General features: G+C 67.4%; 42 protein-coding genes (1 of these 42 cut by a window edge). 30 read left to right on the top strand and 12 right to left on the bottom strand.

Features of this window, described 5'->3' with window-relative positions; all coding sequences use genetic code 11:
- The coding region (locus tag CVA01_RS05065) for a biotin/lipoyl-containing protein (protein WP_307723356.1) at positions 1-449 on the bottom strand (449 nt) is incomplete at its 3' end.
- Between the two features lie 111 nt (positions 450-560).
- Positions 561-2,126, bottom strand: coding sequence for a leucyl aminopeptidase (locus CVA01_RS05060; RefSeq protein ID WP_141329111.1), 1,566 nt, complete (start codon positions 2,124-2,126; stop codon positions 561-563).
- 78 nt (positions 2,127-2,204) lie between these two features.
- Between CVA01_RS05060 and CVA01_RS05055 the strand changes: the two genes are divergently transcribed.
- Positions 2,205-3,317: a branched-chain amino acid aminotransferase gene (locus CVA01_RS05055; protein WP_041629927.1), complete on the top strand. Its 1,113-nt coding sequence runs from the start codon at positions 2,205-2,207 to the stop codon at positions 3,315-3,317.
- Between the two features lie 19 nt (positions 3,318-3,336).
- Here CVA01_RS05055 and CVA01_RS05050 read toward each other — a convergent pair whose 3' ends face one another.
- Together CVA01_RS05050 and CVA01_RS05045 are read right to left on the bottom strand one after the other, a co-directional pair.
- Positions 3,337-4,173, bottom strand: coding sequence for a nicotinate-nucleotide--dimethylbenzimidazole phosphoribosyltransferase (locus CVA01_RS05050; protein WP_073883536.1), 837 nt, complete (start codon positions 4,171-4,173; stop codon positions 3,337-3,339).
- 4 nt (positions 4,174-4,177) lie between these two features.
- Complete coding sequence (locus CVA01_RS05045) at positions 4,178-4,882, bottom strand: DUF3043 domain-containing protein (RefSeq protein ID WP_141329109.1); 705 nt, start codon at positions 4,880-4,882, stop codon at positions 4,178-4,180.
- Positions 4,883-5,035: 153 nt separating this feature from the next.
- Between CVA01_RS05045 and CVA01_RS05040 the strand changes: the two genes are divergently transcribed.
- Positions 5,036-5,380 (top strand): HesB/IscA family protein, encoded by a 345-nt coding sequence (locus CVA01_RS05040; protein WP_041629929.1) that lies wholly within the window; start codon positions 5,036-5,038, stop codon positions 5,378-5,380.
- A gap of 122 nt (positions 5,381-5,502) precedes the next feature.
- On the opposite strand, the gene asnB is transcribed toward CVA01_RS05040, so the two are convergent.
- Positions 5,503-7,458, bottom strand: a complete 1,956-nt coding sequence (gene asnB, locus CVA01_RS05035) for an asparagine synthase (glutamine-hydrolyzing) (RefSeq protein ID WP_141329107.1) — start codon at positions 7,456-7,458, stop codon at positions 5,503-5,505.
- Between the two features lie 376 nt (positions 7,459-7,834).
- Between asnB and ctaC the strand changes: the two genes are divergently transcribed.
- Together ctaC and ctaF are read left to right on the top strand one after the other, a co-directional pair.
- Positions 7,835-8,944, top strand: a complete 1,110-nt coding sequence (gene ctaC, locus CVA01_RS05030) for an aa3-type cytochrome oxidase subunit II (RefSeq protein ID WP_141329105.1) — start codon at positions 7,835-7,837, stop codon at positions 8,942-8,944.
- A gap of 27 nt (positions 8,945-8,971) precedes the next feature.
- Complete coding sequence (gene ctaF, locus CVA01_RS05025; protein WP_014009672.1) at positions 8,972-9,403, top strand: aa3-type cytochrome oxidase subunit IV; 432 nt, start codon at positions 8,972-8,974, stop codon at positions 9,401-9,403.
- A gap of 101 nt (positions 9,404-9,504) precedes the next feature.
- Here ctaF and trpD read toward each other — a convergent pair whose 3' ends face one another.
- Positions 9,505-10,602, bottom strand: coding sequence for an anthranilate phosphoribosyltransferase (gene trpD / locus CVA01_RS05020; protein WP_141329103.1), 1,098 nt, complete (start codon positions 10,600-10,602; stop codon positions 9,505-9,507).
- Between the two features lie 439 nt (positions 10,603-11,041).
- Between trpD and ctaE the strand changes: the two genes are divergently transcribed.
- The 4 genes from ctaE to qcrB all read left to right on the top strand — a co-directional run bounded on the left by ctaE (position 11,042) and on the right by qcrB (position 15,479).
- A complete protein-coding gene (ctaE, locus tag CVA01_RS05015) occupies positions 11,042-11,653 on the top strand; it encodes an aa3-type cytochrome oxidase subunit III (protein WP_041630504.1) in 612 nt (203 codons plus the stop codon).
- A 72-nt stretch (positions 11,654-11,725) separates the two neighbouring features.
- Complete coding sequence (gene qcrC, locus CVA01_RS05010) at positions 11,726-12,634, top strand: cytochrome bc1 complex diheme cytochrome c subunit (RefSeq protein WP_073883539.1); 909 nt, start codon at positions 11,726-11,728, stop codon at positions 12,632-12,634.
- A complete protein-coding gene (gene qcrA / locus CVA01_RS05005) occupies positions 12,631-13,836 on the top strand; it encodes a cytochrome bc1 complex Rieske iron-sulfur subunit (RefSeq protein WP_041629930.1) in 1,206 nt (401 codons plus the stop codon). Before qcrC ends, qcrA begins: the two co-directional genes overlap by 4 nt.
- A complete protein-coding gene (qcrB, locus tag CVA01_RS05000; protein WP_041629931.1) occupies positions 13,833-15,479 on the top strand; it encodes a cytochrome bc1 complex cytochrome b subunit in 1,647 nt (548 codons plus the stop codon). The genes qcrA and qcrB overlap by 4 nt, the downstream gene beginning before the upstream one ends.
- A 222-nt stretch (positions 15,480-15,701) precedes the next feature.
- On the opposite strand, the gene CVA01_RS04995 is transcribed toward qcrB, so the two are convergent.
- Positions 15,702-16,262, bottom strand: coding sequence for a 3'-5' exonuclease (locus tag CVA01_RS04995; protein WP_244938160.1), 561 nt, complete (start codon positions 16,260-16,262; stop codon positions 15,702-15,704).
- Positions 16,263-16,697: 435 nt separating this feature from the next.
- Between CVA01_RS04995 and CVA01_RS04990 the strand changes: the two genes are divergently transcribed.
- The 5 genes from CVA01_RS04990 to CVA01_RS04970 all read left to right on the top strand — a co-directional run bounded on the left by CVA01_RS04990 (position 16,698) and on the right by CVA01_RS04970 (position 21,663).
- On the top strand, positions 16,698-17,291 hold the full coding sequence (locus CVA01_RS04990; RefSeq protein ID WP_141329101.1) for a C40 family peptidase: 594 nt from the start codon (positions 16,698-16,700) through the stop codon (positions 17,289-17,291).
- Positions 17,292-17,475: 184 nt separating this feature from the next.
- On the top strand, positions 17,476-18,627 hold the full coding sequence (locus CVA01_RS04985) for an NlpC/P60 family protein (protein ID WP_141329099.1): 1,152 nt from the start codon (positions 17,476-17,478) through the stop codon (positions 18,625-18,627).
- Between the two features lie 8 nt (positions 18,628-18,635).
- The gene (locus CVA01_RS04980; protein ID WP_141329097.1) at positions 18,636-19,832 is read left to right on the top strand and encodes a glycosyltransferase family 4 protein; all 1,197 of its coding nucleotides are present in this window, start codon (positions 18,636-18,638) and stop codon (positions 19,830-19,832) included.
- Positions 19,833-19,909: 77 nt separating this feature from the next.
- Positions 19,910-20,869 (top strand): ROK family protein, encoded by a 960-nt coding sequence (locus CVA01_RS04975; protein WP_244938159.1) that lies wholly within the window; start codon positions 19,910-19,912, stop codon positions 20,867-20,869.
- Positions 20,870-20,883: 14 nt separating this feature from the next.
- Positions 20,884-21,663: a lysophospholipid acyltransferase family protein gene (locus CVA01_RS04970; RefSeq protein ID WP_141329093.1), complete on the top strand. Its 780-nt coding sequence runs from the start codon at positions 20,884-20,886 to the stop codon at positions 21,661-21,663.
- On the opposite strand, the gene CVA01_RS04965 is transcribed toward CVA01_RS04970, so the two are convergent.
- The gene (locus CVA01_RS04965; RefSeq protein WP_244938158.1) at positions 21,651-22,880 is read right to left on the bottom strand and encodes a glycosyltransferase 87 family protein; all 1,230 of its coding nucleotides are present in this window, start codon (positions 22,878-22,880) and stop codon (positions 21,651-21,653) included. The genes CVA01_RS04970 and CVA01_RS04965 overlap by 13 nt on opposite strands.
- Positions 22,881-22,938: 58 nt before the next feature.
- Here CVA01_RS04965 and CVA01_RS04960 point away from each other — a divergent pair, with 58 nt between their 5' ends.
- From CVA01_RS04960 to CVA01_RS04950, 3 genes are read left to right on the top strand one after another with little or no spacing between them, the layout of a single operon-like run.
- Complete coding sequence (locus CVA01_RS04960; protein ID WP_141329091.1) at positions 22,939-24,069, top strand: acyltransferase family protein; 1,131 nt, start codon at positions 22,939-22,941, stop codon at positions 24,067-24,069.
- 25 nt (positions 24,070-24,094) lie between these two features.
- Positions 24,095-24,616, top strand: a complete 522-nt coding sequence (locus CVA01_RS04955) for a polyadenylate-specific 3'-exoribonuclease AS (protein ID WP_141329089.1) — start codon at positions 24,095-24,097, stop codon at positions 24,614-24,616.
- Positions 24,617-24,673: 57 nt separating this feature from the next.
- On the top strand, positions 24,674-26,062 hold the full coding sequence (locus CVA01_RS04950) for a class II 3-deoxy-7-phosphoheptulonate synthase (RefSeq protein ID WP_041629934.1): 1,389 nt from the start codon (positions 24,674-24,676) through the stop codon (positions 26,060-26,062).
- Positions 26,063-26,097: 35 nt separating this feature from the next.
- On the opposite strand, the gene pknB is transcribed toward CVA01_RS04950, so the two are convergent.
- Positions 26,098-28,311, bottom strand: coding sequence for a Stk1 family PASTA domain-containing Ser/Thr kinase (gene pknB, locus CVA01_RS04945; RefSeq protein ID WP_141329087.1), 2,214 nt, complete (start codon positions 28,309-28,311; stop codon positions 26,098-26,100).
- Between the two features lie 127 nt (positions 28,312-28,438).
- Here pknB and CVA01_RS04940 point away from each other — a divergent pair, with 127 nt between their 5' ends.
- Positions 28,439-28,801: an Rv2175c family DNA-binding protein gene (locus tag CVA01_RS04940; protein ID WP_141329136.1), complete on the top strand. Its 363-nt coding sequence runs from the start codon at positions 28,439-28,441 to the stop codon at positions 28,799-28,801.
- Here the strand turns inward: CVA01_RS04940 and CVA01_RS04935 are convergent.
- Both CVA01_RS04935 and CVA01_RS04930 read right to left on the bottom strand, forming a co-directional pair.
- The gene (locus CVA01_RS04935; RefSeq protein ID WP_141329085.1) at positions 28,715-30,358 is read right to left on the bottom strand and encodes an alpha-(1->6)-mannopyranosyltransferase A; all 1,644 of its coding nucleotides are present in this window, start codon (positions 30,356-30,358) and stop codon (positions 28,715-28,717) included. The two genes, CVA01_RS04940 and CVA01_RS04935, sit on opposite strands and share 87 nt — an antisense overlap.
- A 1-nt stretch (position 30,359) precedes the next feature.
- Complete coding sequence (locus CVA01_RS04930) at positions 30,360-31,481, bottom strand: polyprenyl synthetase family protein (protein ID WP_141329083.1); 1,122 nt, start codon at positions 31,479-31,481, stop codon at positions 30,360-30,362.
- A 140-nt stretch (positions 31,482-31,621) separates the two neighbouring features.
- Here CVA01_RS04930 and CVA01_RS04925 point away from each other — a divergent pair, with 140 nt between their 5' ends.
- Positions 31,622-32,629: a methylenetetrahydrofolate reductase gene (locus CVA01_RS04925; RefSeq protein ID WP_141329081.1), complete on the top strand. Its 1,008-nt coding sequence runs from the start codon at positions 31,622-31,624 to the stop codon at positions 32,627-32,629.
- Positions 32,630-32,654: 25 nt separating this feature from the next.
- Here the strand turns inward: CVA01_RS04925 and CVA01_RS04920 are convergent, their stop codons facing one another.
- Positions 32,655-33,260, bottom strand: a complete 606-nt coding sequence (locus CVA01_RS04920) for a GNAT family N-acetyltransferase (protein ID WP_244938157.1) — start codon at positions 33,258-33,260, stop codon at positions 32,655-32,657.
- A 171-nt stretch (positions 33,261-33,431) separates the two neighbouring features.
- Between CVA01_RS04920 and CVA01_RS04915 the strand changes: the two genes are divergently transcribed.
- The 12 genes from CVA01_RS04915 to murG all read left to right on the top strand — a co-directional run.
- Entirely contained in the window at positions 33,432-33,869 is a 438-nt protein-coding gene (locus CVA01_RS04915) for an SAV_6107 family HEPN domain-containing protein (RefSeq protein ID WP_014009693.1), read from the top strand.
- A 188-nt stretch (positions 33,870-34,057) separates the two neighbouring features.
- The gene (locus tag CVA01_RS04910; RefSeq protein ID WP_014009694.1) at positions 34,058-34,441 is read left to right on the top strand and encodes a DUF3040 domain-containing protein; all 384 of its coding nucleotides are present in this window, start codon (positions 34,058-34,060) and stop codon (positions 34,439-34,441) included.
- Positions 34,442-35,114: 673 nt separating this feature from the next.
- Positions 35,115-35,546, top strand: a complete 432-nt coding sequence (gene mraZ / locus CVA01_RS04905) for a division/cell wall cluster transcriptional repressor MraZ (RefSeq protein ID WP_141329075.1) — start codon at positions 35,115-35,117, stop codon at positions 35,544-35,546.
- Between the two features lie 190 nt (positions 35,547-35,736).
- On the top strand, positions 35,737-36,759 hold the full coding sequence (rsmH, locus tag CVA01_RS04900; RefSeq protein WP_141329073.1) for a 16S rRNA (cytosine(1402)-N(4))-methyltransferase RsmH: 1,023 nt from the start codon (positions 35,737-35,739) through the stop codon (positions 36,757-36,759).
- Between the two features lie 68 nt (positions 36,760-36,827).
- Positions 36,828-37,529: a cell division protein FtsL gene (gene ftsL, locus CVA01_RS04895; protein ID WP_141329071.1), complete on the top strand. Its 702-nt coding sequence runs from the start codon at positions 36,828-36,830 to the stop codon at positions 37,527-37,529.
- A 126-nt stretch (positions 37,530-37,655) separates the two neighbouring features.
- On the top strand, positions 37,656-39,578 hold the full coding sequence (locus CVA01_RS04890; protein ID WP_141329069.1) for a peptidoglycan D,D-transpeptidase FtsI family protein: 1,923 nt from the start codon (positions 37,656-37,658) through the stop codon (positions 39,576-39,578).
- Positions 39,579-39,580: 2 nt separating this feature from the next.
- Positions 39,581-41,224: a UDP-N-acetylmuramoyl-L-alanyl-D-glutamate--2,6-diaminopimelate ligase gene (locus CVA01_RS04885; RefSeq protein WP_141329067.1), complete on the top strand. Its 1,644-nt coding sequence runs from the start codon at positions 39,581-39,583 to the stop codon at positions 41,222-41,224.
- Positions 41,221-42,738: a UDP-N-acetylmuramoyl-tripeptide--D-alanyl-D-alanine ligase gene (locus CVA01_RS04880; RefSeq protein WP_041629936.1), complete on the top strand. Its 1,518-nt coding sequence runs from the start codon at positions 41,221-41,223 to the stop codon at positions 42,736-42,738. The genes CVA01_RS04885 and CVA01_RS04880 overlap by 4 nt, the downstream gene beginning before the upstream one ends.
- A 13-nt stretch (positions 42,739-42,751) precedes the next feature.
- Positions 42,752-43,852 (top strand): phospho-N-acetylmuramoyl-pentapeptide-transferase, encoded by a 1,101-nt coding sequence (gene mraY / locus CVA01_RS04875; RefSeq protein WP_141329065.1) that lies wholly within the window; start codon positions 42,752-42,754, stop codon positions 43,850-43,852.
- 12 nt (positions 43,853-43,864) lie between these two features.
- The gene (gene murD / locus CVA01_RS04870) at positions 43,865-45,286 is read left to right on the top strand and encodes a UDP-N-acetylmuramoyl-L-alanine--D-glutamate ligase (protein ID WP_141329063.1); all 1,422 of its coding nucleotides are present in this window, start codon (positions 43,865-43,867) and stop codon (positions 45,284-45,286) included.
- A 13-nt stretch (positions 45,287-45,299) separates the two neighbouring features.
- Positions 45,300-46,829 carry an FtsW/RodA/SpoVE family cell cycle protein gene (locus tag CVA01_RS04865; protein ID WP_141329061.1) on the top strand — a complete coding sequence of 510 codons (1,530 nt, stop codon included), beginning with the start codon at positions 45,300-45,302 and terminating at the stop codon, positions 46,827-46,829.
- Positions 46,826-47,037, top strand: partial view of an undecaprenyldiphospho-muramoylpentapeptide beta-N-acetylglucosaminyltransferase gene (gene murG / locus CVA01_RS04860; RefSeq protein ID WP_141329059.1) — the start only. The gene runs 901 nt beyond the window's last position; 212 of the gene's 1,113 nt are visible here — the first part of the coding sequence; it begins with the start codon at positions 46,826-46,828; its stop codon lies off the right edge, out of view. The genes CVA01_RS04865 and murG overlap by 4 nt, the downstream gene beginning before the upstream one ends.

Raw genomic sequence — 47,037 nt, 5'->3', positions numbered from 1 at the left:
ACGGTGTCGCCGACCTTCTTGAGCCAGTTGGTGACGGTGCCCTCGGTGACGGACTCACCGAGTTCCGGCATCTTCACGTCGGTGGCGTCGCCGGAGGCGGCCGGTGCAGCGGACTCGGTCTTCTCCTCGGCGGGTGCCTCATCCGCGGGCTCCTCGGCCTTCTCGGCCGGAGCCTCAGGAGCGGAAGAGCCGGTGTCCCCGGCACTCTCCCCCTCTTCGCCGATGACGGCGATGACGGCACCCACGTCGACGGTGTCGTCCTCCTCCGCCTTGATCTCCAGCAGCACGCCAGCGGCCGGGGAGGGGATCTCGGTGTCGACCTTGTCGGTGGAGACCTCGAGCAGCGGCTCATCCACGGCGACAGTGTCACCGACCTTCTTCAGCCACTGGGTCACAGTGCCTTCGGTCACGGACTCGCCCAGTTCGGGCATTTCGACGGAGTACGCCATGGTGTTGAAGCTCCTATAATGACGAAAAATAACAGATGTGGTCTCTGCCTGAATAGTACATAGGGTAGTCCGACTCGGCGTGCTACGCCTGCAGGGGGTCGGCCCAGGGGTTCAGTCGGACGCCGCGACATCCTCGAGGAATGCGATAAGAGTGCGGACCGGCGCCCCGGTACCCCTCTTCGGGGTATAACCGCGGGCGTTGCCGGTGTTGTAGGCGGGCCCGGCGATGTCCAGGTGAACCCAGTCCAACCCCTCCGGAATGACATGGGCGAGATACTGGCCGGCCGCGGCCATCCCGCCCCAACGTGTGGTGCCGGTGTTCCTCACGTCAGCGACATCCGACCGGATGTCCCTGGCGATCTCGGCGGGCAACGGCATCGGCCAGGCGTCCTCCCCGGTCTGCCGACCGTGCGCGACAATGCGGTCCCGCAGCGACGGCGTCCCCATGACCGCGGTGATGCGGTCACCGAGTGTGGAGACCTGGGCGCCGGTCAGCGTCGCCGCCTCGACCAGCAGGTCCGGGGCGTCCTCGGCAGCCCGGGCGAGCGCGTCGGCGAGGATGAGGCGGCCTTCGGCGTCCGTGTTGAGGATCTCCGAGGTGCTGCCGCCGTAATGCTGCACGATGTCTCCGGGACGCAGCGCGTCACCGTCGGGCATGTTCTCCACCAGCGGGATCGTCGCGGTCACCGCCACCGGCAGTTCCAGTTCCGCGGCAGCGAGGACCGTCGCGACCATGGCGGCGGACCCGCCCATGTCGGAGATCATGGTGTCCATCCCGGGTGCCTTCTTCAGGGAGATGCCGCCGGTGTCGAACGTCACACCCTTGCCGACCAGTGCCACGTGTGGGCGGTGTGAGGCTTCCGGCCGGTAGCGCATACGTACCAGGCGCGGCGGGCGGGCGGACCCCCGTCCCACCGCCAGGAGGCCACCGAAGCCCTGTCCGGCCAGCTCGTCCTCGTCGAGGATCTCCGTCTCCACACCGGAGCGTCCGCCGAGATCGGCGATGATCAGTGCGTAGGTCTCCGGGGTCAGTTCTGAGGCAGGCGCATTGACCAGGTCCCGGGCACAGGTCACCGCCTCGACGACCGTGCAGGCGTGGGCGAAGACCTCAGGGGTCTCCGGGGAGTCCGGCGCGATGACCGTCACCGCGCGCAGATGGCCGGCCCCGGTGGGGTGCCGCCGGCCGGAGTAGCGGTAACCGCCCAGGGCATGGCCCTCCACCGCCGCGGCAGTGCACCCCGCGACGTCGGTGAGATCGCCGAGCAGACTGACGGCGGTGAGTCCGTCGGTCGAGACCTCGCCGGCAAGGTCCTCCAGTGCGCGGGACGCCGCCCCGGCCGCCTGGCGTACCGTCTCGGCATCAGGTCCGTCGGCACCGTCCGCCGGACCGAGACCGACGGTGAGCACCCGGGACGCCGCAACGCCGTCGGGTACAGGAAGCAGTCCGGTCTCCCCGGCGGTGCCCGCCACCCCGGTCTCCACCGCGGATTTCCACAGCTCCACCTGGGCAGTCTCCCCGAGACGGTGCGCGACCGGCAGTTCGGGACCGGACGTGCCCGCGACCACCGGTACCACCAGCACATCTGTGCCAGGCAGGTTGTCGTCGGTGCTCAGATGGAGCCCCGGGACGGTGCCGTGGGCGATGGTCGGGACAATTGACTGGATTCCGGATGTCATGAGGCTTCTCCGATGCTGGTCGGCGAGGGTGCGGGGGCGACTCCGCCACAGGTCTTTTCCGGGTCTAAGATACAGGGCATGGCAGCTTCCCCTGAGTTCACCCGCAACCTCACCACCACCCCGACTCCGGCGGAGAAGATCGAGCAGATCCTCGCCAACCCGGGCTTCGGCAACTTCTTCACCGACCACATGGTCGTCATCGACTGGAACGAGTCCGAGGGCTGGCACGACGCCCGCGTCGTCCCCTACGCCCCGATCAGCATGGATCCGGCGTCCTCGGTCCTGCACTACGGGCAGGCCATCTTCGAGGGACTCAAGGCCTACCGTCACGAGGACGGTTCCGTGGTCACCTTCCGCCCGGAGAAGAACGCCGCCCGCTTCCAGGCCTCCGCCGAGCGGCTGGCCATGCCGGAGCTTCCCGAGGACCTGTTCCTGGAGTCCCTGCGTCAGATCGTCGAGGTCGACGAGGCCTGGATCCCCGCCGCCGGTGGTGAGGAGGCGCTGTACCTGCGCCCCTTCATGATCTCCCGCGAGGTCGGACTGGGTGTGCACCCCGCCTCCAGCTACTCCTACTACGTCATCGCCTCCCCGGCCGGTGCCTACTTCAAGGGCGGCGTGAAGCCGGTCAGCGTGTGGCTGTCCACCGAATACGTCCGCGCCGCCCCGGGTGGCACGGGTGCCGCGAAGTTCGCCGGTAACTACGCCGGGTCGCTCGCCGCCCAGGCCCACGCCGAGGAGCAGGGTTGCGACCAGGTCGTCTGGCTCGACGCCATCGAGCGCACCTACATCGAGGAGATGGGCGGCATGAACCTCGCCTTCGTCTTCGGTACCGGTGCGGACGCCGAGCTCGTCACCCCGGCACTGTCCGGCTCGCTGCTCGCCGGCGTCACCCGTGACTCCCTGCTCACCGTCGCGGCTGACGAGGGGCTGAAGGTCTCCGAGAAGCGGTTCAGCGTCCAGGACTGGAAGGACGCCGCAGCGTCCGGTGCGATGTCCGAGGCCTTCGCCTGCGGTACCGCCGCGGTGATCACCCCGGTCGGCACCGTCAAGGACAAGTCCGGTGAGTTCCAGGTCAACGGCGGTGTCTCCGGTGAGATCACCATGAAGCTGCGTGAGCACCTCACCGGCATCCAGCGCGGCACCGTCGAGGACGTGCACGGCTGGAACTACGACCTGATCGCCGCGAAGTAGCGGAACCGGTCAGAAGCAGTCAGAAGCAGCTGACGGCGACGCGGACCATGGGAAGCGTCGCCAGGCCGGCACCGCTGTCGAGCCCGAGGTCACGGTCGATCACGGGCGACAGCCGCAGGCGGTCCACGGCGAATCCGACCGTGGGGGAGGCGGGCCGGTGGGGGACCAGCCACCATCGTGTGGCACCCGGGGACATCGCGTCCGCCAGCAGGGCAGCGGCGAGCGTGTCCGCCCCGTCGAGGACCACCGGGGTGCGGCGTGCCGCCGCCTGGGTGAGGACACCGACCATGACCGCGAGGTCCGGAGTGCCCAGGATGCGGAGGATCTCCCGGACGGAACCGGCGTCCCACGGCCCGTTGCGGTAACCGCGGGCGGCGAACATGGCGTCCCGCACGGTCTCCACCGCGTCACGCCACACAGCGACGTCCGCACCGATCTCATGGCGGACGACAGCGACGGGTTCCTTACGGCAGACGGTGGCGGTCACCGAGGCCACAGAGACGGAGCTGACGGGATTCCCGCTGCCGCTGAGGAGGATCAGGGGGACGCCGGAATCGACCGCGTGGTCAGTGACCTCCACCCCGTCGGAGAGAAGCGCCTCGACCTCGTCGGCGCCCAGGCCCACTGCCGTGGCCGGGGCGACCGGGTGGACCCGGATATCGGCGCCGACGGAGGACGCCAGACCTGCCGGTAGGGATTCCCCGGTGGCCGTCTCCGCGGCGAGCGTCTCATCCGCCGTGACGAGCAGCAGCACAGGACGCTGTCCCGCGTCGTCGGTGAGGGACGTCGTCAGGGCCGTGTCCCGCGCCCAGGCGGCCAGGGCGGGCAGCAGTGCGGTAGAGGCCGTGGTGGGCATGTGACTAGACCGTGTCGCCGATGTTGACCTGCGGGGCCGGGGTACGCATCCTGCGGATCATGGTCGCGCGGGTGAAGGCGTAGAAACCCAGGGTCCAGCGGCCGAAGGCGCGCTCCGGGAAGCGCTCGTCAACGAGCTTGTTGACCTTGCGGCCCAGGAAGAAGCCCTCGATGACCAGCAGAACGATCACGAAGAGCATGATCAGGGAGACCAGGTTGGCGATCTGCGGGGCCGACATACCGATGATCATGACCAGCACGACGATCAGGGCGATCGGCAGGAACATGTTCATCATGTAGCGGCGGGAATCCACGTAGTTGCGGACGAAGAGCTTCTCCTTGCCCTGGTCACGGGGCAGCAGGTAGTTCGGGTCGCCGGCCATCATGCGCTCATTGGCCTTCTTGCGGGCAGAAGCGGCCTCCTCGCGCTCACGTCGCTTCTTCTCCTTGAACTCCTCTTTGGTCATGGAGTCCTTTTCGGCCTTCTTCCGCTCCTTGGCCTCCTTGGGCGTGAGCGGGGCGTCGTAGTGGGCGCGGCGGGTACCGGCCTGACGCTCGACCTCGTTGCGCTTCGGAGTCGGGCGGCCCTTCTTCGGGGTCTGACCCTTCGGGAGGGAGGCGTCCTCGAAGGTATCCTCGAAGGCGCCGATATTCTCGTCTGCGGCGTTGTCACCGGGGGTGTCGGCATCTTTGTTCCAGGGCAGTTTCACACCCCACAGGCTAGAGCACGACAGGGGAGGTGTCCCAACGAGGTCCCGTTGCAGGGGGAGAGTACCGCGGGATGTGTCTCGGGAATACGTCGCTGGAAAAGTCGGTTGAACGGGGGTAGCGTGACAACCAACCGTAATACCGAGGAGGAACAGATGACCGCTCCCGAGAAGACCACCGGCGTCGAAGTGACCGGTGCCGCCGCCGAAAAGGCTGCCGCCCTGCTGGCCCAGGAGGGCCGTGACGACCTGTCCCTGCGCATCGCCGTGCAGCCGGGCGGTTGTGCCGGCCTGCGCTACCAGCTCTTCTTCGACGACCGCAGCCTCGACGGCGACCACGTCGACCACTTCGACGGCGTGGACCTTGTCGTGGACAAGATGTCGGCCCCGTACCTCACGGGTGCGAAGATCGACTTCGCCGACACGATCGAGTCCCAGGGGTTCACCATCGACAACCCCAACGCCGGCGGCTCCTGCGCCTGCGGCGACTCCTTCAGCTGATCCGTCTCGGCTGACCCCGTCACGGACGGGAACGACCCTACAGGGTGGATCCACGGTGATTCGCCACCCTGTGGGGTCGTTGCTGTGTGCGGGAGGGGCGGCGTCCTGCCCCGCGGGGCGCCCTAGAGCTGGACGGGGTAGTCCTGTTCGTCGATGTCCGGGTGGATCCGGTTCTCGACGAAGATGCCGTGCCAGATCATGAAGGCGATGACGGTCCACAGGCGGCGGGAGTGGTCCGGGCCATGACCGGAGTTCATCGAGACGCGGTGCTCGTCGAGCATCGCCAAGACCTCCGCCTTGTTGAAGATATCCTCGGTCCGGGACTCCTCGATGATGGACCGCGCCCAGTCGTAGAGCTCCGGGCCCGCGAGCCAGTGACGGATCGGGACCGGGAAGCCCAGCTTCTTCCGGTTGATCACGTGCGGGGGCACGATGAGTTCCATGGCACGGCGCAGTGCGTACTTCGTCGTGTCGTGGCTGATCTTCAGGTCGTAGGGAATCGTCCGGGCGACGTCGAAGACCACCTTGTCCAGGAACGGCACACGCAGCTCCAGGGAGTTCGCCATGGTGATCTTGTCCGCCTTGACGAGGATGTCACCACGCATCCAGGTGAACAGGTCCAGGTGCTGCATCCGGGACACCGGGTCGAACTTCTCCGACTCGGCGTAGATCGGTGCGGTGACCTCGCGGTGGTCCCACTCCGGCCGGGCGATCTTCAGGACACGCTCGAGCTGCTCGTAGTTGAAGGAACGGGCGTTGCCGTAGTAGCGCTCCTCCATCGGGGTGGTGCCGCGCAGCAGCAGTGACTTGCCACGCTGGCCCTCGGGCAAGGCCTGGCCCAGTTTGTTGAGGACCTTCTTGATCGGGGAGGGCACCTTGTCGAACGGAGCGAGCGACAGGGGCTCCTTGTAGATGGTGTAGCCGCCGAAGAGCTCGTCGGCGCCCTCTCCGGAGAGGACCACCTTGACGCGCTCGCGGGCCGCGGCGGCGACGAAGTAGAGGGGTACCAGAGCCGGGTCGGCCACCGGGTCGTCGAGGTACCAGATGATCTTCGGCACGGCGGCGGCGAACTCCTCGGGCGAGACGACCTTGACCACGTGCTCCACACCGATGGCCTCGGCGGACTCGGCGGCGACGTCGACCTCGGAGTACCCCTCACGCTCGAAACCGGTGGTGAAGGTGATGAGGTCCGGGTTGTGCTGCTTGGCCAGCGCGGCGATCGCGGTGGAGTCGATGCCGCCGGAGAGGAAGGAGCCGACGGTCACGTCGGCGCGCATGTGCTTGGCCACGGAATCCTGCAGGGCGTCCGCGATCTTCCGGAACAGGGCGTCCTCGGTGCCGGAGGGGACCGGGACCGGGGTGAAGTCCGGGCGGAAGTAGCGCACCGCCTTGACCTCGTCGCCGGGACGCAGCGTCGCGTGGCAGCCGGACTCGAGACGGCGGATACCGGCGTGGAGGGTCTCCGGCTCCGGGACGTACTGGAGGTCCGTGTAGTGCACGATCGCACGGTCGTCAAGGCTCTTGTCCAGACCGATGGCCTCGGCCATGTCGAGGATCGACTTCTTCTCGCTGCCGAAGACGGTGCCGGCCTCGGACGTCGCGTAGAACATCGGCTTGATGCCGAACTGGTCGCGGGCGAGGAACATGGTGCGCTCGATGGCGTCCCACACGGCGAAGGCGAACATGCCGCGCAGGTGGTTGACGACGTCCTCGCCCCAGTGGTGGTAGCCGACGACGATGGTCTCGGAGTCACCGGAGGTGTTGAAGGAGTAACCGGCGGCCTGCAGCTCCTCGCGCAGCTCCACGTAGTTGTAGATCTCACCGTTGAAGGTCAGGGAGTAGCGGGCGGCCTTGCCTTTCTTGCCCTCCTCGCCCTCCGGATCCCACTGGAGCGGCTGGTGGGAGTGCTCCAGGTCGATGATGGACAGTCGGTTGAATCCGAAGACGACATCATCGTCGTTCCAGGTCCCGTCCTCGTCCGGGCCGCGGTGACGCATGCAGGGAAGGGCGTGGGCCACGGGGTCGACGTACCGGGGCGCGTCGCCGAGGGCGGTGAGAATTCCAAGAAGTCCACACATGAGCTGTAGAGGTCATCTCCATACTTATAGGGAAGACGGCCGGACGGGAAGCATCACGGAGGACGCCGCACCGGCCGGTCGCGGGTACGGGAAACAACGATACTAGGCCCACGCCTGCCACATGCCAGTCGGCACTTCCGGTGCAGGCGGGGGAGGTACCGCTGGACGCCAAGGGTGGACGGTGGGGGACAGGGGTATCCGTACGGTCAACCCCGAATAGGGCCGCTGTATGTCCGACATCGTGACCTAGATGATGGACGGCAGGAACGCATGCACTATTGTCGTTCATTGATACGGAAAGTGCGGGTGGTCCTCTGCAGGTGACCCCGCGCAGCTTCCGGTGAACACGACGTGTGATTGAGGAAGGCATACTCGCGTGGAACAGCGAAAAGTTCACGGTATGGCCCGCAAGCTGGGACTGGCCGGTGCTCTGGGACTCGGTGCCCTGGCCCTTGCCGGCTGCGACGCCACTCCCCCCGACAACGGTTTCTTCCATGCCCTGCGCATGGGCTGGCCGGACGGCATCACCCCTGAGTCCAAGTCCATGGGTAACTTCTGGGTCTGGACCTGGGTTACCGCATGGATCATCGGCATCATCATGTGGGCCCTGATGTTCGTCGTGATCTTCCGGGACAGCGCCAAGCGCGCCAAGAAGGCCGGTAAGGGGGAGTTCCCGCGTCAGACCGCCTACAACGTCAACCTCGAACTGGCCCTGACCACCGTCCCGGTCCTGATCGTCATGGCCCTGTTCTTCTTCACCGTGCAGACCCAGGACGAGGTCACCGCGCTGGACAAGAACCCTGAGGTCACGGTCGACGTCACCGCCTACCAGTGGAACTGGAAGTTCGGTTACGGCGAGGTCAAGAGCAACCTGGCCCCCGGCGGCTCCGACTACGACGGCACGGACCAGCAGAAGGCCGATGACTCGGCACTGCTCTCCGCCCCGAGCGAAGAGGTCGACGAACACAAGCCCGCGGGTCCGATCCACGGTGGCTCCTCTGAGGACTACTCGTACCTCAACTACGACAAGATCGAGACCGTCGGCACCTCCGAAGAGGTCCCGGTCCTGGTCCTGCCGAGCAACACCCCGATCGAGTTCAACCTCGCGTCCTCCGACGTGATCCACTCCTTCTGGGTCCCGGAGTTCCTCTTCAAGCGCGACGCTATGCCGCACCCGGAGAAGAACCACCAGGAGCGACGGTTCCAGATCGCCGCCATCGAGGAAGAGGGTGCCTTCGTCGGCCGTTGTGCTGAGATGTGCGGTACCTACCACGCGATGATGAACTTCGAGATCCGCGTCGTCTCCCCGGAGGCCTTCACCGAGTACCTCGACTTCCGCCAGTCGAACCCGACCGCCACAAACGCTGATGCGCTGAAGTCGATCGATGAGGCGCCGTACGCGACGAGTACCCGCCCCTTCCTCCCGGACCGTGCCGGCACCCGCTCGGTCGACGGCGACAACTACATCGGCGACGAGGCCGCGTAAGCGGCAGGAACTCCAAAGGAGAGAACAATGCGGCAGACAGCCAAGTTGATGTACGGCCTGGCGGCGTTCCTCGTCGTCTTGACGGTCCTGTACTTCTTCGCGACCTCTAAGCTCAACGACAACGGTAACGGCCAGGGCATCGAGTGGGCCGGCGGTACCGGCCTGGTGCTCGCCACCCTGCTGTGCCTCTTCCTCGGTGGCTACTTCCACCTGACCAACGCCAAGGCCGACATCGAGCCGAAGGACTGGGAGCAGGCCGAGATCGAGGACGGCGCCGGCGTGCTCGGCTTCTTCTCCGCGAGCTCCGGCTGGCCTTTCCTGATGGCCTTCGCCATCATGCTCATGGGCTACGGCATCGCCTTCTTCCACATCTGGTTGATCCTGCTGGGTGCCGTGATGCTGGTCTGGTCGACCATCATGCTCAACCTGCAGTACGGTCTTCCCCCCGAGAAGGACTAGGGAAGCACCACCCGGTCGTGAAAGACAGCGCCCGGCCCACCGAAACGGTGGGCCGGGCGCTGTTCTGTGTCCGGATACGGGCGGGGGCCGGCCCTACCGGCTCAGCCGTTGACGATGAGATCCATGGCCTGCTTCGCCTTGCCGGACTCCAGGACCTCACGGGCCACGGCGACCTGTTCGGTGAGGACGGTGCGCAGATCCGAATCCTCCCAGCCTTTGACCACGGCCAGCGCGGCGGCTGCGTTGATCAGGACGGCGTCCTTGACCGCGCCCTCAAGCTCCCCTGCCATGAGACGGCGGGCAATGTCCGCGTTGAACTCGGGGTCGCCGCCACGCAGGGCGTCCTCCTCGTAGATGTCGAGCCCGTAGGTACGCGGGTTGATGGTGAACTCCCCGGTACGTCCCTCACTGTCGACAGTGACGACCTCGGTCGGGGCGCTGACGCTGATCTCGTCCATACCGTCGAGGCCCCGGACGATGAGCGCGCGGACGCCCTGGTGGGCGAAAGCACCGCCCATGATCGGCATCATGTCTCGGAAGGCACAGCCGACGACGGCGTACTTCGGCGTGGCCGGGTTGGTCATCGGGCCCAGGAGATTGAACAGCGTGGGGACACCGAGCTCGGAACGCACGGGACCGGCGAAACGCATCGCCGGGTGGTAGGTCTTCGCGAACATGAAGGCGAAGTGGGTGCGCAGCGCATCGGCGTGGATGGTCTCGGGGTCGCGTTCGATATCGAACCCCAGGGCCTCCAGGACGTCTGCTCCACCACACAGAGAGGACGCGGCGCGGTTGCCGTGTTTGACGACGGTCACGCCGGCCGCGGCGACGACGAAGGACGCCATCGTGGAGATGTTGACGGTGTGGTGCCCGTCCCCGCCGGTACCGACAATGTCGACGGCCTCGGCGATGTCACTGAAGTCCACAGGTGTCGCGAACTCGCGCATGGTGTTCGCTGCGGACGAGAGCTCGGCGGCGCTGATGCCCTTGACCCGCAGGCCGTAGGAGAACGCGGCGATCTGGGAGTCGGTGGCCTCACCGGCCATGATCCGGCTGACAGCCCACGCGACCTGGGACTCACTGAGCTCCTCGTGGCGACCGATGCGGTCGAGGACGCCGGGCCAGGTGAAGTAGCTGGCGGGCAGCTTGTCCTGTCCGAGGGCGGGAACGTGGTCCGGACTGTGGGCCGGAGTAGCCATCAGGTCTCTCTCTTCTCCTGACCGGTGTCAGGTGGTTGTGGTGGTTGTTGTCGCGTGCACGCCAGACAGTGCACCGGGCCAGTCTATGCCCTTGTCGGGGGAGTGGTTGCGCGTGGGAGTCGGACATCTGCAGTGGCATCGGATAGTATCTTCGGGAGATGCTGCAGGGAGTGCGGCAGGGGCAGGTTCCAGCCACCCTCTTCCGGGGGTGGTTCGGATTAGCTGGGGCTTCTCCCGGGCCCGGCATTCAGGGGGCGAGGAGGCTCTCACCTGCGGGGACACAATGCGTCGGACGGCGTCATCGAAAAGTTCCCGCCTAACCCCGTTTGTGGTGAGTTCCCAGGAAATATCGATTCCTGACCTGCAGGTTTTCAGAAACCTCCGCTTTAAGGGGGGTCGCGAATCGACTACGGGGGTCGCACACGTCATAATTGTGGACGTGACGAGCGCAGTTGGAAACCAAGGTATGGCAGCACCACAACGTGTTGCGACGCTGAACCGACCGAACATGGTCAGCGTCGGCACGATTGTGTTCCTGTCGCAGGAATTGATGTTCTTCGCGGGGCTCTTCGCGATGTACTTCGTGTCTAAGGCGAACTCGGGTGGTGACTGGCCGTCTCATCCGACAGAGCTGAACGTGCCCTTCGCACTCGGTATCACCGTGATCCTGGTGTCGTCGTCGTTCACGGCCCAGTGGGGCGTGTTCGCCGCCGAGCGTGGAGACGTCTTCGGCCTCCGGAAGTGGTACGCACTCACCATTGTGCTGGGTGCCATCTTCCTGATCGGCCAGGCGTACGAGTACATCCACCTCGTGGAGCACGGGACGACGATCTCGAGCAGCGTCTACGGGTCGGTGTTCTTCATCACCACCGGCTTCCACGGCGCACACGTCCTCGCCGGCGTGCTCGCGTTTGTCGTGGTGCTCCTCCGCACCGCGAAGTCGAAGTTCACCCCGGCCCAGGCCACCGCAGCCGTCGTTGTGTCGTACTACTGGCACTTCGTCGACGTCGTGTGGATCGGCCTGTGGATCACGATTTACTTCATCCAGTAGGCCGAACGGGCCGATGTGTGACGCTCGGCCGTTAAGCCCATCGCATTCCGTATGACGAGTTAAGGGAACAAGATGGATACCAACCACAGCATGACCGAGGGGGAGCAGCCCGTGACTAGCTCCCCTGAGGCATCCACAACACGCAGGACGCGCCGCTCGCGGCGTAAGCTGCGCCGGACCGCTGCCGGAGCGCTCGCGCTCGTGCTCGGCCTCTCCGGTGCAGGACTGATCGCCCAGGCAGTGACCCCCGATGCTCAGGAGGCGACGGCCGATGTCGACGCCGAGTCCCTGATCAGCCAGGGCAAGGAGATCTACGAGGTCGCCTGTATCACCTGCCACGGCGCCAACCTCCAGGGTGTCCAGGACCGCGGTCCGTCCCTGGTCGGCGTCGGTGAAGGTGCCGTGTACTTCCAGGTCCACTCCGGCCGTATGCCGATGAAGCGCAACGAGGCCCAGGCCGAGCGCAAGGACGCCCGCTTCAACGAGCAGCAGACCTTGGCGCTGGCGGCCTACGTCAACGCCAACGGTGGCGGCCCGGGCATCGTGAAGGACTCCGATGGCGCGATCGCCATGGAGTCCCTGCGCGGTGCCAACAACGACAACGGCAAGATCGATCCCGCCGACGTCGCGCGTGGTTCCGATCTCTTCCGCCTGAACTGTGCGTCCTGCCACAACTTCACCGGTCGTGGTGGCGCCCTGTCCGGTGGTAAGTACGCGCCGGTCCTGGACAATGCCAATGAGCAGGAGATCTACCAGGCCATGCTCACCGGCCCCCAGAACATGCCGAAGTTCTCCGACCGCCAGCTCACCGCTGACGAGAAGAAGGACATCATCGCGTACATCAAGTCCGCGAAGGAGACCCCGGCCCAGGGCGGTTACGGTCTCGGCGGCGTCGGCCCGGTGACCGAGGGCATGCTGATGTGGATCGTCGGCATCGTCGTGCTCATCGGCGGAGCTATGTGGATTGGAACCCGGTCATGAGTGAAATCAAGAGCAGCTACTCCTCGGACGAGCTCGCGGCGATGAGCGACGAAGAGCTCGCCCGCCTCGGTACCGAGCTTGACGGCGTCACCGTCGCCTACCGCAAGGAGCGTTTCCCGGTCGAGAACGACCCGGCGGAGAAGCGTGCAGCCTTCGGCATCAACGTGTGGTTCGCACTGTCCGTGGTCCTGGGCATCGCCTTCGTGGCGGTCTACCTCTTCTGGCCGTGGCAGTACAAGCACCTCGAGGAGGACGGCCTGTGGATGTACACCCTGTACACCCCGCTGCTGGGCGCCACCGCCGGCCTCTCGATCATCTGCCTCGGTGTGGGCGCGGTCCAGTTCTCCAAGAAGTTCGTTCCCGAGGAGATCTCGGTCCAGACCCGTCACGACGGCCCCTCTGAAGAGGTCGACCGAAAGACGATCACCGCTCTGCTGAACGATGCCTGGAAGACCTCCACCCTCGGCCGTCGCAAGGTCATGATGGGCCTCGCCGGCACCGGTGCCGCCCTCATGGGTCTGGCTGTCGTCCTCCCGCTGGGCGGCATCATCAAGAACCCGTGGAAGCCCAAGGCCATGGGCATCCAGGGTGACGGCACGCTGTGGACCACCGGCTGGACCCTCGTCGATGAGGGCGAGAAGGTCTACCTCGGTCGCGATACCGCGGCCATCGCCGAGGAGCACAACGGCCACTACACCACCCAGGGCGTCAATCGCCTGGTGCGCGTCCGACCCGAGGACCTTGACGCCGGCGCCATGGAGACCGTGTTCCCCCTCTCGGAGGAGATGGTGAACGACGGCGAGAAGTACGATTCGAACAAGGACGTCTACGAGGAGCACATGCACTCCGTGCACGGCCCGCGTAACGCGGTCATGCTGATCCGCCTCCGCCACGAGGACGCCGTCAAGGCTGTCCAGCGCGACGGCCAGGAGGACTTCCACTACGGCGACTACTACGCCTACTCCAAGATCTGTACCCACATCGGTTGCCCGACGTCCCTGTACGAGCAGCAGACGAACCGCATTCTCTGCCCGTGCCACCAGTCCCAGTTCGATGCACTCCACTGGGGTAAGCCGGTGTTCGGTCCTGCAGCCCGTGCTCTGCCGGAGCTGTCGATCAACGTCGACGCGGACGGTTACCTCTACGCCGAGCACAACTTCATTGAGCCGGTCGGCCCGGCATTCTGGGAGCGTAAGTCATGAGCACATCCACGAAGCCGTCACACATGGCGATGGCTGCCGACAACATGGACCAGCGGTACACCATGGCCGCCGGTATCCGTCGGCAGATCAACAAGGTCTTCCCGAGCCACTGGTCCTTCATGCTCGGCGAGATCGCGCTGTACTCCTTCATCATCCTTCTTCTCTCGGGTGTCTACCTCACCCTGTTCTTCGACCCCTCGCTGTCGAAGGTCATCTACGACGGTGCCTACGCTCCGCTCAACGGTGTCGAGATGTCCCGTGCCTACGAGACAGCCCTGAACATCTCCTTCGAGGTGCGCGGCGGTCTGTTCATCCGCCAGGTCCACCACTGGGCGGCCCTGCTGTTCGCGGTCTCCATCGTGGTCCACATGCTGCGCATCTTCTTCACGGGTGCGTTCCGCAAGCCGCGCGAGGCGAACTGGGTCATCGGTTGCGTCCTGCTGCTGCTGTCCGTCGCTGAGGGCTTCATGGGCTACTCCCTGCCGGACGACCTGCTCTCCGGTGTGGGTCTGCGCATCATGTCTGCCATCGTCGTCGGTCTGCCGATCGTCGGTACCTGGCTGCACTGGATCATGTTCGCCGGTGACTTCCCGGGGGACATCATCATCCCGCGTCTGTACATCGCCCACGTGCTCCTGATCCCGGCGATCCTGCTGGCGCTGATCGCCGCTCACCTGGCCCTGGTCTGGTACCAGAAGCACACCCAGTTCCCGGGTGCCGGCCGTACCGAGCGCAACGTCGTCGGTGTCCGCATCCTCCCGGTGTTCGCGGTCCACTCCGCGGCCTTCGGCATCATCACCTTCGGTGTCATCGCGCTGATGGCCGGCCTGTTCCAGATCAACTCGATCTGGAACCTGGGTCCGTACAACCCGTCGCAGGTCTCCGCCGGTTCCCAGCCCGATATCTACATGCTCTGGACTGACGGTGCGGCACGTATCATGCCGGCGTGGGAGCTCTATCTCGGCAACTACACGATCCCGGGCGTCTTCTGGGTCGCACTGCTGCTGGGTCTCCTGGTGGTCCTGCTGTTCGCCTACCCCTGGATTGAGCAGCACTTCACCAAGGACAACGCGCACCACAACCTGCTGCAGCGTCCGCGCGATGTGCCGGTCCGCACCTCCCTCGGAGTCATGGCCATGATGGCGTACTTCGTGCTGACCCTCTCGGGTGGTAACGACCTCTTCGCCCTGCACTTCCAGATCTCGCTGAACGCCATGACCTGGATCGGTCGCATCGGTTTCCTGGTGCTGCCTCCGATCGCCTACTTCGTCACCTACCGGATCTGCCTGGGTCTCCAGCGCAACGACCGGGCGGTGCTGGAGCACGGTATCGAGACCGGCACCATCCGTCAGCTCCCGAACGGCGGCTTCATCGAGGTCCACCAGCCCATCGGCCCGGTGGACGAGCACGGTCACCCGATCCCGCTGGAGTACGCCGGCGCCCAGGTGCCGACCAAGCTCAACCAGCTCGGTTTCGCCGGTCAGCCCGGCCGCGGTGGATTCTTCCGCCCGGACCCGGAGGACATCGTCTCGAAGGTCTCCGAGATCGAGGAAGCCAACGAGCACGAGAAGATCGAGATGCTGCGTCGGCTCAATGAAGCCAACCGCGCCGCTCTCGAGGACAAGGGTCACTCCAACCCCTAGAAGCCACTGAGCTTCACCCGTCATACACCGGACCCCGGGTCCACCGTCACACGGTGGGCCCGGGGTCCTGTGTTGTACGGGGGTATCTGTACACAACTGTGACAGATCAGATCTCTTCATTGTCTGGACGGCGCCGATCCGTCACGATGGTGTACGGCTGTCAGCCGCCGGCTGCCGGGGAGAGGAGCGCGTCCAGAGTGAGGCGTCCGCCTGCTCTGCCTCTTAGACGCCGGAGAGATAGTGGAGAAGATCGAGCGTCGCCAGAACATCAGATACCGTGCGGTGTGAGGGTCGGTGGTCGAGGTCGAAGGCTTCCGCGAGGGTGTTGAGACGGTAGCGGCCCACACGGGAGCGGGGGACAAGTGCTCGGGCGGACTCTGCGGTACATAAGGAGAGAGACGCCGCACGAGGCGTGCTGTGCGTCGTCGTGATCTCAGCATCGATGAAAGCGAGATCGAAGCCGACGTTGTGGCCCACGACCGTGTCGTGGGCGAGAAAGGCGGAGAGATCCCCGAGGATGTCGGCTACCGGCGGTGCCTGTCGCACCTGCTGGTCGGTCAGTCCGGTGAGGGAGGTGATGAACCCGGGGAGGGAGCGCCCCGGATCCACCACCCGGTGGAACAGGGCGACGGGACGTCCCTCGCGTACGCGGAGGGCGGCGACCTCAATGATCCGATCGTTGTCGGGGTCCAGGCCCGTGGTCTCGCAGTCCACGACGACACAGTCCCGGAGGCTCCGGCGGAGGCTCTGCCTGAGCTCGTCGTGCGCGGAGCGTGGGTTCATGAGGCTTCATTGTAGCGGTGGGCCGCGACGTCGGACGAGGCTGCAGGGACTCCGGCGCGACGCTAAAGCCTGTGATTGTTGTGACTGGAGAGGTCGTCGTCGGTTGTGCACCGTCGCCGGACGGCATTGTGTGACCAGGATCACATGACGTCGACAAGGGTAGTTGATGTGACCCGCATCTCAGGGGTCCCAGCCCCGGGCGGGCGCGCCATTTGTGCTGGTCGCGGCGTTATCGAACCGTGATCTTCTGCGCTTCACCAGTTGTAGTGATACCTCTACCCGTCATTGATCACGGTGGTATAACGGCGCCGCGAGCGAGAAAATGCAACCCGCCCACTGGACACGGAGCGTGATCGTTTCGTAATCTCTTCGTGACCTTGAGGGGCGCGGCACGAAGAGCGTCCCCACAACGATCTCGAAAGGCAATTTCCTCCTATGGGTAAGCACAGTCTGAAGAACGGTTCCTCCCGGCGCAACATCGTGGCCGCGGCTGCGATCGGCGTCGGCGCCGCTGTCGCACTGCCTGCGACCGCCCAGGCTGCCCCCGTCCAGGTTCCCGGCACCGACTTCTCCGTCGACGTCCCGAACGAGGTTCTGGATGCTGCCGGCAACTACGTGGACACGAGCGCCTTCACCGGAGCTGCCGCCGCCGCCGAGTCGGCCGTGGCCTCCGCCGCCCCGACCTCCACCGGTCAGAAGATCGCCGACGCCGCGACGTCCAAGCAGGGTGCGCCCTACGTGTGGGGCGCTACCGGCCCGAGCTCCTTCGACTGCTCCGGTCTGACCTCCTGGGCCTACAACCAGGTCGGCAAGTCCATCCCGCGCACCTCCGGTGCCCAGGCCTCCGGTGGAACCCCGGTCTCCCTGAACGCCCTGCAGCCCGGCGACATCATCTCGTACTACTCCGGCGCCTCCCACGTCGCGATCTACATCGGCGACGGCAAGATCGTCCACGCCGTGAACGAGGGCACCCCGGTCCAGGTCAACGACATCAACTACATGCCGATCAACAACGCCGTCCGCTTCTAGTACCGCGTAGTTCCGGCCCGGCGCCGGCACCCCGCACGGGGTGTCGGCGCCGCTGCTTGTCAGCCACATCTGCACCACCCGTCACAGCTTCGGCGACTGTCACCACAAGGTTGCAGTTCGGTCACGAAGTTGTGGCAGTATGTTCAACGGATCGACCGTCCCCACCCGAAGAGGTACTACAACCGTGACCAAGCGTTACACTGCCCGCCACCGCGCCACCGCTCCCGCCGCCCACAGTCGGCCGGCTCTGCGGACCGTCGCAGGACTCGGGCTCAGTATCGGCACTGTTGTCGCCGGCGTCTCCGTGGCGCAGGCGGACCCGGCGGAACCCGCAGTTCCGGCTCCCGCCGGGACCGCGGACCTGTCGTCCACCCCGGTGGACACCTCACCGCTGCCGTCGGATGCGGACGGTCTGCTCGACCGCCTCAACGAGATCTCCCGTCAGGCTGAGGCGACCAGCGACAGGGTCGAGGAGAACCGCACCGCCCTGGACAGTGCGCGCACCCTGCTCGACCGCTCCAACGTCGCCCTCGACTACTACACCAGGGAATCGGACGAGGCGGTCGCCCGCGCTGAGGCGGCTCGTGGACCGGTCACGGAGCTGTCCCAGTCTCTCTACCGTGGTGCCACCGTGGACCCGGTGACCGCCGCCATCGGCTCAGCCAGTCCGCAGGATGCCATTGACCGCAGCGCCTACGGTTCGGCGCTCAACGCGACCCGCACGGCCACGGTCGAGAACCTCCAGACCTCCCTGTCCGACGCTGCGGCGTCGAAGTCCCTCGCCCTGCGGTCGAAGGCCACCGCCGACTTCCAGCTCACCGAGTTCGGTCAGCGTCAGGCGGACCTCGACGCCCGCACCGCCGAGCTCGACGCGATGAAGGCCCAGATCTCCGAGGCCGTCGACGCGATGCCCCAGGATCAGAAGCAGCGGTGGATCGACCGCAACGGTCCCATCGACGTCGATGTCGAGGAGTTCCTCAATGAAGTCTCAGCACTAGCAGGCGGCGTCGTGGGTGCGGCGATGAGCAAGCTCGGCAGCCCCTACTCCTGGGGTGCGACCGGTCCGGACGCCTTTGACTGCTCCGGCCTGATGTTCTGGGCCTACCAGCAGATGGGTAAGTCCATCCCGCGTACCTCCAGCGCCCAGATCGCCGGCGGCACCCCGGTCTCCCGGGAGCAGCTCCAGCCCGGCGACATCGTCGGCTACTACTCGGGCGTCAGCCACGTCGGCATGTACATCGGCGACGGCAAGATCGTCCACGCGTCCGACTACGGCATCCCCGTCCAGGTCGTCAGCGTCGACAGCATGCCCTTCGCCGGCGCCTCCCGTTACTGAGAACCGTCATGGCCGCCCGGTCTGAGCGTCGCGTCCTGCTCGTCACCAATGATTTCCCTCCGACTTTCGGTGGCATCCAGAGCTACCTCCGGGACTACTGTCTTGAGCTGGAGCGGCGCGAGCCCGGTCGGCTCGTGGTCCTGGCGTCCACGCAGGATGCAGAGGCCGCGGCGGCGTATGACGCCACACTCCCGTTCCCGGTGATCCGGTGGCCCCACCGCATCCTCTTTCCCTTTCCGGCTGAGGCCCGACGGATGGCGCAGGTCATCAGGGAGCGCGGCATCCACACGGTCTGGTTCGGGTCATCGACACCCTTCGCTCTGCTGGCGACTGCGGCTCGCCGGGCCGGCGCCCGACGTATCGTCGCGTCCACCCACGGCCATGAGGTCGGTTGGTCCATGGTGCCGGGCGGACGCTCCGTCCTCCGCTGGATCGGTCGCTCCGTCGACTGCCTGACCTACGTCTCCCGCTACGCCCGCGGACGTTTCATGGCGTCCTTCGGTCCGACGGTCGCCTGGGAGCCCATGCCCGGTGGCGTCGACACGACCCGATTTCGGCCGGACCCGGTCGGTCGGGAGACGGTGCGTACCCGGCACGGCATCGACGACCGCAGGGTCATCGTCTGCGTCTCCCGTATCGTGTCCCGCAAGGGGCAGGACACCCTCGTCGCCGCCATGCCGCGGATCCTCGACCGGGTTCCCGACGCCCACCTGCTCATCGTCGGTCCCGGTGACTACGCCGACACGCTGCGCGAGATGGTCGAGGAGCGGGGGATCGGGGAGCAGGTGACGCTCACCGGTCCGGTGGATGCCGGGGAACTCGTCGCCCACTACTGCGCCGGTGACGTCTTCGCCATGCCGGTCCGCACCGAGGGTGGTGGCTTTTCCGTGGAGGGGCTCGGCATCGTCTTCCTGGAGTCCCAGGCCTGCGGTGTGCCCACCGTCGCCGGGGACGGGGGAGGGGCCCCTGAATCCGTCCTCGACGGTCGTACCGGTGACGTGGTCGACGGCACCGACACGGACGCCGTGGCCGACGACGTCGCCCGGCTCCTGGCGGATCCGGAGCGCGCACAGCGCTATGCCGCGGAAGGACGCCGCTACGTCGAGGAGGCCTGGAACTGGCACATCCTCGGCGAGCAGCTGTCCGCCGTGCTCGACGGCGACGGCCGACGTCCACCCAGGCACAGTTGGAACTGGCGGGGCTGACCGATACCCTGGGAGGGTTGCACAGGGCGACTGCCGCTGTGTTCTGGCGTGTGATCTGAGAGGACGTGGACGCGGACGTGTCAACGAGTGAACAGCTGACCATCGGTATCGACATCGGCGGAACGAACCTTCGCGCCGCGGTCGTGGACGGGACCGGCTCGATCATCGACATCGAGCAGCTTCCCACCCCGAGCTCGGTCAACGCGCTCGAGACCGCCATCAGTCACGTCGTCGGCATCCTCCGGGGACGCCACGAGGTCGCTGCTGTGGGACTGGCCGTCGCCGGGTTCATCACCGCCGACCAGACCTCCGTCCGTTTCGCCCCGCATCTGCCGTGGCGTGACATGGAGATCCGCGACCGGCTGACCCGCGTCCTCGGTCTTCCTGTGGTCCTGGAGCACGACGCCAACGCCGCAGCCTGGGGTGAGCAGATCCTCGGCCCCGGCCGCGACGCCGGTACCTGGGCCTTCTTCGCCGTCGGTACCGGCATCGGCGGTGCGCTGGTCACCGACGGCCGCATCTACCGTGGTGCCTTCGGTACCGCGCCGGAGTTCGGTCACCTCACCGTGGTCCAGGGTGGACGCTCCTGCCCCTGTGGCAAGCGCGGCTGCCTGGAGCGCTACTGCTCCGGCAGTGCGCTGGAGCTCACCGCCCGCGAGTTCATCGCCACCGGTCGGCACCCCCGCAGTGCCCTCGCCGAGCACTACCACTCCGCCCCGGAGGGCATCACGGGCCGCGCCGTGGTGAATCTCGCCCGTGAAGGCGATGTGCTGGCCTGCGAGGTCATCGCCGACTTCGCCCGCTGGCTCGGCCGCGGTCTGGCCGTGGTGCAGGAGATCCTCGACCCCGAACTCATCGTCCTGGGCGGCGGCGTGAGCCGTGATTCCGACCTCTACCTGACCGAGGCCGTCGCCGAGATGTCCCAGAATGTCGTCGGTGCCGGCCACCGTCCGCTCGCGAGGGTGGAGACGGGAGTCCTCGGAGCGGACGCAGGTATGATCGGCGTGGCGCTTCTCGCCGGAGCAGTGAACCCCTGAGAGAGGATTTTCCGTTGCGTAACCGCACCTACTGGTGGTTGAAGAATGTCGTGATCGGCCCCTGGCTGTGGCTGATCAACCGGCCGTTCGCCCGTGGGCTCGACACGATCCCCGCCGAGGGGCCGGTCATCCTGGCGTCCAACCACCTGGCTGTGATGGATTCGCTCTACCTGCCGCTCCTGTCGAAGCGGCAGCTCACGTTCCTGGCGAAGAAGGAGTACTTCACCACCCCCGGTTTCGCCGGCGGGATCCAGAAGTGGTTCTTCTCTTCGGTGGGCCAGGTGCCCATCGACCGCGGCGACAAGGACCAGCAGGACGCCGCACTGCACACCGCCCTCAAGGTTCTCGCCAAGGGGGACCCGCTGGGCATGTACCCGGAGGGCACCCGCTCCCCGGACGGCCGTCTCTACCGGGGTAAGACCGGTATGGCGCGTATCGCCCTGGAATCCGGTGCCATGGTCTACCCGGTCGCCATGATCGACACCCAGAAGGCGAATATCGCCGGGTCCTGGATCCTGCGTCCCTACCGGATCGGTGTGGTCGTCGGTGATCCGGTCGATCCGGCCGACTTCGCGGACGCCGGGGACGCCTACGCCCGGGCACGCGCCCTGACCGACCATGTCATGGAGCAGCTCGCCGCTCTCTCGGGTCAGGAGTACGTCGAGGGCACCTATGCCGCGGACGTGAAGAAGTCCCTGGAGTCCGGGCAGGGTTACCCGGAGGGCACCGAGCCCGGTAAGGGCCGGATCCTCGGTAGGAAGCCGAGGCCGAAGTTCCTGCGCTACCGGCTCTGAGCCGGCCCGGGGGCGGGGGAGGTGGTCCGGGGAAAGAGGCCACCGACGGCGAGCCACGCGGCTCCGAGCAGCACCAGTTCCGAGCCGACGATCTTCATCATGAGGTTCCAGTCCATTTCGGCGTTGTGCGCCGAGGGGAACCAGGTGTGCAGCACGAGTCTTGTCGTCACCACGATGAACACGGCGCCGAGCAACAGGCCACCGCGGCGTCCTCCCCACCACCAGGACACCACCGCGACGAGAGCCATCGGGACGACCCACACCCAGTGGTGCGCCCAGGACACCGGGGAGGCCAGCAGTGCGAGCAGGGAATTGGTGCACACCGCAGCGGTGACCGCCCCGACCGCCAGCTGACGCAGCATGACGACCACCACGGCGGCGAACGTCAGCACAGCCAGCACCATCCAGATGCGGGTCTGCGCCGGTTCCCCGGTGAACCGGGCGACCATGCCGCGCCAGGACTGGTTGGCCGAGTACATCAGTCCGCCGATACGTGTCGGGTCACTGACGGTCTCGGTCCAGTACCGGTGCGAGTCACCGGGGAGGAAGGCCCAGGCCAGGGCGCTGAAGGCGATCCCGGAGATCAGGGAGGTCGCCGCCTCCCGCCACTGTCGACGGAGCAGGAAGTACAGGCCGAACACGGCCGGCGTGAGTTTCAGGGCGGCGGCGAGACCGATGAGAGTCCCGCGGGGCCACGGCGTCTTCGGCAGGAGCAGGTCGGCGACGACCAGCAGCATGAGCAGGATGTTGATCTGTCCGAACTCCAGGGTGGACGCCACCGGCCACATCCAGGTGGCGAGGAGGGCGGTCCCGGTGCCCAGGGCCCAGAGTGCGCCGCGCGAGAGTCCGCGTCCGGCTTCCCGGGCGAGGGCGGCGAGCACGATCACCACGGTGAGCACCATGGTCGCCACGCTGACCAGGGTGAACAGGATCTGTCCCACGTTCAGGGGCAGTACCGCCAGGGGGACGAAGGCGAGGGCGGACAGCGGGGGATAGGTGAACGGCAGGGTGATCGTTCCGACGCTGAACACCCCCTCATAGAGGGAGATGTCGTCGAGGACCGCGCGTCCGCCTCCGCGGTAGACGTCGAAGTCGATGTGGTAGGGGATCCCACCACTGTTGACCACGTACGTGACCAGCGCATGGACCCCGGAGGCCACAGCGAGTACACCGAATATCATCCACGGAACCAGCGCACCGCCGGGAGCTCTTTTCACGGGAACTCAGCCTACGACGAATTGAGGTTTCCTGTGAACTACGGCAGGCTGGACATCTATGTCAGATTCCGTGGGGACAGGTGTGAAGGTCGCGACCGACAGTCAGCAGGCTGCCGGCTCCGCCGGCGAACCCACCCGCGACCCCGCGGCCAACCGGCTGCTCTGGGCGGACTGTGCCAAGGGCCTGTCGATCATCGCGGTCTGTTACATGCACGTCGTCACCGGTGTGCCCGGCGGCCAGGATTCGGGGTGGCACTGGTTCAACGACGTCATGGATCCGATCCGGATGCCGTTGTTCTTCCTCATCTCCGGACTCTTCGCCCACCGCGTCATCGAACGGACACTCGGCGACCTCTGGTACCGGCGGCTCTGGTTCCTCCTGGTCCCGTACCTGGTCTTCACCCCGGTCCAGGCGGCGATCCGGATCGACATGGTCGAGGACGTCACCTGGCAGAACCTCGGCCGGGCGATCCTCTTCGGCGACCCGGGCATCTGGTTCCTCTACGCACTGATGGTCTTCAACATCGCCGCCTGCCTGCTGCGCCGCGTCCCACCGCTGGCAGCGGTGGGCCTGTCGGTCATCCCGGCGGTCTGCATCGCCGCCGCCGGCCTGACCCAGTACAACGAGATCACCCACATTACCGCCTACATGCCGGCCTTCTTCCTGGGCCTGCACTTCCGGGCGGTGTTCTTCCGGCTGGCCGCCCGGGCGACGGACTGGCGTGTCATCCTCGGTGCCGTCGCCGCGTACGTCGGCTGGGAGTGGGTCATGGACCTGCTCGTCGACCACGTCAACCCGGACGGTTGGACCACTGCTGAGGCAGGCCTGATCAACCTCACCGGCATGGTGCGGATCCTCACCGCGGTGCCCGCGGGCATCATCGTGGCGGTGTGGATCTCCCGCACCCCGCTGCTCTCCGGCATCTTCGCCGGTATCGGACGCCACACTCTTCCGATCTACGTCTCCCACCATGCGGCTCTCTACCTGTTCAACGAGGAGATCCTCCGACGCCTCGTTGAGAGCAACCCGGAGCGCTGGGAGTTCCTCACCGGAATGAACGCCCGGATTTTCACGGGCTTCGCAGTGTGCGTGGTAACCGGATGGATCTTCTACCGGATCGGCAGGCTCCCGGTCATCGGATGGATCCTCTACCCGCCGGCACTGCCACGCCGCCGCGCGGTCGCCTGAGTCCCGACGGCTAGACTGTCCCACCGTGCGCTACTTCTATGACACGGAATTCATCGAGGACGGCCGGACGATCGATCTGGTCTCCATCGGTGTCGTCGCCGAGGACGGTCGCGAGTTCTACGCGGTCTCCTCGGACTTCAACGAGCGGCGGGCGGGGAGCTGGGTGCGACGCAACGTCCTCCCTCAGCTGCCACCCCGGTCCGATCCGGCGTGGATGCCTCGGACCGTGCTGCGCAACCGTCTCTACGAGTTCCTCCTGCCGGACCACACACCCGGCGAGTGGCTGCCGGCGTCGCTGCGTCCGGAGATGTGGGCGTGGCTGGGGGCCTACGACCACGTCGCCTTCGCCCAACTGTGGGGTGACATGACCGGACTTCCGCGGGAGCTCCCGCGCTTCACCCGGGAGCTGCGTCAGCTCTGGGAGGACGCCGGCCGCCCGCAGCTCCCGGACGAACCGTCCAACGCCCATGACGCGCTCGCCGACGCCCGGTTCAACGTCACGAAGTACCGTTTGTCCGTGCAGGCGAGAGATGCACGTCGCCGCTGACACCGCACGACGGGGCGGTTTCACTGTCTGGACGTGTGTTCTCGTATGATGAGGCGCATGGGTTGGACTATTGACGCACCGCTTGACGAACTCCCCGATCTGCCACCGCTCCCGGGAGAGCTCGAGAACCGTTTCCAGGATGCCGTCGCGCGCGACGCGAAGCAGCAGCCGGGCTGGGACCAGGGGCACGCGGACCGCGTCCGCAAGATCCTCGAGTCCGTGCCCCCGATCGTCGTGGCGCCGGAGATCCGTCGTCTGCGCGCGCAGCTCGCCGACGTCGCGAACGGCAACGCCTTCCTGCTGCAGGGTGGTGACTGCGCCGAGACCTTCGAGTCGAACACCGAACCGCACATCCGCGGCAACGTCAAGACGCTGCTGCAGATGGCCGTCGTGCTGACCTACGGCGCCTCCACCCCGGTGGTGAAGATGGCCCGCATCGCCGGCCAGTACGCCAAGCCGCGGTCCGCCGACAAGGACTCCAACGGTCTGCTCAACTACCGTGGCGACATCGTCAACGGCATCGAGGCGACCGAGGAAGGACGCCGCCACGACCCGTCGCGCATGGTCCGCGCCTACGCGAACTCCGCCGCGGCGATGAACCTCGTCCGCGCCCTGACCAGCTCCGGCACCGCCGACCTGGCGAAGCTGCACGAGTGGAACCGTGAGTTCGTCGCGAACTCCCCGGCCGGCGCCCGCTACGAGGCCCTCGCCGAGGAGATCGAGCGCGGCCTGGAGTTCATGCAGGCCTGTGGCGTCACCGACTCCACCCTGCAGCACGCCGACATCTACTGCTCCCACGAGGCCCTCGTCCGAGACTACGAGCGCGCCATGCTGCGCCTGGCACACGGCGAGAACGGTGAGGACGTCCTCTACAACCTCTCCGCCCACCAGATCTGGATCGGTGAGCGCACCCGCGGTCTCGAGGACTTCCACATCGCCTTCGCCGCACTGGTCGGTAACCCGGTCGGCGTGAAGATCGGCCCGACGACCACTCCCGAGGAGGCCGTCACCTACGTCGAGAAGCTGGACCCGGACAACGAGCCGGGCCGCCTCACCCTCATCAGCCGCATGGGATACGACAAGATCCGGGACGCCCTGCCCCCGATCGTCCAGGCGGTCGAGGCCACCGGACACAAGGTGATCTGGCAGTGCGACCCGATGCACGGCAACACCTACACCTCCTCCAACGGTTACAAGACCCGTGACTTCGACCGCATCATCGACGAGGTCCAGGGCTTCTTCGAGGTGCACCGTGCGCTCGGCTCCCACCCGGGTGGCGTGCACATCGAGTTCACCGGTGAGGACGTCACCGAGGTCGTCGGCGGCGCCCAGGACATCACCGACGTCGATCTGCCGTCGCGTTACGCCACGGTCGTCGACCCCCGACTGAACACCCAGCAGGCGCTCGAACTGTCCTTCCTCGTCGCCGAGATGCTGCGTCGCTAGTTTCGGCCGCTAGTTTCGGCCGCTAGTCTCGGCGGCTAGATCGTCCGCAGCGTCACCGTGGTTCCCTCGGTGACCCGGGTGCGGGGGCCGGGGGACTGGGAGATGACGCGGCCTCCCGATCGGCCGTCGATCTTCACCTCGAAGCCTTCCTTCTCCAGGTCCTTCCTGGCGTCCTTCGCGGTCTTACCGATGACGAAGGGGACCTTGACCTGGTCGGAGGGGTGGAGCGTCACCGTGGTGTTCCGGGAGGGGTCCAACCGGGTACCGGAGGAGGGGGAGGTCTCCGCGACCTTCCCGGCGTCCTCGTCGGTGTCGGACACCGCCTCGCCGGTCACCGGGTTCAGTCCGGCGTCCCGCAGCGCCTCCGCGGCGTCCTCCATCGACTTTCCGGAGAGATCGGGGACGGTCACCGCCGAGGAGATGACCAGGCGCACCTCGGAGCCGGAGGGCACCTCGGTGTCCGTGTCCGGGTCGGTGGAGATCACGTCACCGCCGTCGACGTCCGCGTCGAATGCCTCGGTCGTCCCGGAGACCTTCAGACCGGCGTTCTCCAGGGTCTGGGTGGCCTTCTTCTCGGTCATACCGGACACACCGGGCACCTTCACCGGACGCGGCCCCTTGCTGACCTGCACCGTGACCTCGGTACCCGTGTCCACCGTGGTGCCGGATGTGGGGGAGACCTTCGCGACGACACCTGCCGGGGCGTCATCGTCCCAGACATCGGCGCCGACAGTCCAGGTCAGTGACCGGTCCTGCAGCTTCGCCTGGTAGGACGCCAGGGTGTCGGAGTCGCTGGGCTCGGGGACGGTCGGCTGGCCCTTGGAGACCAGGACGGCCACCTCACTGCCGCGCACCACCCGCTCGCCGGTCTCCGGGTCGGTCCCGGTGACCGCGTCGGCCGGATCATCATCCGACCAGATCTCGGAGACGGTGGACGTGAATCCTGCCTGTTCGACGGCGGACCGGGCACCGGTGATGTCCTGGCCGAGGACCTGGGGAACCTCACCGTAGCGGCCGGAGGCGACCCACCAGGAGCCCACCGCGACAGCGATGACCATGACGAGGACAAGTACGGTCCACAGCACGGTACGTGCCGGGCGACGGTTGCTCAGCGGAGGTCCCGGCGGGGCGGGGACCGGCTCGGGGACCCGTCGGGTGACGTGGGTGGGGTGCCCGGTGCGCGGCTCACCCTGGCGTTCCCCGTCTCGGGGCGGTTCCGGTTCCTGGTAACGGGTCTGCGCGGTGTGCTGGTCGGGGTTGTCCGGCACACCGGTGACCGGCGGGACCATACTCGTGGCCATCGCCGCATCATCCCAGCTCAACCGGTCACTGAAGACCGATCCGGCCAATGCCCGGTGGACAGCGGAATTCTCCGGTACCGGCACGCGGAACGCCGGAAGCCCCAGGTCCAGGACCGTGTCCCTGACCGCCTCGAGGAACTGGGCCCCGTCCTCGAATCGCCGGACCGGGTTGCGGCGGGTCGCGGTGAGCACGAGATCGTCGAGCTCCCGAGGGACACCGGCGATCACCGTCGACGGGGCAGGGACATCCTGGTCCAGCCGCATCGCCGCGGTGTCCCGGGGCGTGGCACCACGGAACGGCGGCCGACCGGTGAGCAGCTCGAAGAGCATCACGCCGGCGGAGTAGACGTCACTCTGCGGACCGGTGCTGCGTCCCTGCACCTGCTCCGGTGACAGGTAGGCGGCGGTGCCGATGACCGGGCCACCACCGGCGGCGGACTGCTGGCGGCTCGCGCGCACCAGCCCGAAATCCGCGAGCTTGACCTGGTGGTCGTCGCGGATGAGGACATTGTCCGGCTTGACGTCCCGGTGGACCATGCCCTCACGGTGGGCCAGCGCGAGGGCCTGAAGCACCGGCTCGGTGACCGCCAGTGCGGCGTGGGGCGGCATCGGGCCTCGTTCGCGGAGCAGCTCTCGCAGTGTGCCGCCGGGGACCAGCTCCATGATGAGGAAGACGAGGTCGCCGTCCGCGCGTTCGTCCGTCCCCTGGTCGAAGACGTTCACCAGGCAGGGATGGTCCAGTCGGGCGACAGCACGCGCCTCACGCTCGAACCGCGTCCGCGCGGCAGGGTCCGCGGCCAGCGCCGGGTCCATGACTTTGGCTGCGAGATCGCGGTCGAGGCGGGTGTCGATGCAGTGGTAGACGGTCGACATGCCGCCATGGGCGATACTCGCCCCGATGCGGTAGCGACCGTCGAGCAGATCGCCGGCCTGGAGCTGTGCTGCCACGGTGGGGGGATCGCCTCCTGATGTGTCGGGGACAGACGGGTACCCGGCGATTATACGGGGGAGGGCGGTTAAGGTAGTAGACGTGAGTAACGACAACAACACTTCCCCTGACGGCCCCGGCCTCGTCCTGACCTCCCCGCTGTCCGGGGTCCCCGCTGGTGAACGGCTGCTGACTGTCCCCGATGTCGCCGACCTCCTCGGCGTCATCGTCACCCGGGTGATGGACGAGCTCAACCGTCACCGTCTCATCGCCGTCGACGTCGACGGAGTGCGCCACATCCCCGCCCGCTTCTTCACCGACAACGCCGAGATCAACAAGTTCGTGCCCGGCGTCATCGTCTTGCTCGCCGACGGTGGCTGGGAGGACGCCGAGATCCTCGACTTCCTCTTCTCCGACGACGAGTCACTGCCGGGACGCCCCGTCGACGCCCTCCACGGACACCTCGCCCGCGAGGTCATGCGTCGCGCCCAGGCCATGGCCATCAGCTGATTCCTCCGCTGTGTCCTCCGCCGGGTCTTCGTGGCGCAGGCAGGTCCGCGCCAGCCACCACATCACCAGGCCCACGAGGATGAGCCAGGGGAGGTTGTAGAGCCGGTTGTTACCGGACCCGTCGAAGGTCATCGACAGCACCATCGCCAGCCAGGCCACGGCGAACACCGCACGCCGATCCCGGATCCACAGTCCGACCAGTGCCAGCGGAGCCATGTAGTACCAGGGCAGGACCACGGTGTTGAACAGGCAGGTCGCCATGTAGGCCATGGTCGCCCCGACGAAGGCCTCCTTCACCGAACGTCGCCACACCGCCCAGGCGATGACGAGGATCAGCGCCATCACGACGGTCGAGACCGGTCGGACGGCGTCGATGATGTCATTGAAGAAGATGTTCTCGTCGACGGCGCCGATCGGTCGCACCAGCACCGAGGCGATCAGCGAGGGTACCGCCAGCGGGTTGATCACCTTCGAGTTGCCGGTGACCTCCGAGACCCAGCCCCAGGACTGGCCGCTGGCCACGGTCACCAGGGCGAGCGTACCCACCGACAGTGCCAGGCACCCCACGCCACCGATGACGAGGGTCACCGCCCGGCGCAGGGTCCCGTGCCGCACATCGGCCACGACCTCCTTCACCGGGCGGCGTACCGGGGCGTCCTCCCCGAGCGGCCCGGCGTAGCGGGCGACGAGGATCCACACCAGGAACGGCAGCGCGATCGCCGCCGTGGCCTTCAGGGCGATTCCCGCGCCGACGAGGACTGCGCCGAGCACCGCGCCACGCACCACCGGCAACCTCACCGCGGCGAGCAGACCGGCGCACACCAGCAGCATCATGGTGACCTCGTTATGCATACCGCCGACGAGATGGATCACCGACAGGGGATTGGCCACCCCCAGCCACACCGCGAGTGAGACGTTGACCTTCAACGCAGCCGCGAGGCGGGCCACGGCCCACACGAGACCGGCGAAGCAGGCCAGCGAGAAGATCTTGTAGACGATCACCCCGGCGGTGACGTTGTCACCGGTGATACTGACGACGCCTTCGCCGATCCACATGTGCAGTGGCCCGTAGGGGGTGGTCGTGTTCCGCCAGTCCGGGCTGACCTCGAAGAACACCCGGCCCGGCACCGCGGAGGCGCCGACCTCGTAGGGGTCGAAACCTTCGCGGCTCAGCGTGCCCTGCATGAGGTAGGAGTAGACATCACGGCTCATCAGCGGGCCGGCCAGCAGCAGTGGCGCAGTCCAGGCCACCAGTGGGGCGACACCGAGGGGCTCGCCCCGGCGCAGCAGGCGTCCGCCGAGGACGACCCAGGAGATCACCAGGGCGAGCACCCCCAGCCAGAGCACCACGACGAGGATGCCGGCGACATGACCGAAGCCCAGGTTGGCCAGTCCCAGGGACTGAAGTACACCACCTCTGGTACGGGTCGCTCCGACGGCGTGGGAGGTCAGGGCCATGACCAGGGACCCCACGGCGCCCAGGATGATCGCCGTGCGGCGCGACATGCCGCGCACCCGGGCGGCGACCGTGTGTCCGGTGGCGGCTGTGGCGGTCATCTCAGCTCCTGCGCTCGGTGAGCTGTTCGGCCACGGCCACGAGCTCATCGACGATGCCGCGACCCAGGTGGCCGGTACGCAACGCGTCCACCGCCGTGTCGGTGAGTTCCCGGGCCCGGCCGGTGTTGTGCGCGGCGGCCCCGGAGTCCACGATGATCTGCCGCAGCTCGTCGACCTCGGCATCGGAACGCACCGTACCCATGCCCGCACGGAGCCGGGCGGCGGCCGCGGGATCGGTCCGGTCGGCCGTCGCCAGGGCACGCATCACCAGCCAGGTGCGCTTGCCCGAGCGCAGGTCGTCCCCGGCGGCCTTCCCGGTGACCTGCGGGTCGCCGAAGACCCCGAGATGGTCGTCCTCCAGCTGGAAGGCGATGCCGATCTCCCGGCCTGCGGTGCGCAGCAGGTCGACGGTGCGGGCGTCCGCGTCCCCCAGGGCCGCCCCCAGGTGCAGCGGCCGCTCCACGGTGTAGGCCGCGGTCTTGTAGGTGTTGACCTTCTCGGACATCGCCGGATCCTCCGAGCCGCTGTTCTCGAGTGCGATGTCGAGCATCTGCCCCGCGATGACCTCGGTCCGCATCTTCCGCCAGGGCTCCCTGGCCCGGGCGAGGGACGCGGCGTCCACCCCGGAATCGACGAGCATGTCGTCGGCCCAGGCGAAGGCGAGGTCGCCGACGAGGATGGCCTGGCTCTCGCCGTAGCCGACGGCGTCCCCGGACCAGCCGTTGCCCCGGTGGGACGCCTCGAAACGCCGGTGGGTCGTCGGTCGGCCGCGCCGGGTGTCGGAGTGGTCGATGATGTCGTCGTGGATCAGCGCGCAGGCCTGGATGAACTCCAGTGACCCCACCGCGCGGAGCAGATCCTCCGGCCCGGTCGACCCGGACACCGTTCCACCACCTCCGTCGAGAGCGGCGCGCACCCCGGCCCAGGCGAACAACGGACGCAGCCGCTTACCGCCACCGGTGACGAACTGTTCCAGGGCATCCACCCCGTCGGCGACCACCGGATCCAGGTCGTCGATCTCGGCGTGCCGGTCGTGGAAGAAACGGTCCAGCTCGGCGTCCACCGCCGACGGGACATCCGCCAGGGGCCTGTCCAGGGTCCAGGAGGTCGGGGTGTAGGTCATTCGTGGCACTCTCCGGTGGCGCTGGCCGGTCGGCGGGGCCTGACCGGGACGGACATGAACAGATTCTGACGGCTCCATAGTAGGTGGGCCGGGGAGACCTCCGCTCATGCGCCCCGGCACGTCTTCTATGATCGTCAGGTATGTCACCCGCACCATCACCAGAGTCGCTCTCCACCACCCCGCCACCGCCCAGCCTCCAGGTCGCGGTCTCCGACACCCTGAAGCGGGGAACCCCCGGACGAGTCCCGTTCTCCGTGGAGTTCATGCCACCGCGCGACGACGCGGCAGAGGCCCGCCTGTGGTCCGCCGCCGAGGCCTTCCATGATCTCGGGGCCAGCTTCGTCTCGGTGACCTACGGCGCCGGCGGTTCCAGCCGGGCGCGTACCGAACGCGTCGCAGGACGCCTCGCGGTGAAGCCGCTGACCACCCTGCTGCACATGACGCTGGTCGGCCACACCGAGGAGGAACTGCGCGGGATTCTCCGTGAGTTCGCGTCGCTGGGGCTGACGAACCTGCTCGCACTGCGCGGCGACCCGCCCGGGGACCCGACAGGGGAGTGGCAGGGCATCGCCGGCGGACTGAGCCACGCCGTACACCTCATCGAGCTCGTGCGCTCCATGCCGGAGTGCGAGGACTTCGACATGGGTATCGCGTCCTTCCCGGAGGGGCACTACCGGGCGGAGAGTATCGAGGCGGACACCCGCTACACCGTGGAGAAGCTGCGTGCCGGGGCGAACTACTCGATCACGCAGATGTTCTTCAACGTCGACCACTACCTCCGACTCCGCGACCGGCTCGCCGCCTGCGACCCGGTGCACGGTGCCAAGCCGGTGATTCCGGGACTGATGCCGATCACCTCGCTGCGGTCGGTGCGTCGTCAGGTCGAGCTGGCAGGCTGTGAACTGCCCCGTGACATGGAGGAACTCTTCACGAAGGTCGCCGACGGTGACGAGCGGAAGAACGCCGCGGCGATCCGTGAGGTCGGTATCGAGGTGACCACGAAGATGGCCGAACGGCTCATCGCAGAGGGGGCACCGGACCTGCACTTCATGACGATGAACAACGTCCGGGCGACGCAGGAGGTCCTGCACAACCTCGGGATGGCGCCGGCCTACGGGCCGAAGTTCGGTCAGGACATGGTGCGCTAGAGACTGCCGGGGCCTCGGACCGGTCTCAGCCGCGGGGGCGGGCGAGGATCCCGAAGGGGCGGGGGTCGGAGCCGAACCGGAAATTGCGCAGGACATCGCGGAAGCCGAGCTCACGGTAGAGGGTCCAGGCGGCATTGGCCTCGTCGGGCACCTCGGGGGTGGAGAGCAGGGCCACCGGACGCCGCAGCCTCGGCAGCAGGTTGTCCATCATCCGGCGGCCGATGCCGTGCCCCTGGTAACCGGGCATGACATGGACCTCCGAGACCTCGTCGAAGTCGTCGAGCGCCGCTGTGGCGGCGTCGACCGACATCCCTGCGGCGCGCAATCCACGGAAGACCTCCCGGTACCACCAGGAGGTGGGGAGGCCGGGAAAACCGTAGGCGATGCCGACCACGCGCTGGTTCGGGTCGCCGGGGTCAGCGTGGACTGCGGGACCGTGGTCGAGTGCGACGGTGGCGGTGAACCCGGGACGCGTCGAGTTCGCGGCCCAGAGGATGCGGCGCTGGGTGAAGGACGACTGGGTGTAGTCCATGGCCTTGAGGTGGAGCTCGACAAGCTCGTTGACCCGCTGCAGGTAGGTCTGCGGGGAGATGTCGCAGATGCTGACGGTGGAGTCCGTTTCTCGTTTCATGGTGCCGGTCACTCTTCCATGGTGCCAAAGGTGGACGGTTCCGGGGAATACCTAGAAAATGTGTTCTATTAAGTGGAGAGATGGACGGTCCGCGTCCGGGCGCTCCCTAGTGTCCATGACAGAACGTGAAGCCGGGCAGGACCGGCCTGGCCGATGCGAAGGAGGCGGACAATGTCAACAACGGACAGGACCACGACGGCGAAGGTGACGCGCCTGCGACGCGGTGGCTCACCGCACGTGACCGCCGCGTCCTACATCGACGAGGCGGAGCGCCTGCTCGAGCGGGCGCGCCGGGAGCCTCAGCCGGCCGAACGCATCACCTGGGCCTACCGTGCCGCACTGCGCGGTGCGGGGGCGGCGATCGAGGACGTGCGGACCGGGAAGCGCCGCCGGACTTCCGGTAGCGCGTGGGCGAGACTGCGTGCCGCTGTCCCGGAGATGGAGGACACCGTGGAACGCTTCGAGGTCTACGCCCGGTTCGTCGCCCGGGTGGAGATGGGTCTGGAAGGTGAGCTCCGGCTCTCCGACGCCGACAACTTCTACGCCGCCGTCTGCGATTTCATCGACGAGGTGCGCGGGATGGTGGGCTATCTGCCCGAGGTCGCCTGATCCTGGCCGGGGCCGCGGAAAGTTTATGGGGGAGGTGGGCGTGGAGTGGGGTACTGTGGACCACAGTAGAAAGTGGTCCAGAGGATGACAGGTCGGGAAACTTTTTCGACCTCCCGTGCGTTGGACCAGATGACCCACCTAACCCGTGGCCGAACAGGCGGTCCGAGAAGAGACAGGGGAGGACGACAGTGGCACTGTCAGAGCAGGAACAGCGGATGCTGGAGGAGATTGAGCAGGCGCTCATCGCCGACGATCCGGCATTTGCTGAACGTAACCGCACGGCGACTCCCGGTGGAGTGTCTGTGGGTATCCGGTCGATCGCCGTATTCCTTCTCGGCCTGTGTGTCCTCATCGGTGGCATCGCCCTGGCCCAGACCAGCCTGTGGTTCGTGACCCTCGGGCTCGTCGGTTTCTTCATCATGTTCGCCGGTGGTCTCATGGCATTCCGGTCGGGTAACAAGCCGGGCGGGAAGGGATCGAAGAAAGCCAACGGTGGCGGGCCGAAGGCGTCCGGCAACTCCGGTGGTATCGCTGACCGCATGGAGAACAGCTTCCGTCGTCGCTTCGACTAGGGGTCAGCCCCCGGCTTCCCCGGAACACACCGGTGCCCCCACAGGAGAATGATCCTGTGGGGGCACCGGTGTGTTCGTGTGTGTGGCGGGGTGTACACGATCGTGATGTATCCGGCGCCGGCGTTGTACTGGCCGTCCTGAAACGTGACAGTCGTGAAACGTGACAGTCGTGAACGCAGACCGGGGTCTCCCCGATTCCCCACTTCCACCCACCGCCATCACCCGCCGGGCCGGCCGGGTGACGGATGATGGCGGGCAACGGTGGGGGAACGGGGGTTTTCTGACGGGGGATCACGTATTCGCGCAGGTCGGGAGCTGGTTCGCGGCGGCAGTCAGGAGAGTTCAGGCCAGAAACAACTACCTGTCACGGGTGTGATTGACGGTGTGCGTGGGGCTCAAGTACCTGGGAATCGCCTGTCAGATGAGAAACCTCCCACATCTCCCCACTCTTTCGGAGATGTTCATATGTGCAGGTAGATGTAGATTCATGGGCGTCGAAGGTGTGACTCCGGGCCTGTCTTCCGTGCATTTGTGCCTGATGGGCATGGAGTGAGTGGGGGAATGTGGGGTAAGGTGGGCGCCAGCGGAGCGGGAGAGTGGTTCCGTGACAACTTCACAGCGACAGCACACTGCATGATCACCAGCGGCCGGTCACGGGAAAGGGGTCGACGAGATGTTCTTCGGCACCTTCACCCCGAAGCTCGACGACAAAGGACGACTCACACTGCCCGCGAAGTTCCGTGAGGAGCTCGCGGACGGACTTGTCGTCGTCAACGGGCAGGACCACAGCCTCACGATCTACCCACAGGCGGAGTTCCAGGTCCGTGCACGCAAGGCGGCGGAGTCATCCCGGTCAAACCCCCGGGTGAGGGCCTTTGTCCGTCGCCTCGGTGCCAGCGCCGATGAACAGACGCTGGACAGTCAGGGGCGGATCACCGTCGCGCCGTCCCACCGCAGTTATGCGGGACTGACCAAGGAATGCGTGGTCATCGGCTCGGTGGACCGGATCGAGGTCTGGGATGCCGACGCCTACGAGAGCTACCTGTCCGAGCACGAGGCGGATTTCGCCGAAGGCGACGACGACGCTCTCGCGGGATTCCTGTAGCCGGATCCTCTGATCCACAGTGTGCCCGACCAAGGGCTGTGTGCCGGCCCTCATCTGCGCGGACGATCCGCTTGATGTACTTCCCCGACGTCAATCGGACCCGCGCAGGTGAGGCCCCGTACGCAGCCCCTCCCTGTACCCCGTACCACCCGTACCCCAGTACAACCCGACTCCGATGAAAGGTCCCACCATGTCAGAACCGTCCCGCCGGATCAGTGGCGAGTTCGGCCACGTCCCCGTGATGCGGGACCGCATGGTGGAACTGGTCGGTGCCGGAGTCGAGGGCACCGGTGCCACCCGTCCGGTCATCGTCGACGGCACGCTCGGTGCCGGCGGTCACACCGAGGTCTTCCTGGAGACTTTCCCGGACGCCGTCGTCGTCGGGCTGGACCGTGACCCCAACGCCATCGTCCAGGCACAGGACCGCCTCGCCCGGTTCGGCGACCGGTTCATCGCCTACCGCACCCGGTTCGACGGCCTCGGAGATGCCCTCGACGACCTGGCGTCCGACGGGCGGCTGCCCGGGGAGTTCGCCACCACCGGCGTCTCCGGCTATCTCTTCGATCTCGGCGTCTCCTCGATGCAGCTCGACCAGGCGGAGCGGGGGTTCGCCTACTCGCAGGACGCCCCACTCGACATGCGGATGGACCCGGACTCTCCGCTGACCGCCGCCGAGGTGCTCAACACCTACAGTCACGGCGATCTCGCCCACGTCCTCAGCGCCTACGGCGACGAGCGCTTCGCCGGCAAGATCGCCTCGGCGGTGCTGCGGGAGCGTGAACAGGAGCCGTTCACCACCTCAGGTCGCCTCGTCGAGCTGCTCTACCGCACGATTCCCGCGGCGACCCGTCGTACCGGCGGCCACCCTGCCAAGCGGACCTTCCAGGCACTGCGTGTCGAGGTCAACGCGGAGCTGGACTCCCTGGCCGCGGTGATCCCGGCGGCGACCGCCCGGCTCGGGCTCGGTGGTGTGGCGGTGTTCATGAGTTACCAGTCCCTCGAGGACAAGATCGTCAAGAAGGCGCTCGCGGAACTCACCGCCAACCGCACCCCGCCGGGGCTGCCTGTCGATCTCCCGGACACCGCGGCGTCCTTCGACCTCGTCACCCGTGGCGCGGAGAAGGCGGACGCCGCAGAGATCGAACGTAACCCCCGGTCCGCACCGGTGAGGGTGCGGGCGGTCCGCCGGATCCGATCGAGACCCGGACACTGACCCCGATGTCGACCACCACCGACCAACCACTCTCCAGGACAGCGAGGCACCCAATGAGCACAGGAATCATGACCGGCACCGGAACCGTCGGCACCCGCGGGAAGACGCAGGAGCGAACCCCCTCCCGCGCCACCGGCACCGGCAGCAGCCGGGGTGCCGGCACCCGGGAGCGTCGCCACCGTCTGGTTCCGCCGCGCACCGGGTCGCTGCAGCAGGTGTCGGTCCGGGGACGCCGCGTCTCCACCAGAGAGGCCACCGCCCCCGGCTACCTGAAGCTCGTCGTCGTGCTGGTGATTCTCGTCGCCGTCGGCATCGGGGCCACCATGTTCCTCTCCGGCAAGACCACGGAGCAGGCCTTCGTCCTCAAGGACGCCCAGGCACGCAGCACCACGCTGTCCAATGAGCTGGAGTCCCTCAACCGTGACTACAAGGAGCTGAGCTCCTCGGAGAACCTTGCCGCCGAGGCGTCCCGGATGGGCATGGTCGTGCCCGGCCAGGCCGGCGTTCTCGATGTCCGGGGCGACCAGGTCAACGAGACCCGTCCGGCCGATCCGGCGGACGATTCCGCCGTCATCGACCTCGACGCCACCCGCGGAGGCGTGCCCCGCACCGACCGCCCGACCACCGACCAGGCGAACAACCGGTCCGACGGGCCGGTCGCCGCAGTCGACGGTGACGGTGCCCCGGTCGACGGGGACGCCGGCGACGGCACTCCGGTCGCCCCGATCGCACCGTCGGCGGCGTCCGGCAACGGTCAGCTCCCGTACTGATCCGGCACAGGACCGGACGCGACCTGCCGTGTCCCACGGGTACGGGGTCGGACGGTTGCTCCGGGTAGGGTAAGACATTCGTGACCGGGGAGGCCCGGAAAGACCGGGAGATGGGAGACTGATACCGTGGAACAGGACCGGACTGGCCGGCGCAACACGCGTCGCGGTGTACCCGGCAACTCCTGGCGGACGCTGGACACCAGCCCCGGGCGTTTCCAGATCCGCGGTACCGTCGTGGTGGTCGTGGTCGTCGTCGTGGCCCTCGTGCTCATGGCCCGACTGGTCCAGGTCCAGCTCCTGCAGCAGGACGGACTCGCCCACAGTGCCTCAGAGCAGCGCACCGTGCAGACCCCGCTGTACGCCGACCGGGGTGCCGTCACCGACCGTGACGGCCGCGATCTCGCGTACACCATGAAGGCCTCGATGATCGTCGCCTTCCCCAATCAGCTCGAGACCTACATGGCCGACCGCTACAAGATCGACAAGCGGACCGAGGACAATCCCGACGGTGCCCTGCCTCCGGACGAGCAGCTCGACGAGATCGTCGACGAGCTGCCCGACATGCTCGAAGGGGATACCGGGGCCGTGAAGAAGGAGGACCTGCGCGAGGCGCTGACCTCCGACTCCAACTATGTCCGCCTGGTGCAGAACGTCGACCCCGACATCGCGGAGCGCATCATCGCCCGCTGGCCGGAACTGTCCACCGAGAACCAGGACGTCCGTCAGTACCCCAACGGGGCGGTCGGTGCGAACATCGTCGGAAAGTACGGCTGGGTCGGCGACGGCGTCGAAGGCGGACAGTACGGTCTCGAGCTGTCGCAGGACGCCAGGCTGCAGGGTACCAACGGCAGCGTGACCTCCGATGTCGGCAATGACGCCGTCATCCCGGGCACCGTCCGTGACCGCCACCCGGCGGTCAACGGTGACTCCTACCAGCTCACCCTCGACACCGACGCGCAGGCCTACATCCAGCAGCAGGTCCAGCAGGCCAAGGACAAGTCGGGTGCGGAATCCGCGTCCGCGGTCGTCCTTGACGCGAAGTCCGCCGAGGTCATCGCCATGGCGACCTCCGACACGATCAACCCGATGGGTGACCTCGACAAGCAGGTCGACCAGGGCAAGGAATTCACCAACCGGGTCGTCGAGAACGCCTTCGAGCCGGGCTCGGTCGCCAAGGTCATGACCGCTGCCGCGGCCATCGAGGAAGGCAAGACCACCCCGGACGAGGTGCTCCAGGTCCCCGGCACCATCGAGATGTCCGGCGTGACCGTCAAGGACGCCTGGGACCACGGGGTCGTGCCGTACACCACCACCGGTGTCTTCGGTAAGTCCTCCAACGTGGGCACGCTGATGCTCGCCGACCGGGTCGGCGAGGACAAGTTCTCCGAGTACCTCCACAACTTCGGCATCGGCCAGGCCAGTGACCTCGGTCTGCCCTCGGAGACCGCAGGTTATGTCCCGGATCTCGACCAGTGGTCCGGCGGTACCTTCGCCAACCTGCCGATCGGTCAGGGCATGTCGATGAATCTGCTGCAGATGACGAGTATCTACCAGGCCCTGGCCAACGATGGCGTGCGCGTCGCCCCGTCACTGATCAGCTCGGTGACGTCGCCCGACGGCACGGAGATCCCGCAGGACGACCCGGAGGAGACCCGCGTGGTCTCCCCGGCGACGGCCCGCACGGTGGTCGACATGTTCAGGGCGGTCAACCAGACCGACCCGACCGGCGTCCAGCAGGGCACGGCCCCCGCGGCAGGCATCGAGGGGTACCAGACGGCAGGCAAGACCGGTACCGCCCAGCAGATCGACCCGGACACCAAGGCCTACTCGAACTCCAACTACTGGATCACCTACGCAGGCATCGCCCCGGCCGACGACCCCCGGTTCGTCGTGGGCATCATGCTCGACAATCCGCAGCGCAGTTCCGACGGCTCCGGCGGCCAGTCCGCCGCCCCGCTGTTCCACGACGTCGGTTCGTGGCTGCTCGACCACTACAACGTGCCGCTGTCCGCCACGGAGGCACCCCGACTCATCCTGGAGGCACAGTGACCGTGACCAGTCAGACAAGCCCGTCACGTCCGACCCGTCCCACGCTCGCCCAGCTCGCGGAGCTGACGGGCGGGCGCCTCGTCGACGTGGCCGGCACTGCAGCGGGCGTGGCGAGCGCCGAGCAGGGGCAGCAGACCGTCGCGACCGCCGACATCGACGCCCGCGACGTCCCTGCCGACGGCCTGTTCATGGCGGTGCCGGGCACCCGTGCCCACGGAGCCCGGTTCGCCGGTCAGTCCGCCGGACACAGTGTGCTCACCGACGAGGAGGGGCTCGGCGTCCTCGTGGACGGGTCCTGGCAGGGCACTGCCCTCGTGGTCGACGACTGCCGGCAGTGGCTCGGTCCCGTCGCCGCGGAGATCCACGGTCATCCCTCGCGGGACATGACCGTCATCGGCGTCACCGGTACCAGCGGCAAGACGACCACGACCTACATGATGGAGCGTGCCCTGCTGGGGCACCGCCACGTCGGACTCATCGGCACCACCGGGACCAGGATCGACGGCCGGAAGATCCCGACCTCACTGACCACCCCCGAGGCGCCGACGCTCCAGGCGCTCTTCGCCCGGATGAGGGACGAGGGCGTGACCCACGTGGTCATGGAGGTCTCCTCCCACGCCCTGGTCCTCGGCCGGGTCCGCGGCGTCGACTTCGACGTCGCCGGGTTCACCAACCTCTCCCAGGACCACCTCGACTTCCATCCGACGATGGAGGACTACTTCGACGCGAAGTCCATGCTGTTCACCGAGCCGCAGGACCCCGCCGGTAAACTTCCGGTCCCCGTCGTCTGCGTCGACGACGAGTGGGGCCGGCGCCTCGCGGGGCGTACCGGGGACGCCACCGTCACCGTCTCCACCGATGGGGAGGCCGCGACCTGGCAGGTCAGCGACGTCGCCGTCCACCCCGACGGCACCCAGCACGTCACCGTGGACCGTGCGGACGGACAGGTGGAGTACGACCTGTCGATCCCGGGCGCCTTCAACGTCGCCAACGCCACTCTCGCCCTGGCCACCCTCGTGGCCGCCGGGGAGGACGCCTCCATCGCCGACGAGCTGGCCGAGGTCAGCGTCCCGGGCCGCATGGAGAAGATCTCCGGCTCCTCCCCACAGACCGCGGTCGATTTCCTCGCCCTGGTGGACTACGCCCACAAGCCCGGTGCCGTCACCGCAGTGCTGGACACCCTCAACGGCCAGCTCGACCGCGCCGCCGCCGGCGGGAACGGCGCCACACGCGGCCGACTCGGCGTAGTGCTGGGTGCCGGTGGCAACCGTGACCATGAGAAGCGTCCGAAGATGGGTGCCGCGGCGGCCGCCGTCGCCGACCTCGTCATCGTCACCGACGACAATCCGCGTGACGAGGACCCCGCGACCATCCGCGCCGCCGTCCTGGCCGGTGCCGGGGATGCTGCGGCACAGCGCACCGACGGTGTGTCGCCCGAGATCCGGGAGATCGGCGACCGCGCCGAGGCTATCCGGGACGCGGTCGGCTGGGCCCGCTCCGGTGATGTCGTCGTCGTGGCAGGCAAGGGCCACGAATCCGGACAGATCATCGGGGACACCGTCGTCGACTTCGACGACAGGGTGGAACTCGCGGACGCACTCGCCGCACTCGACGTACATTCCGACACCAAGGACTCTGAAGCATGATCGAACTGACCGCAGGAGAGATCGCCGACATCACCGGCGGCACCCTGGTCGACGGTGCCGACCCGGACACGGTGGTGACCGGACCGGTGGAGTTCGACTCCCGCCGCGTCACCGCCGGCAGTGTCTACATGGCTCTGCCCGGCGCCCGTGTCGACGGGCACGACTTCGTCGGCCCCGCCCTGGAAGCAGGGGCGGCCCTTGTCATGGCCGGCCGGCCCACCGCACTGCCCGAACTGCTCTGCCCGGCGGTCGAGGAAGAGCAGGGGACGCAGCGTAACGCGTCCTACCTCGACAACGACCCCGACGGGCTGGGAGAGCGGGTCATCACCGCGGTGTCCCGGCTCGCCCGACACAGCACCGAGGTGCTCGTCGCGGAGAACCGTCTGACCGTCATCGGGGTCACCGGCTCAGCCGGCAAGACCTCGACCAAGGACCTGCTCGGTGCGGTGTTCTCCCGCGACGGCGAGACCATCGCCCCGCCCGGCAGCCTCAACAACGAGATCGGTCACCCGTACACCGTGCTCAAGGCCGGTCGGACGACGAAGTACCTCGTCGCCGAGATGTCGGCCCGTGGACAGGGACACATCGCCCACCTGGCACGTATCGCCCCGCCGCGGATCGGTGTGGTCCTCAACGTCGGTACCGCCCACCTCGGCGAGTTCGGTTCCCGCGAGGGCATCGCGCAGGCCAAGGGTGAACTGGTCGAGGCTCTGCCCCCGGCCGCCGAGGGTGGCGTGGCGGTGCTCAACGCCGACGACGACCTGGTCTCCGGGATGGCGCCGCGCACTGCAGCGCGGGTCGTGTACTACTCGGCCGACCAGGGCGCGGACGGCACCGCCGACTACCGGGCCTCGGACATCACCCTCGACGAGGTCGCCCGGGCGTCCTTCCTCCTGCACCACCCGGAGGGTGAGCCGGTGAAGGTCAGCCTCGGCGTCTTCGGCGCGCACAATGTCGCCAACGCCCTCGCTGCCGCGGCGGCCGCCATCGAGTGCGGTCTGGCCCCGTCGGAGGTGGCGTCGGCACTCACCGGGTACACCGCCGCCAGCGCCAACCGCATGGACGTCCGGACCCGTCCCGACGGTCTCACCGTGATCAACGACTCCTACAACGCCAACCCGGATTCGATGCGGGCCGGGATCGACGCCCTGGCACACGCCGCGTCGACCCGGACCGGCACGGAGTCCTGGGCCGTCCTCGGCCAGATGGCGGAGCTTGGGGAGGACGCCGTCGGCGAACACACCGGCATCGGCGCCTACCTTGCTGAGCGGGGTATCGACCGGCTCATCGTCGTCGGACACGGCGTCAACCAGGATGCCCTGGCCGCCGCCGGCGAGGACAACGGGATCCGGACCCGGCAGGTCGACGATGTCGACGGCGCAGTGAACCTGCTCACCGGCGCGCCCACCCACCCCGGCGACGTCGTGCTCGTCAAGGCGTCTTATTCTGACGGACTGTGGCGCGTGGCCGAACGCCTCCACGCCGCTGTCTCCAATTCCTCCCAGGCAAGGTAAACCAGCACATCCCATGATGCAGATCATCGTCGCAGCGGCAGTATCGTTCTTCGTCGCCATCTTCCTCACCCCGGTCCTCATCAAGCGGTTCTCCGCCGAGGGCATCGGGCAGGAGATCCGTGAGGAAGGACCGAAGTCCCACCTGCGCAAGCGCGGTACCCCGACCATGGGCGGCATCGCCATCCTCGTCGGTATCACCGTCGGGTACATCGTCGCCGTCATCGTCGGCCTGGCGACCAACGGCACCGGCCCCGGCGCCTCCGGCTGGCTCGTCCTCGGGCTCACCCTCGCCCTCGGCGGCGTCGGGTTCGCCGACGACTACATCAAGCTGGTCATGGGACGGAACCTCGGCCTGAACGCCCGGGCGAAGCTCGCCCTGCAGCTCATCATCGCCATCGTCTTCGGCATCCTGATCCTGCAGTTCCCGAACTCGCACGACCTCACCCCGGCGTCGACGAAGCTGTCGTTCATCCGTGACATCAACACCTTCGACCTCAAGGTCGGTGGCGCGGTGATCGGCACCATCATCTTCCTCGTCTTCATCTACATCGTCATCTCCGCCTGGTCGAACGCGGTGAACCTCACCGACGGTCTCGACGGTCTGGCCGCCGGTGTCTCCGGCATCGTGCTCGCCGCCTACGTGGTGATGACCTTCTGGCAGTTCCGCAACTCCTGCTCCGCGGACGCCGCCGTGAGCTGCTACCAGGTGCGCGACCCGCTGGACCTGGCGATGCTCGCCGGTGCCGGCCTCGGTGGCTGCCTCGGCTTCCTGTGGTGGAACGCCGCCCCGGCCAAGATCTTCATGGGCGACACCGGCTCCCTGGCACTCGGCGGACTTGTCGCCGGTCTGTCCATCACCTCCCGCACTGAACTGCTGATGATCGTCGTCGCCTTCCTCTTCGTCATGGAGGCCGCCAGCGTCGTGATCCAGGTCGGCTCGTTCAAGACCACCGGACGCCGCGTATTCCGTATGGCGCCCTTCCACCACCACTTCGAGCAGGGGGGCTGGGCGGAGACCACGGTCGTCGTCCGGTTCTGGCTGCTGTCCGCACTCTTCGCCATGGGCGGTGTCGCGCTGTTCTACAGCGAATGGCTCCGTGGCGCAGGCCTCTAGGAGAGACTCACCGTGACCATTACCGAAGCACTCTCGTCCGGCCGTGTCCTCGTCGCAGGAGCGGGCGTGGCCGGCGCCGGTGTCGCCCGGATGCTTGCCCCGCTGGGTTGCACCGTGACCCTCGCGGACGACAACACCGACCGCGGCCGGGAGCTCGCGGCGCAGACCGGTGCGGTCGCCGTGACCGTCAGCGACGCGCAGGACGCCCTGGGTGAGGCCGACCTCCTGATCACCTCACCGGGATGGCGTCCGGACTCGCCACTGCTCCTCGCCGCTGCACGCCGCGGTGTACCGGTGATCGGCGACATCGACGCCGCGTGGCTCGCCGACCGCGCCGGCCTCTTCGGGGAACCGCGCACCTGGCTCGCCGTGACCGGCACCAACGGCAAGACCACCACCACGGCCATGCTCGCCGCAGTGCTCGGTGCCGACGGTCGCGCTGTCACCGCCGTCGGCAACATCGGCACCCCTCCCGGGGACGCCCTGCTCGCCGACCCGCGGATCGACGTGCTCGCCGCCGAGGTCTCCAGTTTCCAGCTGCACTGGGCGCCGCATTTCGCACCTGACGCAGGCTGCGTCCTCAACCTCGCCGACGACCACCTCGACTGGCACGGCTCCTTCGCGAACTACGCCGCCGACAAAGCGCGCGTCCTGACCGGAACAGTGCCGGTGCTGGCGCTCGACGATGCCGCAGTGCTCGACAGTGTCCGTGACACCGGTGTCCTCACCGGCCCGCACCGCGCCGTGACCCTCGGTGATCCAGCGGACGACACCACCGGCGCGTCCGTCGTCACCGGCGTGCGCGACGGACAGATCGTCGAACTCGACGCCGTCACCGGGACAGTCACGACGCTCGCTCCGGCCACCGGGATCTCCCCGGCGGGCCCGGCGGGGGTGGCCGATGCCACCGCCGCAGCGGCACTGGCCCGGGCCGTCGATGTCTCACCGGATGCCGTGGCCCGAGCGCTCGCCGGATTCACCGTCGCCGCCCACCGCGGCCAGGTCGTCGCCACCACCGACGGCGTGGACTGGGTGGATAACTCCAAGGCCACCAACCCCCACGCCGCCGAGGCTGCGCTGCGCGGACTCAGCGATGTTGTCTGGGTCGCCGGTGGACAGCTCAAGGGAGCGGCCGTCGACGGCCTCGTCGCCGCCGTCGCCCCTGCCCTCAAGGCAGCGGTTCTGCTCGGTGTGGACCGTCAGATCCTCGCCGATGAGCTGGCGTCCACCGCCCCGGACGTCCCGGTGACCGTGGTGGACTCCACCGACCCGGAGGCCGCGATGGCCGAGGTCGTCGCCGCCGCCCGGGCCGCCGCGGACCCGGGCGACACGGTCGTTCTGGCTCCCGCCGCGGCCTCCCTCGACATGTACCCTGGCATGTCCCGACGTGGCGACCTGTTCGCCGAATACGCACGCGAGTCGACACTGAAGTGAGGACGGGACGCAGATGAGTGACCGTACGACACAGAGGCCGTCCGCCCCGCGCCGCCCCCGGCAGAAGACGCCCGCCGACGCGTCCCCGTGGAAGGGACTGCAGGAGAAGTGGCGTCGGCTGCTGGACTCCCCGCAGCTCGACTACAAGGTGATCATCCTGGTCACCGGCATCCTCGTCGCGCTCGGACTCATGATCTCCCTGTCCGCCTCGATGGTCACCTCCCGCGGTACCGACGGCAGCGGCAGTGTCTTCTCCCAGTTCCTCCGGCAGGCGGTGATCGTCCTCGTCGGCCTGGCGGTGATGTGGGGCGCGCTGCGGATCAGACCTGCCAAGCTGCGGGCCTGGGCTCCGGGATTCCTGTTCGTGGCCGTAGCTCTTCTTCTCCTGGTGCTCGTCATCGGTGTCGGTGACGACATCGGTTCGCGGTCCTGGATCGCCCTGGGACCGCTGTCCTTCCAGCCCTCCGAGATCGCGAAGCTCGCTCTGTCGGTGTGGGGTGCCGCCGCGGTGTCGCTGCACACCCGACGGAACCCGGACATCAGGAACGGCCTCGGCCCGTTCATCCTGGTCTCCTTCGGCATCCTCGCTCTCGTCCTGCTGCAGCGCGACCTCGGCATGATGTTCTCCCTCGCACTGGTCGTGCTCGCACTGCTGCTGTTCAGTGGTGTGGCCACCCGGGCCTTCGGTGTGGCGGTCGGCATCATCACCGTGGTCGGTGCCCTCGCCATCACCGCGATGAGCTACCGGTCCGACCGCATCAGCACCTGGTTCAACGCCGTCCGCCTCAACTTCGACGACGAAGCCGGCCAGGCTGCCGCCTACCAGGCGCGCCAGGGCCTCTACTCACTGTCTGACGGTGGTTTCCTCGGCGTGGGCCCCGGACAGTCCCGTGCGAAGTGGAACTACCTGCCGGAGGCGACCAACGACTTCGTCTTCGCCATCATCGGTGAGGAGTTGGGCATCCTCGGCGCCGCCGCCGTGATCATCCTGTTCACGATCCTCGGCTGGTTCGGTATCCGTACCGCCACGAAGCAGACCGACCCCTTCCTCCGGCTGCTCTCCGCCACCCTCACCGCCGGCGTCGTCGGCCAGGCCTTCTACAACATCGGCTATGTCTGCGGTCTGCTCCCGGTCACCGGTGTGCAGCTGCCGCTGATCTCTGCCGGTGGTACCTCTGCGGTCATCACGCTGGCGACCCTGGGTCTGCTCGCCAACTGCGCCAGGCACGAACCCGAGACCGTCTCCTCGATGCAACATGAGGGACGCCCCTGGTTCGACCGCGTCCTGCTGCTGCCGGAGCCGGCAACGCACACCTCCGGTGCGGAGCACCGCGACCGGGTGCGTCCGCAGGCACGCCGTTACGGTGAACCGGTGACCCACCGGTCCGCCTCCCGGTCCGGGGATCTCGGCGACCGTCGGGACACCCGCCACCGGAGCGACCGGACAGGGTACCGTGATACTCCGGAGCGCGTCGACCGTACCCGGTCCCGCCAGCAACGTCAGTACCGCACCGATGAGCCCAGGAGGCATCACCGTCCGTGAACGATTCATCCCAGTCCGCCCGGCCCCTGTCCGTAGTTCTCGCAGGTGGAGGGACGGCCGGACATATCGAGCCGGCGCTCGCCGTCGCCGAGGCACTGCGTAAGGCGCAGCCCGGTATCCGGGTGACCGCGCTGGGCACGGAACGCGGACTCGAGACCAGGCTCGTCCCGGAGCGCGGAGTGGACCTCTCCCTGATCCCGGCGGTCCC

It is taken from the genome of Corynebacterium variabile (genome assembly GCF_006539825.1).
GTDB classification, from domain to species: Bacteria; Actinomycetota; Actinomycetes; order Mycobacteriales; family Mycobacteriaceae; genus Corynebacterium; species Corynebacterium variabile.
Note: the sequence above shows the minus strand (reverse complement) of the source record. Positions and strands in the feature narration are given on the sequence as shown.

Bases quoted from the DNA above. Each gene is read 5' to 3' on its own strand.
- CVA01_RS04930 (WP_141329083.1), bottom strand. From the start codon at position 31,481: ATGACCTACACCCCGACCTCCTGGACCCTGGACAGGCCCCTGGCGGAT.
- CVA01_RS04920 (WP_244938157.1), bottom strand. From the start codon at position 33,260: ATGAAACGAGAAACGGACTCCACCGTCAGCATCTGCGACATCTCCCCG.
- ctaF (WP_014009672.1), top strand. From the start codon at position 8,972: ATGCGGCAGACAGCCAAGTTGATGTACGGCCTGGCGGCGTTCCTCGTC.
- CVA01_RS04865 (WP_141329061.1), top strand. From the start codon at position 45,300: ATGAGTGACCGTACGACACAGAGGCCGTCCGCCCCGCGCCGCCCCCGG.
- CVA01_RS04950 (WP_041629934.1), top strand. From the start codon at position 24,674: ATGGGTTGGACTATTGACGCACCGCTTGACGAACTCCCCGATCTGCCA.
- rsmH (WP_141329073.1), top strand. From the start codon at position 35,737: ATGTCAGAACCGTCCCGCCGGATCAGTGGCGAGTTCGGCCACGTCCCC.
- ftsL (WP_141329071.1), top strand. From the start codon at position 36,828: ATGACCGGCACCGGAACCGTCGGCACCCGCGGGAAGACGCAGGAGCGA.
- CVA01_RS05055 (WP_041629927.1), top strand. From the start codon at position 2,205: ATGGCAGCTTCCCCTGAGTTCACCCGCAACCTCACCACCACCCCGACT.
- CVA01_RS04935 (WP_141329085.1), bottom strand. From the start codon at position 30,358: ATGACCGCCACAGCCGCCACCGGACACACGGTCGCCGCCCGGGTGCGC.
- CVA01_RS04980 (WP_141329097.1), top strand. From the start codon at position 18,636: ATGGCCGCCCGGTCTGAGCGTCGCGTCCTGCTCGTCACCAATGATTTC.
- CVA01_RS04880 (WP_041629936.1), top strand. From the start codon at position 41,221: ATGATCGAACTGACCGCAGGAGAGATCGCCGACATCACCGGCGGCACC.
- CVA01_RS04925 (WP_141329081.1), top strand. From the start codon at position 31,622: ATGTCACCCGCACCATCACCAGAGTCGCTCTCCACCACCCCGCCACCG.
- mraY (WP_141329065.1), top strand. From the start codon at position 42,752: ATGATGCAGATCATCGTCGCAGCGGCAGTATCGTTCTTCGTCGCCATC.
- qcrA (WP_041629930.1), top strand. From the start codon at position 12,631: ATGAGTGAAATCAAGAGCAGCTACTCCTCGGACGAGCTCGCGGCGATG.
- CVA01_RS05050 (WP_073883536.1), bottom strand. From the start codon at position 4,173: ATGCCCACCACGGCCTCTACCGCACTGCTGCCCGCCCTGGCCGCCTGG.
- CVA01_RS04995 (WP_244938160.1), bottom strand. From the start codon at position 16,262: ATGAACCCACGCTCCGCGCACGACGAGCTCAGGCAGAGCCTCCGCCGG.
- mraZ (WP_141329075.1), top strand. From the start codon at position 35,115: ATGTTCTTCGGCACCTTCACCCCGAAGCTCGACGACAAAGGACGACTC.
- CVA01_RS05060 (WP_141329111.1), bottom strand. From the start codon at position 2,126: ATGACATCCGGAATCCAGTCAATTGTCCCGACCATCGCCCACGGCACC.
- qcrC (WP_073883539.1), top strand. From the start codon at position 11,726: ATGGATACCAACCACAGCATGACCGAGGGGGAGCAGCCCGTGACTAGC.
- CVA01_RS05040 (WP_041629929.1), top strand. From the start codon at position 5,036: ATGACCGCTCCCGAGAAGACCACCGGCGTCGAAGTGACCGGTGCCGCC.
- CVA01_RS04990 (WP_141329101.1), top strand. From the start codon at position 16,698: ATGGGTAAGCACAGTCTGAAGAACGGTTCCTCCCGGCGCAACATCGTG.
- trpD (WP_141329103.1), bottom strand. From the start codon at position 10,602: ATGGCTACTCCGGCCCACAGTCCGGACCACGTTCCCGCCCTCGGACAG.
- qcrB (WP_041629931.1), top strand. From the start codon at position 13,833: ATGAGCACATCCACGAAGCCGTCACACATGGCGATGGCTGCCGACAAC.
- asnB (WP_141329107.1), bottom strand. From the start codon at position 7,458: ATGTGTGGACTTCTTGGAATTCTCACCGCCCTCGGCGACGCGCCCCGG.
- CVA01_RS04915 (WP_014009693.1), top strand. From the start codon at position 33,432: ATGTCAACAACGGACAGGACCACGACGGCGAAGGTGACGCGCCTGCGA.
- CVA01_RS04960 (WP_141329091.1), top strand. From the start codon at position 22,939: ATGTCAGATTCCGTGGGGACAGGTGTGAAGGTCGCGACCGACAGTCAG.